This window comes from Capnocytophaga sp. oral taxon 336 str. F0502 (assembly GCF_000411575.1).
GTDB classification, from domain to species: domain Bacteria; phylum Bacteroidota; class Bacteroidia; order Flavobacteriales; family Flavobacteriaceae; genus Capnocytophaga; species Capnocytophaga ochracea.
Genome location: NZ_KE150488.1, coordinates 639,385 through 697,055, shown reverse-complemented (window position 1 = coordinate 697,055; position 57,671 = coordinate 639,385). Strand labels below are relative to the sequence as shown.

53 protein-coding genes, 8 tRNA genes and 1 pseudogene (2 of these 62 only partly in view) are annotated in these 57,671 nt (G+C 40.9%); 29 read left to right on the top strand and 33 right to left on the bottom strand.

What is annotated here, in order from left to right:
- From rimP to infB, 3 genes are all read left to right on the top strand, one after another.
- A protein-coding gene (gene rimP, locus HMPREF1528_RS03110) for a ribosome assembly cofactor RimP (protein WP_016478585.1) crosses the window boundary here: on the top strand, positions 1–192 show its final stretch. It extends 276 nt beyond the left edge of the window; only the last 192 of its 468 coding nucleotides appear in the window; the start codon falls outside the window, past its left edge; its stop codon occupies positions 190–192.
- A 10-nt stretch (positions 193–202) separates the two neighbouring features.
- Positions 203–1,435 carry a transcription termination factor NusA gene (nusA, locus tag HMPREF1528_RS03105; protein ID WP_016478584.1) on the top strand — a complete coding sequence of 411 codons (1,233 nt, stop codon included), beginning with the start codon at positions 203–205 and terminating at the stop codon, positions 1,433–1,435.
- A 117-nt stretch (positions 1,436–1,552) separates the two neighbouring features.
- Entirely contained in the window at positions 1,553–4,405 is a 2,853-nt protein-coding gene (gene infB / locus HMPREF1528_RS03100; RefSeq protein WP_016478583.1) for a translation initiation factor IF-2, read from the top strand.
- Positions 4,406–4,454: 49 nt separating this feature from the next.
- On the opposite strand, the gene HMPREF1528_RS03095 is transcribed toward infB, so the two are convergent.
- From HMPREF1528_RS03095 to HMPREF1528_RS03080, 4 genes are all read right to left on the bottom strand, one after another.
- Positions 4,455–4,530, bottom strand: a tRNA-His gene (locus HMPREF1528_RS03095).
- Between the two features lie 177 nt (positions 4,531–4,707).
- Positions 4,708–5,256 carry a dTDP-4-dehydrorhamnose 3,5-epimerase gene (gene rfbC / locus HMPREF1528_RS03090; RefSeq protein WP_016478582.1) on the bottom strand — a complete coding sequence of 183 codons (549 nt, stop codon included), beginning with the start codon at positions 5,254–5,256 and terminating at the stop codon, positions 4,708–4,710.
- Positions 5,237–6,481: an alpha/beta hydrolase-fold protein gene (locus tag HMPREF1528_RS03085; RefSeq protein WP_009420422.1), complete on the bottom strand. Its 1,245-nt coding sequence runs from the start codon at positions 6,479–6,481 to the stop codon at positions 5,237–5,239. Before HMPREF1528_RS03085 ends, rfbC begins: the two co-directional genes overlap by 20 nt.
- Before the next feature lie 225 nt (positions 6,482–6,706).
- Positions 6,707–7,531 (bottom strand): thymidylate synthase, encoded by an 825-nt coding sequence (locus HMPREF1528_RS03080; RefSeq protein WP_009410566.1) that lies wholly within the window; start codon positions 7,529–7,531, stop codon positions 6,707–6,709.
- A gap of 705 nt (positions 7,532–8,236) precedes the next feature.
- Here HMPREF1528_RS03080 and HMPREF1528_RS03075 point away from each other — a divergent pair.
- From HMPREF1528_RS03075 to HMPREF1528_RS03055, 5 genes are all read left to right on the top strand, one after another.
- Positions 8,237–10,963, top strand: a complete 2,727-nt coding sequence (locus HMPREF1528_RS03075) for a calcium-translocating P-type ATPase, PMCA-type (RefSeq protein WP_016478581.1) — start codon at positions 8,237–8,239, stop codon at positions 10,961–10,963.
- A gap of 160 nt (positions 10,964–11,123) precedes the next feature.
- Complete coding sequence (locus tag HMPREF1528_RS03070; protein ID WP_016478580.1) at positions 11,124–11,747, top strand: hypothetical protein; 624 nt, start codon at positions 11,124–11,126, stop codon at positions 11,745–11,747.
- 19 nt (positions 11,748–11,766) lie between these two features.
- The gene (gene sppA, locus HMPREF1528_RS03065; RefSeq protein WP_009410563.1) at positions 11,767–13,539 is read left to right on the top strand and encodes a signal peptide peptidase SppA; all 1,773 of its coding nucleotides are present in this window, start codon (positions 11,767–11,769) and stop codon (positions 13,537–13,539) included.
- Between the two features lie 94 nt (positions 13,540–13,633).
- Complete coding sequence (locus tag HMPREF1528_RS03060) at positions 13,634–13,831, top strand: hypothetical protein (protein ID WP_009410562.1); 198 nt, start codon at positions 13,634–13,636, stop codon at positions 13,829–13,831.
- A 60-nt stretch (positions 13,832–13,891) separates the two neighbouring features.
- Positions 13,892–14,695 carry a TrmH family RNA methyltransferase gene (locus HMPREF1528_RS03055; RefSeq protein WP_016478579.1) on the top strand — a complete coding sequence of 268 codons (804 nt, stop codon included), beginning with the start codon at positions 13,892–13,894 and terminating at the stop codon, positions 14,693–14,695.
- A 60-nt stretch (positions 14,696–14,755) separates the two neighbouring features.
- On the opposite strand, the gene HMPREF1528_RS03050 is transcribed toward HMPREF1528_RS03055, so the two are convergent.
- The 6 genes from HMPREF1528_RS03050 to HMPREF1528_RS03025 form a co-directional block, all read right to left on the bottom strand.
- On the bottom strand, positions 14,756–15,460 hold the full coding sequence (locus HMPREF1528_RS03050; RefSeq protein ID WP_016478578.1) for a phosphoadenylyl-sulfate reductase: 705 nt from the start codon (positions 15,458–15,460) through the stop codon (positions 14,756–14,758).
- 4 nt (positions 15,461–15,464) lie between these two features.
- The gene (locus HMPREF1528_RS03045) at positions 15,465–16,268 is read right to left on the bottom strand and encodes a DUF3298 and DUF4163 domain-containing protein (protein ID WP_009410559.1); all 804 of its coding nucleotides are present in this window, start codon (positions 16,266–16,268) and stop codon (positions 15,465–15,467) included.
- A gap of 75 nt (positions 16,269–16,343) precedes the next feature.
- Positions 16,344–16,994 (bottom strand): metal-dependent transcriptional regulator, encoded by a 651-nt coding sequence (locus HMPREF1528_RS03040; protein WP_009420442.1) that lies wholly within the window; start codon positions 16,992–16,994, stop codon positions 16,344–16,346.
- A 57-nt stretch (positions 16,995–17,051) separates the two neighbouring features.
- The gene (locus HMPREF1528_RS03035) at positions 17,052–17,579 is read right to left on the bottom strand and encodes an acyl-CoA thioesterase (protein ID WP_015782391.1); all 528 of its coding nucleotides are present in this window, start codon (positions 17,577–17,579) and stop codon (positions 17,052–17,054) included.
- A 4-nt stretch (positions 17,580–17,583) separates the two neighbouring features.
- A complete protein-coding gene (locus HMPREF1528_RS03030) occupies positions 17,584–18,954 on the bottom strand; it encodes an SPOR domain-containing protein (RefSeq protein WP_016478577.1) in 1,371 nt (456 codons plus the stop codon).
- Positions 18,955–19,052: 98 nt separating this feature from the next.
- A tRNA-Arg gene (locus tag HMPREF1528_RS03025) sits at positions 19,053–19,124 on the bottom strand.
- Positions 19,125–20,019: 895 nt separating this feature from the next.
- Between HMPREF1528_RS03025 and HMPREF1528_RS03020 the strand changes: the two genes are divergently transcribed.
- The 9 genes and pseudogenes from HMPREF1528_RS03020 (at position 20,020) to sufD (ending at position 27,555) form a co-directional block, all read left to right on the top strand.
- Positions 20,020–20,850, top strand: coding sequence for a TerC family protein (locus HMPREF1528_RS03020; protein ID WP_016478576.1), 831 nt, complete (start codon positions 20,020–20,022; stop codon positions 20,848–20,850).
- Positions 20,851–21,092: 242 nt separating this feature from the next.
- A pseudogene (locus HMPREF1528_RS03015) lies at positions 21,093–21,353 on the top strand (SMI1/KNR4 family protein); the annotation flags it as partial.
- Positions 21,354–21,364: 11 nt separating this feature from the next.
- A complete protein-coding gene (locus tag HMPREF1528_RS03010; protein WP_016478574.1) occupies positions 21,365–21,889 on the top strand; it encodes a hypothetical protein in 525 nt (174 codons plus the stop codon).
- Positions 21,890–21,913: 24 nt separating this feature from the next.
- Entirely contained in the window at positions 21,914–22,699 is a 786-nt protein-coding gene (locus HMPREF1528_RS03005) for an SDR family NAD(P)-dependent oxidoreductase (protein ID WP_016478573.1), read from the top strand.
- Between the two features lie 56 nt (positions 22,700–22,755).
- On the top strand, positions 22,756–23,172 hold the full coding sequence (locus HMPREF1528_RS03000) for an EamA family transporter (protein ID WP_084667240.1): 417 nt from the start codon (positions 22,756–22,758) through the stop codon (positions 23,170–23,172).
- 228 nt (positions 23,173–23,400) lie between these two features.
- Entirely contained in the window at positions 23,401–24,336 is a 936-nt protein-coding gene (locus HMPREF1528_RS02995; RefSeq protein ID WP_016478571.1) for a hypothetical protein, read from the top strand.
- A 166-nt stretch (positions 24,337–24,502) separates the two neighbouring features.
- Complete coding sequence (locus HMPREF1528_RS02990; RefSeq protein ID WP_016478570.1) at positions 24,503–25,444, top strand: hypothetical protein; 942 nt, start codon at positions 24,503–24,505, stop codon at positions 25,442–25,444.
- 56 nt (positions 25,445–25,500) lie between these two features.
- Complete coding sequence (gene sufC / locus HMPREF1528_RS02985; RefSeq protein ID WP_002675160.1) at positions 25,501–26,241, top strand: Fe-S cluster assembly ATPase SufC; 741 nt, start codon at positions 25,501–25,503, stop codon at positions 26,239–26,241.
- A 12-nt stretch (positions 26,242–26,253) separates the two neighbouring features.
- Positions 26,254–27,555 carry a Fe-S cluster assembly protein SufD gene (gene sufD / locus HMPREF1528_RS02980; RefSeq protein ID WP_016478569.1) on the top strand — a complete coding sequence of 434 codons (1,302 nt, stop codon included), beginning with the start codon at positions 26,254–26,256 and terminating at the stop codon, positions 27,553–27,555.
- Positions 27,556–27,634: 79 nt separating this feature from the next.
- On the opposite strand, the gene purB is transcribed toward sufD, so the two are convergent.
- From purB to HMPREF1528_RS02960, 4 genes are all read right to left on the bottom strand, one after another.
- Entirely contained in the window at positions 27,635–28,966 is a 1,332-nt protein-coding gene (gene purB / locus HMPREF1528_RS02975; protein ID WP_016478568.1) for an adenylosuccinate lyase, read from the bottom strand.
- Positions 28,967–29,265: 299 nt separating this feature from the next.
- On the bottom strand, positions 29,266–30,393 hold the full coding sequence (locus HMPREF1528_RS02970; protein ID WP_009420427.1) for an ATP-binding protein: 1,128 nt from the start codon (positions 30,391–30,393) through the stop codon (positions 29,266–29,268).
- 3 nt (positions 30,394–30,396) lie between these two features.
- Entirely contained in the window at positions 30,397–30,759 is a 363-nt protein-coding gene (locus HMPREF1528_RS02965) for a hypothetical protein (RefSeq protein WP_016478567.1), read from the bottom strand.
- Positions 30,760–30,827: 68 nt separating this feature from the next.
- Positions 30,828–32,690, bottom strand: coding sequence for a M1 family metallopeptidase (locus HMPREF1528_RS02960; RefSeq protein WP_016478566.1), 1,863 nt, complete (start codon positions 32,688–32,690; stop codon positions 30,828–30,830).
- A gap of 641 nt (positions 32,691–33,331) precedes the next feature.
- Here HMPREF1528_RS02960 and HMPREF1528_RS02955 point away from each other — a divergent pair.
- Positions 33,332–34,048: a LytR/AlgR family response regulator transcription factor gene (locus HMPREF1528_RS02955; protein WP_034567779.1), complete on the top strand. Its 717-nt coding sequence runs from the start codon at positions 33,332–33,334 to the stop codon at positions 34,046–34,048.
- A gap of 32 nt (positions 34,049–34,080) precedes the next feature.
- On the opposite strand, the gene gldA is transcribed toward HMPREF1528_RS02955, so the two are convergent.
- From gldA to HMPREF1528_RS02870, 17 genes are all read right to left on the bottom strand, one after another.
- Positions 34,081–34,980, bottom strand: coding sequence for a gliding motility-associated ABC transporter ATP-binding subunit GldA (gene gldA, locus HMPREF1528_RS02950; RefSeq protein WP_016478564.1), 900 nt, complete (start codon positions 34,978–34,980; stop codon positions 34,081–34,083).
- 130 nt (positions 34,981–35,110) lie between these two features.
- Positions 35,111–36,880, bottom strand: a complete 1,770-nt coding sequence (locus HMPREF1528_RS02945; protein ID WP_016478563.1) for an aminopeptidase P family protein — start codon at positions 36,878–36,880, stop codon at positions 35,111–35,113.
- 12 nt (positions 36,881–36,892) lie between these two features.
- Positions 36,893–37,369: an S-ribosylhomocysteine lyase gene (locus HMPREF1528_RS02940; protein WP_016478562.1), complete on the bottom strand. Its 477-nt coding sequence runs from the start codon at positions 37,367–37,369 to the stop codon at positions 36,893–36,895.
- 217 nt (positions 37,370–37,586) lie between these two features.
- Positions 37,587–38,048: a hypothetical protein gene (locus tag HMPREF1528_RS02935; protein ID WP_016478561.1), complete on the bottom strand. Its 462-nt coding sequence runs from the start codon at positions 38,046–38,048 to the stop codon at positions 37,587–37,589.
- A complete protein-coding gene (locus HMPREF1528_RS02930; protein ID WP_034567777.1) occupies positions 38,045–38,485 on the bottom strand; it encodes an META domain-containing protein in 441 nt (146 codons plus the stop codon). The genes HMPREF1528_RS02935 and HMPREF1528_RS02930 overlap by 4 nt, the downstream gene beginning before the upstream one ends.
- 180 nt (positions 38,486–38,665) lie before the next feature.
- Positions 38,666–38,736 (bottom strand) — tRNA-Trp (locus HMPREF1528_RS02925).
- Positions 38,737–38,813: 77 nt separating this feature from the next.
- Complete coding sequence (tuf, locus tag HMPREF1528_RS02920) at positions 38,814–40,001, bottom strand: elongation factor Tu (RefSeq protein ID WP_016478559.1); 1,188 nt, start codon at positions 39,999–40,001, stop codon at positions 38,814–38,816.
- A 65-nt stretch (positions 40,002–40,066) separates the two neighbouring features.
- Positions 40,067–40,138 (bottom strand) — tRNA-Thr (locus tag HMPREF1528_RS02915).
- Between the two features lie 12 nt (positions 40,139–40,150).
- Positions 40,151–40,223: transfer RNA gene (locus HMPREF1528_RS02910), tRNA-Gly, on the bottom strand.
- A 22-nt stretch (positions 40,224–40,245) separates the two neighbouring features.
- Positions 40,246–40,327: transfer RNA gene (locus tag HMPREF1528_RS02905), tRNA-Tyr, on the bottom strand.
- A 36-nt stretch (positions 40,328–40,363) separates the two neighbouring features.
- Positions 40,364–40,437: transfer RNA gene (locus HMPREF1528_RS02900), tRNA-Thr, on the bottom strand.
- A 465-nt stretch (positions 40,438–40,902) separates the two neighbouring features.
- The gene (locus tag HMPREF1528_RS02895) at positions 40,903–41,826 is read right to left on the bottom strand and encodes a M48 family metallopeptidase (protein ID WP_009419836.1); all 924 of its coding nucleotides are present in this window, start codon (positions 41,824–41,826) and stop codon (positions 40,903–40,905) included.
- A 153-nt stretch (positions 41,827–41,979) separates the two neighbouring features.
- Positions 41,980–42,543, bottom strand: coding sequence for a LemA family protein (locus tag HMPREF1528_RS02890; protein WP_015782376.1), 564 nt, complete (start codon positions 42,541–42,543; stop codon positions 41,980–41,982).
- 2 nt (positions 42,544–42,545) lie between these two features.
- The gene (locus HMPREF1528_RS02885; protein WP_015782375.1) at positions 42,546–42,851 is read right to left on the bottom strand and encodes a virulence factor; all 306 of its coding nucleotides are present in this window, start codon (positions 42,849–42,851) and stop codon (positions 42,546–42,548) included.
- Between the two features lie 3 nt (positions 42,852–42,854).
- Positions 42,855–43,073: a hypothetical protein gene (locus HMPREF1528_RS02880; RefSeq protein ID WP_002675132.1), complete on the bottom strand. Its 219-nt coding sequence runs from the start codon at positions 43,071–43,073 to the stop codon at positions 42,855–42,857.
- Between the two features lie 7 nt (positions 43,074–43,080).
- Positions 43,081–43,923 carry a dTDP-4-dehydrorhamnose reductase gene (gene rfbD, locus HMPREF1528_RS02875; protein WP_016478558.1) on the bottom strand — a complete coding sequence of 281 codons (843 nt, stop codon included), beginning with the start codon at positions 43,921–43,923 and terminating at the stop codon, positions 43,081–43,083.
- 6 nt (positions 43,924–43,929) lie between these two features.
- The gene (locus HMPREF1528_RS02870) at positions 43,930–44,145 is read right to left on the bottom strand and encodes a hypothetical protein (RefSeq protein WP_002675130.1); all 216 of its coding nucleotides are present in this window, start codon (positions 44,143–44,145) and stop codon (positions 43,930–43,932) included.
- A gap of 334 nt (positions 44,146–44,479) precedes the next feature.
- Between HMPREF1528_RS02870 and HMPREF1528_RS02865 the strand changes: the two genes are divergently transcribed.
- Positions 44,480–45,439: a ribonucleotide-diphosphate reductase subunit beta gene (locus HMPREF1528_RS02865; protein WP_016478557.1), complete on the top strand. Its 960-nt coding sequence runs from the start codon at positions 44,480–44,482 to the stop codon at positions 45,437–45,439.
- Between the two features lie 42 nt (positions 45,440–45,481).
- On the opposite strand, the gene HMPREF1528_RS02860 is transcribed toward HMPREF1528_RS02865, so the two are convergent.
- The gene (locus HMPREF1528_RS02860) at positions 45,482–46,342 is read right to left on the bottom strand and encodes a glycerophosphodiester phosphodiesterase family protein (RefSeq protein ID WP_016478556.1); all 861 of its coding nucleotides are present in this window, start codon (positions 46,340–46,342) and stop codon (positions 45,482–45,484) included.
- Positions 46,343–47,137: 795 nt separating this feature from the next.
- Between HMPREF1528_RS02860 and HMPREF1528_RS02855 the strand changes: the two genes are divergently transcribed.
- The 10 genes from HMPREF1528_RS02855 to HMPREF1528_RS02810 all read left to right on the top strand — a co-directional run bounded on the left by HMPREF1528_RS02855 (position 47,138) and on the right by HMPREF1528_RS02810 (position 57,337).
- Positions 47,138–48,391: a sigma-54 interaction domain-containing protein gene (locus HMPREF1528_RS02855; protein WP_016478555.1), complete on the top strand. Its 1,254-nt coding sequence runs from the start codon at positions 47,138–47,140 to the stop codon at positions 48,389–48,391.
- 128 nt (positions 48,392–48,519) lie between these two features.
- Complete coding sequence (locus tag HMPREF1528_RS02850; protein ID WP_016478554.1) at positions 48,520–49,791, top strand: nucleotide sugar dehydrogenase; 1,272 nt, start codon at positions 48,520–48,522, stop codon at positions 49,789–49,791.
- A 56-nt stretch (positions 49,792–49,847) separates the two neighbouring features.
- Entirely contained in the window at positions 49,848–50,792 is a 945-nt protein-coding gene (locus HMPREF1528_RS02845) for a transporter (protein ID WP_016478553.1), read from the top strand.
- A complete protein-coding gene (locus tag HMPREF1528_RS02840; RefSeq protein ID WP_016478552.1) occupies positions 50,773–51,903 on the top strand; it encodes a GNAT family N-acetyltransferase in 1,131 nt (376 codons plus the stop codon). Before HMPREF1528_RS02845 ends, HMPREF1528_RS02840 begins: the two co-directional genes overlap by 20 nt.
- 7 nt (positions 51,904–51,910) lie before the next feature.
- Positions 51,911–52,600 carry a ZIP family metal transporter gene (locus HMPREF1528_RS02835; protein ID WP_016478551.1) on the top strand — a complete coding sequence of 230 codons (690 nt, stop codon included), beginning with the start codon at positions 51,911–51,913 and terminating at the stop codon, positions 52,598–52,600.
- A gap of 30 nt (positions 52,601–52,630) precedes the next feature.
- Entirely contained in the window at positions 52,631–54,952 is a 2,322-nt protein-coding gene (locus HMPREF1528_RS02830) for a glycoside hydrolase family 20 protein (protein WP_016478550.1), read from the top strand.
- A 38-nt stretch (positions 54,953–54,990) separates the two neighbouring features.
- Positions 54,991–55,233, top strand: a complete 243-nt coding sequence (locus HMPREF1528_RS02825; RefSeq protein WP_002675120.1) for a hypothetical protein — start codon at positions 54,991–54,993, stop codon at positions 55,231–55,233.
- Between the two features lie 3 nt (positions 55,234–55,236).
- Positions 55,237–55,545 carry a type II toxin-antitoxin system YafQ family toxin gene (locus HMPREF1528_RS02820; protein WP_015782366.1) on the top strand — a complete coding sequence of 103 codons (309 nt, stop codon included), beginning with the start codon at positions 55,237–55,239 and terminating at the stop codon, positions 55,543–55,545.
- Positions 55,546–55,665: 120 nt separating this feature from the next.
- Complete coding sequence (locus HMPREF1528_RS02815; protein ID WP_016478549.1) at positions 55,666–57,048, top strand: dipeptidase; 1,383 nt, start codon at positions 55,666–55,668, stop codon at positions 57,046–57,048.
- 215 nt (positions 57,049–57,263) lie between these two features.
- A tRNA-Asn gene (locus tag HMPREF1528_RS02810) sits at positions 57,264–57,337 on the top strand.
- 49 nt (positions 57,338–57,386) lie between these two features.
- Here the strand turns inward: HMPREF1528_RS02810 and HMPREF1528_RS02805 are convergent.
- Positions 57,387–57,671: the end of an ABC transporter ATP-binding protein gene (locus tag HMPREF1528_RS02805; protein WP_016478548.1), read on the bottom strand. Its footprint extends 1,437 nt past the window's final position; 285 of the gene's 1,722 nt are visible here — the last part of the coding sequence; its start codon lies off the right edge, out of view — the gene reads right to left on this strand; it ends in the stop codon at positions 57,387–57,389.

Below are 57,671 nucleotides of genomic sequence, written 5' to 3'. Positions count from 1 at the left end.
ACTGTGCAAGTCACGACACTCGACGGTAAAACACACGAAGGAGTACTGAAAGGCATTGTTGAAGGTAAAGCCGTACTCGAAACTGAAACTCGCGAACCGAAACCCGTAGGCAAAGGTAAAATCACTGTAAAGAAAGAGCACTTGTTTGCGCTCACCGATATAAAAGAAACTAAAGTAATCATTAAATTTTAATTAAACGTATATGAATAGTCTTGAATTAATCGAATCATTCTCGGAGTTTAAAGATGATAAACTCATCAATCGCGAAACCTTGATGGCTATTTTGGAAGAGGTTTTCCGCAATACTCTAAAAAAGAAATATGGCTCTGACGATAATTTCGATATTATTATCAACCCCGATAAAGGCGACTTACAAATCTTTCGTAACCGTGTGGTAGTGGAAGACGGTGCAGTAACGAACGACAATCAGCAAATTGAACTTTCGGTAGCTCGCAAAATTGAACCCGATTTTGAGGTAGGAGAAGACGTTTCAGAAGAAATTAAAATTAATGACTTGGGTCGGCGTGCTATCTTAGCTTTACGCCAAAACCTGATTTCTAAAATTCACGAATACGATAGTATGACTATCTATCAGCATTTCAAAGACTTGATAGGTCAGCTATACGTAGCCGAAATACACCATATCCGTCACAAAGCTATCATCTTATTAGACGACGAAGGCAATGAGATTATCCTTCCTAAGGAAAAACAAATTCCGTCAGACTTCTTTAAGAAAGGCGAGCACGTGCGCGGAATTATCGAATCAGTAGAGCTGAAAAGCACTAAGCCTACCATTATTATGTCGCGTACCTCTCCCCTATTCTTGGAGCGTTTGTTCGAACAAGAAATCCCTGAGATTGCCGACGGACTTATCACTATTAACAAGGTCGTGCGTATTCCAGGAGAAAAGGCAAAAGTAGCTGTAGATTCATTCGACGACCGTATTGATGCGGTAGGTGCGTGCGTAGGTGTACGTGGGTCTCGTATTCACGGTATTGTGCGCGAGTTGGGCAATGAGAATATCGATGTATTACCATTCACCAATAACCCACAACTGCTCATCACCCGTGCTTTGGCACCTGCACGTGTATCTTCAGTGGTTATCAACGAAGAAGAAAAACGTGCTGATGTGTATTTGGCAAATGAAGAAGTATCGAAAGCCATTGGTAAATCGGGCTATAACATTCGCTTGGCGAGTCAGCTTTCAGGCTATGAAATCGACGTATATCGCGAAGGAGCAACCGAAGAAGATATTGAGCTTAGCGAATTTAACGACGAAATTGAAGAATGGGTGATTGAAGAACTGCAAAAAGCAGGACTTGATACAGCTAAGAGTGTATTGGAACTTTCTGCCGAAGAGCTAATGCAACGCACTGACCTCGAAGAAGAGACTGTAAACGAAGTGCTACGCATTTTGGCAGAAGAGTTTGAATAGGGTAAGAGAAAAAATCTGTGAAAGCAGAGTGTATGAGGGAGGTAGATTCCTTACAACTTAAACAAAGAATAATGTATCCTTTCTTCTTAGGAGGGGAATGGATTTTAATAAACATATATGAGCGAGGGAAAAAAAATAAGATTAAGCAAAGTTTTAAAGGAGTTCAATATCTCTATGGTAACAGCCGTAGAATATCTGAAGAAGGAGAAAGGGATAGAAATAGAATCTAACCCTAATACTTCTATTACAGAAGATATTGTGAAGTTCCTTTCGAACAAATTTAACGCCGACAAGAGTAAGCGTGAGGTTTCAAAAGAGATAGTGGAAGACAAGCGCAAAGAGCGCGAGGCTATCCGCATAGAGCAAGAGAAAGAAAACCAAGAGAAGCGCAAACAGCAGGAGCAAGAAGTGATAAAAGCTAAAGCTCAACTAGCTGGGCTCAAACCTGTGGGTAAAATAGACCTTGAAGAAGGTAATAAAAAAGAAGGGGTAGCTCCTGCTCAAGAAGCACCAAAACCAGAAATTACTACTTCAAAACAGGAAGTAACCACTTCTAAAACAAAAACAACAACCTCGAAGCAAGAAGCAATTCCTGATACGGTGCAATCTCAGCCGTCTGCCAAGAACAATAAAGAAAAAGACAAGAAAAAAGACAACAATAAACCCGACGCTCAAAAGAATAAATCTGCTTATCAAAATCCATTGGCACAAACCGTTGCTACACAAAAGAAGAAGGAACAACAGAACCATAACTCTAAGGAAGAACTCACCTCTGAGATTCCTGCAGGTGTAATTGAAACCCAGTACCAAAAGCTCACAGGTCCTAAAGTAGTAGGTGAGAAAATAGACCTCAGCCAGTTTGAGAAAAAGAAGAAAAAGCGCAAACGCAACCGTCACAAAGACAAGGATAAAGAGACTCAAATTACTACTAATAATGCTACTGATGCTACCGGCGACAGCGAAAAACGCAAACGCAAACGCATTCGCAAAGATGAAGTGAATGTGGCTAAAGGTGGTGACAACACGAAGAAAGAAAAGAAAAACAAGATTATTGCCAAAATAGAACCTTCCGAAGAAGAAGTACAAAAACAAGTGCGCGAGACCCTTGAGCGCTTGCAAGGTAAAGGTACAAAATCTAAGGGGGCTAAATACCGCAAAGAAAAACGAGAAACACACCGACAAAAGGTAGAACAAGAGCTCGCTGAACAAGAACAACAAGAGAAAATACTAAAAGTAACCGAGTTTGTAACAGTAAACGAACTGGCTACAATGATGGACGTGCCTATCAATAAGGTGATTGGTGCGTGTATGTCTCTCGGTATTATGGTAACAATGAATCAGCGTCTTGATGCCGAAACCCTCTCGATAGTAGCTGATGAGTTTGGCTATGAGGTGGAATTTGCAACAGCTAACATCGAAGAAGCTATCCATACCGAAGAAGATCAACCTGAAGATTTAGTACCTCGTGCACCTATTGTTACTGTAATGGGGCACGTAGACCACGGTAAAACATCGCTCTTAGACTACATTCGTAAAGAAAATGTAATTGCAGGCGAAAGCGGAGGTATAACTCAGCACATTGGGGCTTACAGCGTGAAATTAGAAAGTGGTGAACGTATCACTTTCCTCGATACTCCTGGTCACGAAGCCTTTACCGCTATGCGTGCTCGTGGTACCAAGGTAACCGATATCGCTATTATTGTGGTAGCTGCCGACGATGATGTGATGCCTCAAACCAAAGAGGCTATTAGTCACGCACAAGCCGCAGGAGTACCTATTATCTTTGCCATTAACAAGATTGATAAACCGAATGCGAACCCCGATAAAATTAAAGAACACTTGGCGACTATGAATCTCCTCGTAGAAGAATGGGGCGGTAAAATACAGTCGCAGGATATTTCAGCAAAGCAAGGTATCGGTGTATCTGAACTATTGGAAAAAGTACTCTTAGAAGCTGAAATCCTCGAACTAAAAGCAAATCCAAACAAACCGGCGGTAGGTACTGTAGTGGAAGCAGCTCTTGACAAAGGTCGTGGTTATGTATCTACTATATTGGTAGAATCGGGTACGTTGCACGTAGGCGACTATGTACTGGCGGGTACCAACTCTGGTAAAATACGTGCTATGCACGACGAACGAGGTAAGAAGGTAAAAGAAGCAGGCCCCTCTACTCCTATTTCTATCTTGGGATTGGACGGAGCTCCTCAAGCAGGTGATAAATTCTACGTGTTCGAAGACGAAAAAGAAGCCAAACAGATTGTAGCTAAACGCGCTCAGTTACAACGCGAACAATCAGTACGTACGCAACGCCACATCACCCTCGACGAGATAGGACGACGCATTGCTCTCGGTGACTTCAAACAGTTGAATATTATTCTTAAAGGTGACGTAGACGGCTCGGTAGAAGCTCTTACCGACTCTTTCCAAAAGCTCTCTACTGAAGAGATACAAGTGTCTATCATTCATAAAGGCGTGGGAGCAATTACCGAGTCTGATGTATTATTGGCTTCTGCCTCCGATGCTATTATCATTGGTTTCAACGTTCGTCCGATGACCAACGCACGCGCCTTAGCAGAAAAAGAATCTATCGATATCCGTACCTACTCTATCATCTACGACGCTATCAACGACCTCAAAGACGCAATGGAAGGAATGCTTTCTCCTGTCTTCAAAGAAGAGGTTACTGGTACCGTAGAAATACGCGAACTCTTCAAGATTTCTAAAGTAGGAACCATTGCGGGCTGTATGGTAACCGATGGTAAAATCTACCGCAGCTCTAAGATACGTCTATTGCGTGACAATGTGGTGATTTATACAGGTGAACTTTCTTCACTCAAACGTTTCAAAGACGATGTAAAAGAGGTGAGCAAAGGTTATGATTGCGGTTTGCAAATCAAGAACTACAACGATATTCACGAAGGAGACGTGATAGAAGCCTTCCAAGAAGTAGCTGTAAAGAAGAAACTGTAAAAAGTGATATAATAAAAAAAGCGCCTTAAAAGGCGCTTTTTTATTAATAGGGTGGAATATGGGGCTCGAACCCACGACCTTCGGAACCACAATCCGACGCTCTAACCAACTGAGCTAAGACCACCGTCTGTATTTTCGGGTGCAAAAGTAACTCCTTTTTCCCAATCTACCAAATATTTAGACAACTATTTTTTAGCTAAGTGTTAAGTGTTAAGTGTTAGGAACATTTAGCTCTTTGATTTTCAATCTCTTTTCTCCTTTCACTCACATACTCTGTTACGAGCCCTCACTGGCTTTCCCTTTTATCTTTTACGTTTTGCTTCTACCAGCAATGGCGCTTTCTTGTCTTTCTCCGAAAGTTGTATCACCTCAGCTGGTAGTCGCCAATCAATACCTATGGTAGGGTCGTTCCAGCGCACACTACCCTCACTCTCGGGAGCGTAGTAATTGTCGCATTTGTATTGAAAAATAGCTTCTTCGCTCAGTACAACAAAACCGTGAGCAAAACCTCTCGGGATAAAAAACTGGCGCTTGTTTTCTTCGTTTAGTATCACAGACTCATACTGCCCAAAGGTAGGTGAGTCTTCTCGCAAATCCACTGCTACATCAAGAACTTCTCCTTTTACCACTCTCACCAATTTAGCCTGTGCAAAAGGTGGTTTCTGAAAGTGTAATCCGCGCAATACCCCATAGGTCGATTGCGATTCGTTGTCTTGTACAAATACAGTGGGGCTTACTAACTCATTAAATCGCTGTTGCGAGAACGATTCAAAAAAGTAACCTCTTCCGTCAAAAAACACCTGTGGCTCAATAATCACCACGCCTTCTATCTTAGTTCTGATTACTTTCATCGGTAGGATTTTGTTCTTCTTGTGCAGGTGCCACTTCTTCTGCTGGCTCTATAGGTTCTACTACTTTTGTGCGTTTACTCTTGCGTTTGGTAGCTTGCAAATGCGTGATACGTTCGTTTATCAAGTCTCCTGTGATGAAATCTATATTAGGCTCAGTATACGCTTTCTGATACGTTTTCAGTGCCTTTTTATCATCGCCCATCTTTTCGTAATATTCAGCTAAAAAGAAGTTGGGCATAGCAGTTTTTAAGTAGCCATTGCTCTCTACGTATTTTGCTAATTTCTTAAGCGATTCCCAGTCTTGCGACGAATTAATAGCTGTATAAGTAGCCATCACATCGTTTAGTATAGGCACTTTCTTTACGCCTAACTGTTTATAAATAGTGTTATATTTGTTCTCCAAATATTCATAAATCCCCGTTTCAAGAGTCTCCATTTGGGTCTTAAACTCCTTGCCTCCTATAGGTTTATAAATGTCAAAACACATATCAAGAGCCTGCGCTATCCCTTGCAATTTAGCAGCATTTACTGAGCTTCCTTTAAAATCAACAAAGTGATATTCTACCGATTCGTGCACAGGCGCTGAGCGCATCGCTCTTTCAAACTGAATTGCCTTGTCGTACACCACTTTGTTTTCCACATCGGCAGTAGCCATATAGTAAAATAAACGGTTAGGCACTCCCGCTGCCAAAGCGTGCGAAAACTCTTCTCCCATACGTGGAAGAGCCACTGGATTAAGGCTTACTATCATATTAAAAGTAGGTTTTTTCTCGGCAAGCATATAGTAATTAGCCAAAAAACCCGCCTCTTCCGAAGCAATAACCCCTTTTAGGTCAGCTATTGGGTATTTCCCTTGTATGTAAGGCACTAATTCTGCCGATACAAACTCAAAGAAACGAGCCGACTCATTAATAGGGCGACCCACCTCTTCTACCACCGTTACATCTTCTTGTTTGGGTTCATACACACCCACCACTATACACTTAGGCATTTCACCAAACTGTTCGTAATAACGCACCATCGAAACAACAGGCTCCATCAGCGTTTCGGCATTGAGCACTACTATCAGCGGATATGCCTGTCTATCCGTGTACTTTTCAGGCTTGTAGATACCTATCTTCTGTTTTCTATTGAGTCTCCCTGACGAAAAAGTCTCCGAAATAACCTGTGAAAACGCACTTTGTAAGGTTACCAAAGCGATAACGATTGTAAGAAATTTCTTCATTTTTTTATAGTATTTACTTGTTAAAGTCATTTTTGCATCACCACATTCCCCCTTTGAAGGAAGTCCGCAAAAGCGGAGTATGTGTAAAGGGGGATGTTTTTAAAACAATTACTATAACTCTATTTAATTCTTGATTTATAGTATTTACTTTATTTTAAACGCACAAATGAAACAAAAAAGCTCCATATAGCAAAATTTTAAGCATTTTTTAACGAAATTTTAACTTTATACCGATACCTGCGCTTTAATCGTAGGGTAAGGGTCATAGCCTTCTAAACGAAAATCGTCATAATCAAAGGCAAACAAATCCTTCACTGCCCGATTCAAGTGCATCGTAGGCAAAGGGCGTGGCGTCCTGCTGAGCTGTAAAGCTACCTGCTCACGATGATTGTTATAGATGTGTACATCACCAAAAGTATGCACAAAATCTCCTAATTGCAAATCGCATACTTGCGCAAGCATCATCGTGAGTAACGCATATGAAGCAATGTTAAAAGGCACCCCTAAAAACACATCGGCACTGCGTTGGTATAACTGACAAGACAATTTTCCATCGGCTACGTAAAACTGAAACAGTGCGTGACAAGGAGGCAATGCCGCTTTACCATTGGCTACGTTCTCCGCAAACGATTTTCCTGTATCAGGCAATACCGACGGATTCCAAGCCGAAACGATAATCCGTCGGCTTTCAGGATTTTGTTTAAGAGTCTCTACCACCGTTTTTATCTGGTCAATCGCCTCGCCATTCCAGTGGCGCCATTGCGCTCCATAAACAGGACCGAGGTCGCCGTTCTCATCTGCCCATTCGTTCCAAATGCGCACCCCGTGGTCAGTGAGATATTTAATATTAGTATCTCCTTTTAAAAACCAAAGTAATTCATAGATAACCGATTTTAAGTGTATCTTTTTAGTCGTTACCAGCGGAAAACCCTTATTGAGGTCAAAGCGCATTTGGTAACCAAATACACTGGTCGTTCCCGTGCCGGTACGGTCATCTTTAGAATAGCCATTATCGAGAATATGGCGCAAGAGGTCGTGATATGTTTGCATTTTTAGTTAAGTGTTAAACCTAAGAAGTTAAATCGGTGCAAAGATACAACAATAATAAAAAATACCAATACCCTAACCCCTCTCATTCTATCAACCCACTTATTTCCAATTTTTTATATACCTTACCTTTTCCTTATCTTTGTCTTATATATCACTGTGCTTCATCTTTCCACCCCCACACTCCCACTAAACTCCTCCAACAAATTTGCTAATTTCCTAATTTTCCAATTTGCTAATTCCCTTTTTTGTCATACTCCCCCCTAGTGCCTATGCCCTAAGACCTATCACCTATTCCTCTTTCTTTCGCCTCGAAACCCCGTTTTTACCATTTTTTGCATCGTCGTATCATATTATGAGTCAACTTTTTATATACCCTTTCTATACCAATCGTCCAAGATTCGTATAAGCTTCCTATAAGCTCTCTATAAGCTAACCCCACCCATCTAATACCCTTTTTCCATCAAAATTCCTCCATCCCCTCTTCCGAAAACCTCCGATATCTTCCGAATACTCCTAACAGTATCAGCACATCGCTTTTTCATCTCAAATTTTGTCAAAGTTAATAGCCTGTCGTGCTACGACTGCCTGTGCGGCTCGCACCTCATTTCCTCATTCCTAAATTCTCTAATTTTCTAATTCTCTCATTTTATAATTTTCTAATTCGCTAATTATAGCTATCTTTGCATTTTAATTACTCAAAAAACTATGGCAGATAAACACCATTACAAAGGTCTTACCGATGCGCAAGTCCTTGAAAGTCGCCAAAAATACGGCGAAAACTCCCTTTCATCAGTAGAAGGCGAACCGCTTTGGAAACAATTCTTAGAAAAGTTCACCGACCCCATTATCATCATTCTTCTCGTTGCCCTCGTCTTCTCTTTTGGAGTATCTACTTATGAGTATGTGGTGCATAATGAAGGTTTCGATGCTTTCTTAGAGCCCATAGGGATTCTCTTTGCTGTACTTTTGGCTACAGGTGTCGCTTTCTATTTTGAACATAAAGCCAATAAACAATTCGAAATTCTCAATCAGGTAAACGACGAGATTTACTATAAAGTCATTCGCAACGAACACATTACACAAGCGCTCAAAAAGGATATTGTAGTAGGCGATATCGTGATTTTGGAAACCGGAGAAGAAGTACCCGCTGATGGCGAGCTCCTCGAAGCCGTATCAATGCATATCAACGAGTCTACCCTTACCGGAGAACCTTTGGTACACAAAACCACCAATCCAGCTGATTTTGAGGCAGAAGCTACTTACCCTTCTAACTACGTTTGTCGCGGTACTTCGGTATCCGATGGTCACGGTATTTTTGAAGTGAAAAAGGTCGGCGATGCTACCGAATATGGCAAAGTGTTCGAAGGGGTTCAAATAGACAACACAGTGAAAACTCCCCTCAACGAACAGTTGGATAAACTCGCAGGAATGATTACCAAAATCAGTTACGCCATTGCAATATTGGTGATTGTAGGTCGCCTTATCCTATATTTTACGCTTCCTGCTCATAACATAAACCAAATCGATTGGATTGATTTTGGTCACTATCTTCTCAATACAGCGATGATTGCTATTACTGTGGTGGTAGTTGCGGTACCCGAAGGCTTACCGATGAGTGTTACCCTCAGTTTGGCTTACAGTATGCGCAGTATGATGGCTACCAATAACCTCGTGCGCAAGATGCACGCTTGTGAGACGATGGGTGCTACTACCGTGATTTGTACCGATAAAACGGGTACGCTCACCCAAAACCAAATGACTATCTACGAAACTTATTTCAATCGTTTTACAGATGAACAATTAGGTGAAAAACTCATCGCCGAATCGATGGCAGTGAACTCTACGGCTTACCTCGATTTTACTGATAAAGAAAAACCAAACGTGCTGGGGAATCCTACTGAAGGAGCACTCCTATTGTGGCTCTACGGCAAAGGAACCAACTACTTGCCCATACGCGAAGGGAGTGAAGTGCTTAACCAACTCACTTTTTCTACCGAACGCAAGTATATGGCTACTTTGGTGCAATCACCAGCGTTGGGCAAACCGGTATTGTACGTAAAAGGAGCACCCGAAATCGTAATGACTTTTTGCTACGAGGGTGGTAAATTCCTTTCCGATATTCCTCAAGCCGATTTCGAGGCAAAACTATTACAATACCAAAACCAAGCGATGCGCACTATTGGTTTTGCATATAAAGTAATCGACGACCCGAATACGGTAATATCCGAAAATGGTAAGTTAGTGATAAATGGCTTAAATTTTATAGGTATTACCGCTATTTCTGACCCCGTACGCCCTGATGTGCCTGCTTCTATTGAAGAATGTTTGCACGCAGGCATTCAGGTGAAGATTGTAACCGGTGATACACCAGGCACCGCTCGCGAAATCGCCCGCCAAATACATTTGTGGGACGATACTTGCACCGAGCGTAACCAAATCACCGGCGTAGAATTTGCCGCAATGAGCGATACCGAACTCTTAGACCGCATTACCGACCTACGTGTGATTTCACGCGCACGTCCGCTCGACAAAGCACGCCTCGTGAACCTATTGCAACAAAAAGGCGAAGTTGTAGCCGTAACCGGTGATGGTACCAACGATGCACCAGCCCTCAAAGCTGCCCAAGTAGGTCTTTCAATGGGCGACGGAACCTCAGTAGCCAAAGAAGCTTCTGATATCACTATCTTGGACAACTCGTTCAGTAGTATCGGTAAAGCCGTAATGTGGGGGCGTTCACTCTATTTAAACATTCAGCGTTTTATCCTCTTCCAGATGACTATCAATGTGGCAGCGTGTATCATCGTACTCATTGGGGCATTCTTAGGGGTAGAGTCACCGCTTACCGTAACCCAAATGCTCTGGGTGAACCTCATTATGGATACCTTTGCGGCATTAGCGTTAGCGTCCTTACCACCGAGCAATCACGTAATGAACGATAAACCTCGTGCCCGTGGTGCTAATATCATTACAAAGCCAATGACGAAAGGCATTTTTGGTGTAGGAGGATTCTTTGTAGTGTTGCTTTTTGGTTTCATTCAGTACTTTAAAAATGAGGAAATCACCAGTCTCACTCAATTTTCAATTACTGATTATTTCAGTCATTTCTTTCACTTCGGAACACCCAAAAACGGACTATCGGCTTATGAACTTTCCTTGTTCTTCTCGATATTCGTGTTCTTGCAATTCTGGAATATGTTCAATGCCAAAGCTTATCGTACCGGCAAGAGTACTTTTTATAATATAGGCAAGAGCCAAGGTTTTATACTTATTGCTACAGTGATTGTCATCGGTCAAGTGTTTATCACTACTTTTGGTGGACAGATGTTCAACGTAACCCCACTCAAGCTCACCGATTGGACAATCATCATTGGCGCTACCAGCCTCGTACTCTGGACAGGAGAAATTCTCAGAGCCATAAAAACAGAAAAGTAATAGTTACATACTTAGCCAAAGTTTGAAACTTTGGCTAAGTTGAAAAATCTTAAAAAACACAATACCTAATTATTTAGATATTGTGTTTTTTTGTATTAAAACTTTGCTGATTTGCTAATTTTCTCCTATCTTTGCCCCAGTATTAACTTAAATAAATAAAATGAAAAAAACATTTTACAGCCTTATTGCTATTGCAGTAACATTAGTAACTTTTACTGCTTGCTCTTCTGATGGAGGAGGTAATTTTCCAAAACCTAAAAAATACAACCTCCCTGAAAAAGCGACAACTATTGTTCCCGAAGAGGTACTCGACCAAATAAAAGCTCAAAATTTTCCTATTAATGAAGGGACGAATCCACCTGTACTAAATGGTACTTTTGTTGCTAATCCTTGGAAACTGCTCTATACTTCTCATATCAATAGTTGGAAAGTGGGCAAAGAGCTCTATAACTACAAGTTTACCTTTTACAACCAGCAAGGGGTAAATCTAAAGTTAGATTATAGCTACCAAGGAGAAAATACCGATGTAGGTAAAGGAGTAGCCACTATCATTTCGGGTAATGGTAATAAGTTTAGTATTTTCTCTAAAAGTGAAGGTATAGAAAGTGATGTAAAATATACTTTGCTTTCGGTATTTTCAGGAGAACTTACCGCTAATGGTATCAAAGACTTAAAAAGGGTACTATATGTACAAAGTAAAGAAAACGACCCTAATAACAAACTGATTCCCGTAGGAGGTATGCGTATTTGGTATGATAGTGATGCTATTTCTCCAAAAGAATAATCATTAAAACATTAACAATATGACTTTTTTTAAAACTCTCTTAGCCACTATCCTCGGATTCTTTATCTCTATGGGGATATGTTTTATTCTTTTCCTCATCTTCATCTCTGTGATGATAAGCTCAGTGGTAGGTGGTGCCAAAGGTGAAGAAGTGAGTGTGAAGGACAACTCTGTACTCGAACTCTCTTTTGAAGAACCATTAGTAGACTACGGCGAACGCATAACCTTTAAGGATTTCGACTATACCTCTGAATCCTATAACGGACTTAATGCAACTCTCAAAGCTATTGAGAACGCCAAAACCGACAAGCGTATCAAAGGTATTTACCTCAAAAGTACGGGTAACATCGGCGGATTAGCTTTCGCTCAAGAACTTCGTAAAGCTTTGGAGGATTTTAAGACTTCTGGCAAATTCGTCTTAGCTTATAGCGATGAAATTTCTCAACTCGATTACTATCTCCAAACCGTAGCAGATAAGGTGTATATTAGTCAGCTCGGAAGTGTTGCTCTCCGAGGTCTCTCTTCTGAAGTCCTTTTCTTCAAAGGGCTCCAAGAAAAAAGCGGTGTACAAATGGAAGTGATTCGCCACGGTAAATACAAAAGCGCTGTAGAACCTTTCTTAGACAATAAGATGAGCGATAACAACCGCAAGCAACTCACCGAATTACTCTCTGCTATGTGGAACGTCATCGTTACCGATATCGCTAAAAGTCGTAATATTCCCGTAGAAAAACTCAATGAAATAGCTACCAATGTAGGCGGACGTACTGCCCAGCTAGCTAAAAACAACGGACTCATAGACGGCATTCTTTTCCGTGATGAATTCGAACAAATCATCTGTGATAAAACTGGTAGTAAAAGTATCGATAAAGTTGATTTTATCAATATTGAAGACTATGCCGAAGCCGTAGTAGGCAAAGCAGCGGGCAAGCACTCCAAAAATAAAATAGCCGTTATCTATGCCGATGGTGAGATTATGCAAGGCGAAGGACGTGCCGAAATCGTAGGTAATGAAACCATTATCCGTGCCTTGCGCAAAGCCTCTGATAATAAAGATATAAAAGCTATTGTGCTTCGTATCAATTCCCCTGGTGGCGATGCCTTAGCCTCTGAATTGATGCACCGAGAAATCGAAGTTACTAAAAAGAAGAAAAAGGTATATGTCTCTATGGGCAACTATGCCGCTTCAGGAGGCTATTATATTGCGTGCAATGCTAACCGTATTTTTGCAGAAGCAGGTACTATCACCGGTTCTATTGGGGTGTTTGGGGTAATTCCCAATGTAAATGCTTTAGCTACCAACTGGGGTATAAATGCCGAAACCGTAAGCACTCACCCCAACGCTCAGTTTTATAGTGTATTCCAAAAACCTACTGAACAATTTAAAAAAGAAATGACCGAATCTATTGAGCAAGTATATACTGTATTTTTAGACCGTGTAGCCAAAGGGCGTGGTAAAACTGTTGCCCAAATAGACTCCATTGCACAAGGAAGAGTATGGAGTGGTAAAGAAGCTCTTGCTAATGGTTTGGTAGACGAAATCGGCTCGCTAAACGATGCTATCGCCTACGCTGCTAAAGACAACGGACTTAAAGAATATCGCACTGTTTCTTACCCTACTTTCGAAATGGACTTTAAAGCAATGTTCCGTCGTTTTGGAGCGAATCTGAGAGGCGAGAACTTGCGCAATGAGATGGGTGTAGAAGCTTATGAAGTCTATCAGCAGGTGAAACATATCGCTCAGCAACGTGGAGTGCAAGCCCATTTAGAATACGACGTGAAACTGAAATAGTTATAAAAATTAACACAATATTAACACCTAAAAACTTGTTTAGTTCATTTTAAAGAAGTACATTTGTACAGTGAAATTCTAAATAGATGAAGTTATGAAACGAGCTATGTTTGAATATACCACAATGATTTTATCGAAAGTGAGTTTCGACCCTAACCTATTTTGTAAGGAACTTAAAAAAGCTATTGACAGGTTATTACCTTATGAAATAGAAGAATTGAAAGTTTGGTTAGATGACTACACCAAAAATAAGCCCGAGCTGATGCAGTGTATGGTGCTTATGGATAAATGATAACAAAAGCTGCCTACTCTCGTAGGCAGCTTTTTCTTACTTCTTATCTCTTACCTAAAAATGAACATCACCAGTACTCAAAACCCCCTAATAAAGAAAATAGTTCTCCTCAGCGAGAAATCACGCGAGCGTAAAAAAGAAGGAATATGTGTAGTAGAAGGTGCCCGCGAGATACGCTTAGCCCTTGAAGGAGGCTACACTCTCGAAACACTGCTATATCAGCCTGAGATTTTTGCAGAAGAACACTTGCTAAAACTCCTTAGCTATACAACTCAAGAAGTAAATCCTATCGCTATTAGCAAAGAAGTATATCAAAAGATTAGTTATCGCAGTTCTACTGAGGGGGTTATTGCCTTAATACAGACTAAAAAGCACAGCTTAAATACGCTAGCTTTCGCAACCGATTCTCCTTTGTTATTGGTAGCTGAAGCTCCTGAAAAACCAGGTAATATAGGGGCTCTCCTTCGCACTGCTGATGCTGCTGATATAGACGCTGTGATTATCGCCAATCCTAAAACTGACCTCTACAACCCTAATATTATACGTTCGAGCGTGGGTTGTGTGTTTACTGTTCCTATCGCAATGGGTAGTACTACTGAAGTGATTGATTTTCTCAAAGCCAAAGGTATCAATAGCTATTGTGCTGCTCTTACAGCCTCTAAACCTTACTACGAAGTATCGTTTAAGGAAGCCAGTGCTATCGTAGTAGGCACGGAAGACCAAGGTCTTACAGAGGAATGGCTTACTCATAGCACTCAGAACATCATTATCCCAATGGAAGGCGTAATCGACTCTATGAATGTATCAGTTGCTGCTGCGGTGCTTATTTTTGAAGCGAAAAGACAAAGGGTAAAACTTAATTAATAAAATATTTATAGAGAATAAAGAGCTCCACTTAGCAAGGCTAAGTGGAGCTCTTTATTATTATTTGTGTTCGTGTAGTCCGCATTCTTTTTTACTATTGCTTTCCCACCACCAACGACCTGCGCGAAAATCTTCACCCTCTTTGATAGCACGAGTACAAGGGGCACAGCCTATGCTTACAAAACCTTTGTCGTGTAGCACATTATAAGGAATGTTATGTGCCTTGATAAAGGCTTTGGTATCTTCAAACGTCCAATGGAGGATAGGATTGTATTTAAAGAGCTGGTAAGTATCGTCCCATTCGAGTATAGGGAGGTCTTTACGAGCATTACTTTGGTCGGCACGCAAACCTGTTACCCATACTTTCTTACCTTTTAGCGCTCGGCTAAGGGGTTCTACTTTGCGTATATGACAGCACTCTTTACGCATTTCTACTGAGCGATAAAAAGACAAAGGACCATTTTTGTGTACATATTCTTCTATATCGTGTGTTTTGGGATAATAAGGCAAAATATGTGTATTGTAGCGCTGTTCAGTGCTTTCCCAAACGGAGTAAGTTTCGTTGAACAAACGACCGGTATCTAAAGTGAAAATACTGATGGGAATTTGGTTTGCGAGAATGAGGTGAGTAATAGCTTGGTCTTCTAACCCAAAGCTGGTTGAAAAAACTATCTCATTAGGAAATTGTTCAGCTAAAAAAGCGAGACCTTCTACTTCTGTTTTTTCTAAGAGAGCGTTATGTAATGTTGTTAATCGTTCTTTCATAGTGTTATTTATTGTCAGCAAAAGTGAGGTAAGGCATAATTTCTTTTATAGGTACTTTCACTTCAAAAGGCGTATCTACATAAGGAGCTATCTCAAAAGGTTCATAGAACAAAATGAGAGCATCGGCTGCTACACCCATTTGGTTAGGAAGACGAAAGGTTCCATCTTCAAAATCAAACTTCTTATCATCTAAAGGAGTGATGGTGGCGTTTTGTTGTGCTTTCTCAAAATAACGTTTGGCTATTTGGGTTACTTTTTCTTCATCGGTAAAGAGGTTTTCATTGGTAATTACTTCGCCATTATCTAATGCAAAGTGAGTAAAAACTTTGGTTTGTATAGGTTGTGCTTCACCGGTAAAAGCATAACGGTTGGACACTAAAGAAAGCATCTTGCTATTTTGCCACATAATGCTATCAGTAGCGATAAACTCGAAAGCAGGGAGCTCAGGGAAATGTTCGTGAAGCTTATAGTAATCTTTTGTAAGGCTATCTAAAGCTTTTTCTATACTGATACCTTCCACTTGTAGAGAGTCGTCGTTGGAAAGGAGAAAATTGGAGAGTTGTAGTTCTATTTCTTGATTGAAATTCTTAGCAAACTCGCTATTACCGTTGCAATATAGATAGTTTAGGCTTACAGAGAAACAGTTATCTTCGCAATTCTCATCGCTACGTTCTATAGTTTTCTCTTCAAAGCTGATTTTTTGAGTACGAGTATAGTGACGGTAAATGCAGTAACCGCAGTAACCGATTATTATAATGAATATAAGACCTAAAATAAGGCTTAATTTTTTTATATTGTTTTTTTTCATCTTTTTAAAACCTTTGTCTGTAAAATTTCAACTTTACCAAAGTTTGCGACGCAATTAATTATTTACAATTAATCACTAACCATTGACATAGATATTTCGGCATACCATTGCTGATAGGTTGATTTGTTTGTCGTTTACCAGTAGAGTCATAGAGTCGTCGAAGGGTTCTTTGCTGAGTACTTCTATTTCGTCGCCAAGAGCTATATTCATTTTGTTGAGGTAAACGAGAAATTCCTTAGAGGTGTTCTTTACCGCTGCACATATACCTTTATCGCCTTGTTTGAGCTCGCTTAATAGGGTTTGAATAGTGGTGGTAAAAACGCCTTCTTTGTTAGGAATCGGGTCGCCGTGGGGGTCTTTTTTAGGAAAATCGAGGAAAGCATCGAGGCGCTCTATAAGTTTTTCTGACTGTATATGTTCTAACTCTTCGGCTATTTCGTGCACTTCGTCCCAAGAGAAATTGAGTTTTTCGACTAAGAATACTTCCCAAAGACGATGTTTGCGAATGATAGCAATAGCTTTTTGCGTACCTTTTTTAGTGAGTGTTACTCCTTGATATTTCACATAGTTGATGAGCCCCTTATCGGCTAACCTTTTAAGCATATCGGTTACTGATGAAGCTTTGGTGTTCATCACTTCGGCAATAGCATTGGTATTCACCTCTTCTTTCTTTTCGTTATAAAGGTGAAAGATAGCTTTCAAGTGGTTTTCTTCAGATAAGGTCATTTTGCTTTGTTTTTAAGAGAAAAACCGCCTTTTACAGCGGTTCTATTACTAAATGCATCAGCTATTTTCTAATTCAGTAAAGAGAGCTTTTAGCTCGGTAGCGTCGTGCGGACTGAGTTTACCTGCAAGCACAAGACTCAGTTGGCGACGTTGTAGGGCACCGTCGTAACGTTCTTTTTCGAGTTGGGTTTCTGGCTCTATCTCAGGTACTTTTACGGGGCGACCATTTTCGTCTACCGCTACGAAAGAGTAAATCGCCTCGGTAGCTTTGGTACGTTCGCCATAGATATTTTCCATCCACACATCGATATATACTTCCATAGAAGTAGAGAAAGCGCGAGAGATGGCGGCTTCGACCGTTACGATGCTTCCTATGCGTATGCTGTGAGTAAAAGCCACGTGGTTTACTGATACGGTAACGGTTAAACGTCCAGAGTGGCGTTGTGAGGCAATACTAGCAGCTCTATCCATACGGGCGAGGAGTTCACCCCCAAACAGAGCGTTGAGGTGATTGGTTTCGCCTGGGAGTACGAGGTCGGTGAGTATAGTACGTGAGTCAGAAGGTTTTTTCTTGAGTTTCATCATTATTTTAGGGTTGAGTTAGTATCCAGCCACCGTCGAGTTTTTTCTCTTCTTTAGAGTTTTGCACTTCTTTTTGTTGTAGTTTAGCTTCGTCCATAGAATCGAAACCGCCATAACTTACTTGGTACAAACCTCTGGCATTCATTCCTAATACGAAAGCGTTTTTATACCCTAACTTTTGGAGTTGTTTCACTCGGGTTTCTGCGTTTTTCTCGTCTTTAAAAGCCCCTGCAATCACTTGGTATTTTTTAGTTGCCATTGCCGAATTTGTACGTACAGGGGTAGAGGCTACACCTGAGGTATTGGTTTGAGCGGGCTTAGGTGTTGTAGTGGTTTGTGCAGGTTTGGGCGCAGTGCTAGTTTGCGCTGGCTTAGGCGTAGCAGTAGCTTGTACAGGCGTGTTAGCGGGCTTGGTTGTCGCTACCGTAGTGGCAGCTTGATTAGTGGACTGAGTAGGTTTTTGTTCAGGCTTTACTTGCTCAGGTTTTACTTGTTCGGGTTTTTTAGCCTTTACTTTTTCTACTTGCAAAGGAATAGCAGGTATAGTAATAGGTGGGGTGAACACGGCTGCTTCGCTGAGTTTTTGGTTAAGACGCTCTTGTACTAAGCTGTCAGTAATTGCAAACTGTTGTTCGTTATTGCCATCGTTTACTACTCTTTCGCCGAAGAGCAGATAAGCTCCATAAGCCAAAAAGGCTAAGCCTACTGAGGCTACTGCTGTATATTTTACATACGGCATTATTTTAGCAGGTTTCTTTTCCTTAGCTGGCGGTGGGGTAGTACCTCTGTGGGTTTTAGGAGTATTGGTTACCACAGGAGCTGTAACTTGGCTCACAGGACTTTCAGTAGGAGTTACTACGGCATCTTCTTCTTCTGGAGGAAGGTTAGGAATGCCGGTATCGGTACTTGAATGGTCGAGTGTAGGACGGATTTGATTTTCTTCTATTTTCAAATCGGAGGCGGTTACTTCGTGAGGTACGAAAGGCGCCATACCGAAAGAATCGGTAAGGAAATTCACGTCGTCAGCAGGTTCGAAAGAGATACGACCTTCGCCGACTAACCTAAGAGTCCCGATTTTTTCGAGATTTAAGGTTTGGTCTTGTTTTAAGATGCGTTTCCACCCTTCGACAGCTAAGTTTACGTAATCTTCTACCAAGTTATATTCGATGCCTGTTTGTTCGGATATATACTTGATGAGCAAACCGTCGTTAGAAGTGAGGCTTGCGTTGAAACTGAGCTCTCGTTTAGGAGGGTCGAACGTTTTATCTTCAGCCATTTGGGCTGATTTTCTATTAGATATAAATGCTCCGAACTTAGGGATAATCACGCATTGGTGTTTGTAGAGCAATTCTTCGATGTATACATTTAGGTCTTTCATAATTCCGATATTTTAAGTTATTAAAATGATGGATTTGCCTTTTGAAACAACAAAGGTACGATATTTTTTTATACCGACCAAGTTTTTTGATAAAAAAGTGGTCTTGCCAAGAATCGAACTTGGATCAAAAGTTTAGGAAACTTCTATTCTATCCGTTGAACTACAAGACCTGTAATTAATTTTTTGCAAAGGTACGACTTTTTTTTGAAACTACGAAAAAATGTGATGAAAGAAGAGAAAAGTGCGAGGCCTTAGGCCTTAGGTCATAGGCACTAGGAATGCGACGAAAAAGTGACAAGAGGGTGGGGAATTTGGAAAATTAGCAAATGAGAAAATTAGCAAATGAGAAAATTGGGAAATGAGAGAATAAGTAGTGATAAAAATAGTTTTTTGACAGGTCGGACGTGTCGGGCAAGAGGTTAGGCGAGATTGAAGACTTTATTGGGGAGGGTCTTTTTGGGGTCGGAAGGAAACGGAAAAGTTCGGAAGAGGGCTGAGAGAGGTTTTGGTAAAAAAAGGCTGTGAGGAGGGTGGGGTTAGCTTATAGAGAGCTTATAGGAAGCTTATACGAATCTTGGACGATTGGTATAGGAAGGGAGTATAAAAAGTTGATTCATAATATAATACAACAACGCTAAAAATGCTAAAAACGGGGTTTCGAGGCGAAAGAAAGAGGAAGAGGTACTAGGCCTTAGTCCATAGGCACTAGGGAATAACATCCCCCTTTACACATACCCAGCTGTCGCTGGCTACCTTCAAAGGGGGAATATAGCGAAGGGAAAGGGAATTAGCGAATTAGAAAATTGGGAAATTAGCAAATTTGTGGGAGCAGTTTAGGGGGAGTGTGAGGGAGAAAAAAAGATGAAACATCCCCCTTTACACATACTCCGCTCTCGCGGACTTCCTTCAAAGGGGGAATATAGCGACGGAAAAGGGGGAGTGTAGTGACGGGAAACTTTTTTTATAATGAGATGTAATTGAATAAGAATTTTATCATTTTGGGTTTTGGGTTGTATTCATATTCAATTTTTGATTTATCTTTGCGTTTTAAAAACTAAGAATAAAATGGATTTTCTTTTTACTGCTGATGCCTTTGTGGCGCTTATTACTCTTACGTTCCTCGAAATTGTATTGGGGATTGATAACGTGATATTTATCTCTATCGTTACGGGAAAACTGCCCGAACATCAACGTAAGCGCGCTACACGCTTAGGGCTTTTCTTGGCGATGTTTTTGCGCATTGCTCTTTTATTGGGTATTTCGTTTCTGATTAGGTTGAAAGACCCGCTTATCAGCCTTGACTGGGGGTGGTTTTCAGCTCATTTTAACGGGCAGGCTCTCATACTGCTTGCGGGGGGTATCTTCCTGCTCTATAAATCGACTAAGGAAATTCACGCGAAAGTGAATCATATAGAACACGTTACACAATCGGATAACCCTAAGGGGCGACAACACGCTTCTTTCGGAGGAACTATTGTACAAATACTGCTGATAGACCTTATTTTCTCGATGGATAGTATTCTTACGGCGGTGGGAATGACCAGCGGGCTGACAGGGGCGATTTATATAATGATTACAGCGGTAGTGCTTTCGGTGGGCATAATGATGCTTTTTGCAAACCCTGTGGGCAACTTTGTAAACCGTAATCCTTCGATTCAGATATTGGCACTTTCGTTCTTGATACTCATTGGTTTTATGCTTATTACTGAGAGTATGCACCTATCGGAAGCGGTATTGGCAGGGCAAACGGTGGGCGCTGTGCCTAAGGGATACTTGTACTTTGCAATAGCGTTTTCGTTAGGGGTAGAGTTTCTGAATATGAGAATGAGAAAGGCTTCACCTTCAACCTCTCTCCCAAGTAGTGGCGAGCAAAGTGAAAAAGAGGTAGAAAAATGATGAATGGTTAATGATTAATGATAAGAGGAAGAGTATGTAGCTCACGCTATAGAAATTCGATAAAAAAATAAGCAAAAATAAAGGCTTCGCTCTTTTAGAGTCAAACAAAAATAGATTGTAAATGAATGAGCTTATTTCTTAAAGGGCGATTTGCCAATCGCCCCTACGCACACCGAAAAGGCGAGTGATTATAAGGTAATCAACTTTTTCAAAGGTCGTAGCAAGACAGGGTGCGAGCTACAATGGAAGACTTTGAAGTACCCACAGGAGCAGTTGCCCATATAGAAAAACAATATACCGAACTTACCTCTCTCAGTTGGGAAGGACAACGCACCTTTACCGATGAGGATTTTAAGCTTGTGATAACACTCTCTATACACCGAGATACTGGAAAACCCACAGCTATCTTTATAGGGACTACCCAAAAAGCTCTTTTTGATAAACTATTAAATGATTTAGGAAGTTATGGTCTGCAATGGGATTACACTTCGTATGATGATTAAAATTAACGAAAATGAAAAACCTTAGAAAAGAATTACGCCCCGATTTTGCAACCGCAGAAAAGCTGTACCCACTCGTGCTCAAACGCCTGCAAGACTACGAAGCCTTTTGGGATACTCAAAGTGAAGACACTCCCGAAGAAGTGTTTGAAAAAGAATACAATGCGATGGAGCAATACCTCAGTGAGCTCACCGGTAAAGACTTTTCCAACACTTGGCTATGGGAATGGTGGGAAGGCAACGGCATTGAAGCTTTTGCCTTTGATTTGGCAATGCCCGACCCTGTAAAACACAACAACCTCACCCGAGAGGACATCGCAGCTTTTGTGCGTATCATCATAAACAATGAATTTGAGTGCGAAAACGATTTTCAAAGGGAGTTTATGCCTTATATGTTTTACAGCGATGGCTACTTCTTTCAGTTTTTAGAACTCAACTGTCCGCACTTTGACCCTACTGTGTTCAATACCACAAAAGATAAAGAGGGTAATTATCACCAACCTACTGTAGAAGGGGTAATGAAAAAGATATGGAGATAACCTAACACTTAAATATCTAAACAAATGGAACTAAATCGTATCAAAGGAAAAATCGCTTTTATCTCAGGTGCCAGTAGTGGGATAGGTAAAGCGGTAGCCGAAAAGTTGGCACAAATGGGCGTCAATTTGATTCTCTGCGCTCGTCGGGCTGAGATATTGGCGGAACTGAAAGCCCAACTCGAAAAAGAACACGCTGTGGAGGTTATAACCTTAGCTTTCGACGTGAGAAACTACCAAGAAGTAGCGAAAAATATCCAGTCCTTACCCGAAAAATGGCAACAAATAGATATACTCATCAACAATGCGGGCTTGGCAATAGGATTGCAACACCTCTATACTTACGCCATAGAAGATATAGACCAGATGATTGACACCAACATCAAAGGGTTTACCTATATTGCCAACAGTGTGATTCCGCTAATGATTGCCACCGACAAGGTGGGGACGATAATGAACGTCGGGTCGGTAGCGGGTGAGATAGCTTACCCCAATGGCAGTATTTATTGTGCGACCAAGTTTGCTGTAAAAGCCCTCAGCGATGCGATGCGCATAGAGCTAATGGACAAGAAGCTGAAGGTAACGACCGTAAAACCAGGGTTGGTAGAGACCAATTTCAGCAAAGTGCGTTTCAAAGGCGACGAACAAAAAGCTGAGAATGTGTATAAGGGTATTACGCCCCTATATGCCGAAGATATAGCCGACACCATAGCCTATATCGTCAATCTGCCAGATAAAGTTCAAATCACCGATATTACTGTTACCCCGCTCCACCAAGCGGATGCCTTACATATTTATAAATTAGCAGATTAGATAATTTGCTAATTGCTAATTAGTAAATTATACTTACCTTTGTCACAAAATAACGTATGATGTGGTTCGTTTTTGCACTACTTTCGGCTATCTTTGCTGCTCTTACCGCTATTCTTGCCAAAATAGGCATTGAAGGGGTCAATTCTAATGTAGCGACCGCTATCCGCACAGTGGTAGTTGTGTTGCTGGCGTGGGCAATGGTTTTTATCACCCAAAGTCAGCATAATATTGCCCAGATAAGCCAGCGCAGTTGGCTCTTTCTTATCCTCTCAGGAATTGCCACAGGGGCATCGTGGTTGTGCTATTACAAAGCCCTGCAAATGGGAGAAACTACCAAAGTTGTTTCGGTAGATAAACTAAGTATCGCCATTACCTTTGTTTTGGCTATTATCTTCCTACACGAGGACTTCACCCTTAAATCGGTGATAGGTGCCTCACTCATTACCATAGGTACCTTAGTGATGATATGGTGAGAGTAGGAACGAAACGCCACTAGCAGGGCGGGCTAAATTGTTTAGTATATTTTCCCATAGAAAGATTACTTTAAAGAATTTAGGTTATTTACGATGAGTATAGGGTGTCTGTATCACATCTAAACCACGTATGTGGCACGAATATAAGGAGAAGATAGGAGAAATATTTTTTGTTCGTTACGCCAAAAAAGACTACCTTTGCTCCCTAATTTAATTAAAAAAACCGTTATGAGAAAGCTGTTAATTTTAGCAAGCCTTGCTCTCATTGGAGTTGCTTGCCACAAAAGTGATGATGACAATAACAATAATAACAATAAAAAAACTCCTGACCCGTGGGAAGAAAAGACATTATTGCCTACTAAGTACATCATAGAGCGTTCAAAGGATGATATCTCCGAAATGGTTTACACCATAGAGGACGGATTTATTAAGGAAGCAAGAGAGTTCAAAACTTATCGTTCAAATCGAAAGGAAGTCAAACATTTGATTATTAAACCTCTAAAGGGTAAGAAACTTCCTGCCAGGATAGATATTGATAAAGACGGTATAGCTCAAGGAGTTGTAGAATTTAGTTTCAATGACCAAGACCAAGTTACTGAAATTAGAAAAAGTAGAATAGGAAAGCATCCTATGTCTATTACTTTTGGCTACAAAGATGGAAAACTAAGTGAATTTTCTCCTTCAATCGTTTACAAACTTACCTACCCAGATGCCCATACTGTGGTCGCAACGAGTGCTTCTGGACACGACAGAAAAACCTATACTTTTAGTCCAGAAGGCAACTTGATAAAGAAAGTAAAAGATAAACTCAATGACGGAGGAGAAGTTTTTCTTAGAGAGATCTGTCTATATGAGTATGACCTGCAGAAGAAAAACCCCAAGAGAGACTTGCAAATACAACTTGTCACGTTAGCAAACACTCCTTTAGATAAGTACATCTTTTATGAGCTTTATGAAGCCACTAATAGCAAAAACCTTGTAGTAAAACAAACTAAACTAACCCAAGTACAAAAAGACCCTAACAACCCCAGCTTAGGACTTACTACAGGCACTCCATATTTAACTGAATATAAAAATGAAGCTAATAATCCGCAAGGTTACGCTACTAAAATTACCGAAGTGATGATGGGATATGATAGTACTATTGAAAAATATGAGTACTAATACAAGCTGTATCATACTTTATAGCTGGAAGAGAAGTGTCACTAATTTCACAGAAGATATTTTGTGTGTTTGACCTAAATGCAGATACTGAGCCTTTTTTATCTCATTTTTTGTCCGTTACACCAAAAAAGACTATCTTTGCTCCCTAATTTAATAAAAAATCGTTATGAGAAAACTGTTAATCTTAGCAAGTCTTGCTTTCATTGGAGTTGCTTGCTGCAAAAGTGATGATGACAATAACAATAATAGCAATAACAAAGCTCCTGACCCTTGGGAAGAAAAGGTTATATTACCTACTAAGTACATCATAGAATATTCAGCAGATAGTTCCACCGAAATGGTTTACACCCTAGAGGATGGTTTTATTAAAGAAGCAAAAGAGTACGAAATTTCTGGATCAGAACGAAAGGAGGTCAAACATTTGATTATTAAACCCCTAAAAGGTAAAAAGCTTCCTGCCAGAATAGATATTGATAAAGACGGTATAGCTCAAGAAGTTGTAGAATTTAGCTTTAATGACCAAGACCAAGTTACTGAAATTAAAAAAAGTGAATTAGGAAAGTTTTCTATGTCTATTACTTTTGACTACAAAGATGGGAAGCTAAGTAAATTTGCCCCTATCCCTTCAGTAGTTTACAATCTTACCTACCCAGACGCCCATACTGTGGTGGCAACGGGTGATTCTGGATACGACACATATATCTATACTTTTAGTCCAGAAGGCAACTTGATAAAGAAAGTATACGATAATCTCACAAACGGAGTAGTTTCTTTTAGAAAGACCTATCTATATGAGTATGACTTACAGAAGAAAAACCCCAAGAGAAACTTGCAAATACAACTTATCACGTTAGCAAACACTCCTTTAGAAAATTACACCTTTTATGAGCTTTATGAAGCCACTAATAGCAAAAATCTTGTAGTGAAAGTATTCGAACGAACCCAACAACTAGAAGACTCTAACAACCCTAGCTTAGGACTTACTAAAGGTAGCCCATACTTAAGTACAGAATATAAAAATGAAGCTAATAACCCGCAAGGTTACGCTACTAAAATTACCAAAGTGACGGACGGAAATGATGGTACTATTGAGAAATATGAGTACTAATACAAGTGTATCATACTTTATAGTTAGAAGAGAAGTATCACTAAACTCAATTAAGAATGTTAATAATAAAAAATCTCCACGCAGGTGTGGACGGCAAAGAAATCCTTAAAGGAATTGACTTAGAAATAAAAGCAGGCGAAGTACACGCTATTATGGGACCTAATGGAGCGGGCAAATCTACCCTTTCGGCGGTGATTGCGGGTAACGAAAACTTTGAGGTAACAGAGGGTGATATCCTCCTCAATGGCGAAAGTCTGTTAGAAGATGCCCCCGAAGAGCGCGCACATAAAGGCATTTTTATGTCTTTCCAATACCCTGTAGAAATCCCTGGAATATCAGTAACCAACTTCATCAAAACTGCTATCAATGAGAGTCGCAAGGCACAAGGATTACCCGATATGCCTGCTGCTGAACTTCTCAAAAAAATACGCGAAAAAGCCGCCCTTCTAGAAATCAACCCCGACTTCCTTTCGCGTTCCCTTAACCAAGGTTTTTCTGGCGGTGAGAAGAAACGTAACGAAATCTTCCAAATGGCAATGCTCGAACCTAAAATTGCTATTTTAGACGAGACCGACTCTGGGCTCGACATCGACGCCCTACGCATTGTAGCTAATGGGGTGAATAAACTCAAAAACGAAAACAATGCGGTCCTTGTTATCACCCACTACCAACGCCTTTTAGACTACATCGTCCCCGATTACGTACACGTGCTTTCCGACGGTAAAATCGTAAAAACAGGCGACAAAAACCTCGCCTTAGAATTGGAAGCAAAAGGCTATGATTGGCTGAAAGGATAAGCAAATTAGACTATGAATTTAAAAGACAAATGGGTAGCTACTTTTGAGCAGTTCCCACATAAAGGCGATATATTAAAAGACATTCGCAAAGAAGCCCTCAGTTTCTTTGCCGAAAAAGGTTTCCCGCATAAAAAAGTAGAAGCGTGGAAATACACCTCACTCTCTAACCTCCAAGCTACTGATTACAGCTTGTGGCAACCTATTCACAATAAAACAACCCTTTCACCCGAAGTATTACATAAGTACGCTATCGCGGATTGTTACCTGCTTGTATTTGTAAACGGCTATTACTGCCCCGAAATATCTAGCAAAGAGCTTACAGGCGTTACTGTTACACCCCTATTAGAAGCATTACACAAGGGCGGAGAAGCGTTTATCAAAAAATACTTCAATACCAATACCGAAAAAGGCGATATATTCACAGCCCTCAACACGGCTTTTGCCTCAGAAGGGCTCTATATAGAAGTGCCTAAAGGAAAAATAGTAGATAAATCCATACAGCTGTTGTATTTCAACGACAGAAAAGAAACCACTTGCTATCAGCCGCGCAATATTATTGCCGTGGGCGAGAATGCACAGCTCAAAGTCATTGAAGTACACCAAAACCTATCGGATACTGCTACGGCTATCCTTACCAACGTAGTAACCGAGGCTTTTGTAGCCAAAGATGCTTTCCTCGATTATTACAAATTGCAAAACGATAGTCTTACTGCTTCCCTTATTGATAACACCTATATTTCGCAAGAAGCAAATAGCCACGCCAGCGTACATACTTTCTCGTTTGGGGGCACACTCACTCGCAACAACCTTAATTTCTATCACCAAGGCGAGTATTTAGAGTCCACCCTTAAAGGGTTGAGCATTTTGCAAGGCACACAACACACCGACCATTATACGCTGGTGAACCACGCATATCCTAACTGTGAGAGTCATCAAGATTATAAGAGTATCGTAAGTGATGAAGCCACTAATGTGTTCAACGGTAAGATAATGGTGGAGCAAATCGCCCAGAAAACGAATGCTTATCAGCAGAATGACAATATTCTCCTCTCCGATAAGGCAACCGTATACACCAAGCCCCAGCTCGAAATCTTTGCTGATGATGTGAAGTGCTCACACGGCTGTACCGTAGGCTCTCTCAGCGCAGACTCCTTATTCTATTTGCAAACACGTGGGATAGGCAAAAAAGAAGCCTCTGCCTTACTCACCTATGCTTTTGCAAATACCGTATTGGAGAGCGTAAGCATTCCAGCCCTTTCGAAGTATATCAATGCGATTATTGCTGAGAAGTTAGGGGTAACCGTAGATTTTTAATAGATGAAGTATTAATAAAAAAGAAAAGCCTACTTGAAATTTCAAGTAGGCTTTTTTATTGGATATTGTGGCTGTTGTTTTAAACTCCCGTATAGTTTTCGGGCGTTATAACTTTTAGTTCTGCCTTTACATCTTCATTTACTTCCAAGGTATCGATGAAGTTGCTGATAGTCTCGGCAGTGATAGCGGTATTGGTACGCGTGAGGGCTTTGAGGGCTTCATACGGATTAGGATAACCTTCACGACGCAAAATCGTTTGGATAGCTTCGGCTACTACTGCCCAATGGTCTTGCAAGTCTTCGCGGATTTTATCTTCATTTAAAAGGAGTTTATTGAGTCCTTTGAGGGTAGATTGCAGGGCTATGAGTATATGACCAAAAGGCACCCCTACATTGCGCAATACAGTACTATCGGTGAGGTCGCGCTGTAAGCGGGAAATAGGCAATTTCGCTGATAGATGCTCTAAAAGAGCGTTGGCTATGCCTAAATTACCTTCGGAGTTTTCAAAATCAATAGGGTTTACCTTATGAGGCATAGCCGAAGAGCCTACCTCGCCAGCTTTTATCTGTTGCTTGAAGTAATCCATAGAGATATATGTCCAAACATCGCGATTTAAATCGATGAGAATCGTATTGATGCGTTTGAGAGCATCGAAAAGAGCGGCTAAATGGTCGTAATGCTCAATTTGGGTAGTGGGGAAAGAATGGTGCAAGCCTAATATTTCTTCTACAAAGCGGGTGCCGAAAGCCTTCCAATCGATATTAGGATAGGCTACTTTATGAGCGTTGTAGTTACCGGTAGCTCCCCCAAACTTGGCAGCATAAGGCACTGCTATAAGGGTTTGTAACTGCTGTTCTATACGAACGACAAACACCTCGAACTCCTTGCCTAAACGCGTAGGGGATGCCGGCTGACCGTGAGTGCGCGCCAGTAGAGGGATATCTTTCCATTGGGTTACTAAACTTCTCAGTTTGCTGAGCAATTGCTCCAAGGCAGGCAAATACACTTGTTGTACGGCTTCCTTGATGCTAAGTGGAATAGCGGTATTGTTGATATCCTGAGAGGTGAGACCAAAGTGGATAAACTCCTTGTATTTTTCTAATTGCAGTTTATCAAAAGCCTCTTTAATGAAATATTCAACCGCTTTTACATCGTGATTGGTAGTTTGCTCTATTTCTTTTACTTTTAGAGCTTCCTCTTCAGTGAAATTTTGGTAGAGTTTCCTCAAATCGGTGTATTTTCCCTTAGGAAAATTGGCGAGTTGAGGCAAGGGGAGTTCGCATAGAGCGATAAAGTACTCTACTTCCACTTGCACACGATAACGAATGAGTGCCATTTCGGAGAAGAAAGGCACAAGGGAGGTCGTTTTATCGGCATAACGACCATCGATGGGGGAAATTGCGGTTAACATAATTTCAAATTAGAAAATTAGTGAATTAACGTGAGTTTGATGTAAGAAAAATGTAGCTTACGCTACAGAAATCTTACAAATCTTAAAAAAAAATCAAACAAATAGGTAGTAAGCTACCTAAAAGTCTCGCACAGATCTCACGGATTACACAGATAGTCTTTCAATTGACAATTGATAATTGACAAATGTGATGGGCACGAATTGGCAACTGCGTTGCTGGATTTCACAGAATAGTAATGAAAAGACAATTGTAAATCAGTATTGTATATATAGAACAGACGTTAAATTAGAAAATTGTCTCATTGCTTAGTGTGTAACAATCTTGTGAGTTTAATGGCTAAATCGGTAAAAATAACTTTGCCATTGCCATTGCGCTCTACGTGTAACTGGGCTTCTTCGAGGAGGTTATGTATTGCCTCGATATTACCACCGTGAATAAAAGGGGCAAATTTGGCAAGTTGGAAAGTAGGGTCGGCGAATTGTATATACACCAAATTAGAGGCGGTATAGTTCAGTAGGAACGCCTGACGGAATACCTCAGCGCAATACTGCAAAAACTGTTTTTGCGCCTCCCGCCCTACGGTATTGATTTCGTCACTCCACTGCAAGAGTCCTTGTATAGAGGCTTTGTTACCACGCGCACGGTAGGCTGTGCGCACCCACGCAATAAACCAACGCTCAAAAATGGCTTCTTCGCTTTCTTTGTTGTTCATCAGTTGGAGGGCTTTGTTGAAGTTTCCTTGAGCGCGTAGGGCTATTTTGGTCGCTTCGGCATCAGCTAAACCACGTTCTACGAGGGCTTCTTTAATAGCATTCTCACTTAGAGGCGGAAAACGCAGGATTTGGCAACGTGATTTGATAGTGTCTAATAGGGCATTTTCATCTTCTACCACCAAGAGAAAGACTGTTTTATCGGCGGGTTCTTCGAGGAGTTTGAGGAGCTTGTTAGAGGCTTCGGCATTCATCTTCTCTGCCATCCAGATAATCATTACCTTATAACCACCTTCAAATGATTTCAGTGCTAACTTATTGGTAATCTCTTTAGCCTCATTTACCCCTATGTTGGCTTGTTTCTTCTCTATACCTAAGAACACGAGCCAATCAAAAAGGGAACCATAAGGCTGTTCTTTTACAAAAGCGCGCCATTCGTCCATAAAGAGAGCACTAATAGGGTCTTTTTTCACCTTGTCATTAATAGCTGTGGGGAAAGCAAAATGAAGGTCGGGGTGAGCGAGTTGGGCGCATTGAGCCTTTGCCTTGGGATTATCGTGCGAAAGAATGAGAGTCGCATAGGCGATTGCCATTGGCAAAGCGCCTTGTCCTTCGCCTGCCACAAATAATTGAGCGTGTGGAATGCGACCTGCTTCCACACTGGCTTGCAAATAGTTCTTTATTGTATCGTATCCTAAAATATTTTTAAAATCCATTTGTTATTTTCTTCTGAAAAGCACTTGATTAAAGCTACTAACTCTACTGCGGTCTTGTTGCGTCATAATAGCATAAACAGTCCAAGGAATTAGTAAATAACCCCCAATAATAATATAATCACGTCCAGCAAAAGCATAGATAAGTGCGGGTACTCCCAAAATAAGAATAATTAAGGCTACTATTTGTCCTATTTTTGAGGGTTTAGCATAAAAATCATTAGGCTCATAATTATATCGGCGGTTGCAGTTCTTGCAGACCAGCAAATTTTCTTCACCTTCTCGCATAGCAAACTCTACACGGTCAGCTGCTTCTGTACTGTATGGTATTTCTTTAGCGCAATGCTTACATTTAGTATATACTTTCATAGTTGGTAAGAATTAGTACTTTGTGATTTTCGAACACCCTCTTGTATAATGTGATGTAAATGATACTTCTATTGTTTATAAACGTTATTCTCTCTGTTGATATCTACACTTCTGTTATTAGGGTCTAATACTATACTCTGGATATTGTTCAAAGGCATATCGAGTTCAAAAGTGTAGGTAAGGTTACCCCAACCCCAAGCAGGAACTACCGTACGGGGATAATTAGGGTAAGTGTTTGGTTTTTCGCCGTAAGTCATTCGCAAGGGCACATATACGTATTGGGTTTTACCAGCTTTATCGGTTACAAAAAGGTCGATAGAAAGAGGCAGGCGTTCTAAGCGTTTGAGGGTAATTGCCGTTTTATTTCCTTTGGCTTCTACCTTGTCGATAGCGTAATCGGCTACGTGGTCAGTTTGCATAAACTCATTGAGGAACCATTGCAATTGCATTCCTGATACTTTTTCGGCTATGCGAATAAAATCATTGGGGGTTGGATTCTTGAAAGCATATTCTCGGTAGTAGCGTTTGAGAGTTTTCATCAGTGCTTCGTTACCCATTAGATAATCTAACTGAGTGAGGAAGAGCTGCCCTTTGTAGTAAGCGGCAATACTATAAGCGTAGTTCGTCGCATAACGGTCGGAATGAGTGATGGTAGGTTCTTGTAACCCCGATTTTACTAAGTTTAGGTAGCCATTGTAGGCTTTAGTAAAGGGATAGTTGGTTGCAGGAATGAGGTGCAACACTTGTTGTTCGGCAAGTGTTTGGATATAGGAGGTAAACCCTTCGTCCATCCACGGATAAGCTGCCTCATCGGTAGCTAAGAGGTGTTGAAACCAAGCGTGAGCCAGTTCGTGAATGGCAGTGCCTACTAAACTCTCGTATTTCTTACCGCCTTCCATAAGGGTACACATTGCATACTCCATACCACCATCGCCTCCTTGAATGAAAGAGTATTGAGCCCAAGGATATTTGCCTATAAGTGTATTGAAATAATCGAATACTTTGAGCATATCGGGCTGGATACGCTTCCAATTCTCTGGATATTTTTTATAGAAGAAGTGTATGGTCTTACCGTCGGTGAGAGTGTGCTTATCGTGAGTAAACTGAGGGTCGGCAGCCCAAGTGAAATCGTGTACACGTTCGGCTATAAAGTGCCACGTTTTGGTTTTAGCTTTGGTTTGGGGTATTTTTATGCCCTTATCTTCATAACCACAGCCCATTTCGTTAGGATTTTGCAACACGCCTGAACCTGCTACCACATAGGTTTTGTCGAGGGTGATTTTTACATCGAAGTTACCCCAAACGCCGTAGAACTCACGACCTAAGTATTCGGTAGTATGCCAACCTTGATGGTCGTAAGCTACCATTTTAGGGTACCATTGTGCCATTGAAAGCGCTACGCCATCGGGGCTATTCCGACCTGCACGACGTATCATTACGGGCACTTGACCTTCAAAGGTCATATCGAGTACTGTTTTGCTGTGAGGTAGAATAGGGGTGGGGAGGGTTACTTTTAGGATTGTACTTTCGTGAGAGAAGGTAGCTTTTTGTCCGTCCTGACTCATAGCCGTAATGCGCAATAGTCCGATTTCAGAAGGTGAGAGTTTGGCTATACGACTCTCGTAAATGGGGTTTTTATCGGTGCCGAGATTGTTAGCCATACGTCTATCGGGGTCGGGGATGGATTGCAGTTTGCTATCCATTTCGCTATTTGGCTGAAAAGCGTTGAAATAGAGGTGGTAGAATACTACGCGTAGGGTATCGGGAGAGTTATTGGTATACGTGAGTTTTTGGGTGCCTTTATACTGAAAGTTTTTCACGTCCATCGTTACGTTCATTTGATAATCAGCTTGTTGTTGCCAAGGGTTGTCTTGGGCTATTGCATTCAGCGTAAAAGCGAAAACAGAGAGTGCTAAGAGTATTTTTCTCATTATTATATTCTATTGATAGTTATTGAAAGTGCAAAGGTACGAAGTAATTAGCAAATTAACAAGTCGTAGCACGACGGGCAGGTGGAAAATGAGGGAATGAGGTGCGAGCCGCACAGGCAGTCGTAGCACGACAGGCTATTAACTTTGACAAAGTTTGAGATGAAAAAGCGATGTGTTGATACTGTTAGGAGGATTCGGAAGGAAACGGAGAGTTTCGGAAGATAGCTGAGAGAAGTTTTGGTGAAAAAAGGCTGTGAGGAGGGTGGGGTTAGCTTATAGAGAGCTTATAGGAAGCTTATACGAATCTTGGACGATTGGTATAGAAAGGGTATATAAGTAGTTGATTCATAATATCATACAACAAGGCTAAAAATGTTAAAAACGGGGTTTCGAAGCGAAAGAAAGAGGAAGAGGTGATAGGCCTTAGGCCATAGGCACTAGGGAATAACATCCCCCTAACCCCCTTCAAAGGGGGAATGTAACGACCGGGAAAGAGAATTAATAAATTAGAGAATTTGGAAATTAGCAAATTTGTTGGAGGAGCTTAGTGGGGGTGTGCGGGAGAAAAAAATATTATTATTTGGGTATATAACAGAAAAATAAGTGTATCTTTGCCTTTGGAATTTTATATCTGTGGCAAAATGCAACTTACTTGTATCATTGTAGACGATGAGCCTATGGCGCTCCAACTGCTAGAAAGTTATGTGGTAAAGACTCCTTTTCTGAGATTAGTCGGCAAATTTAGCAATGCTATTGATGTATTGACGTTATTATATGAAGGTAGCGCGCCCGACCTTATCTATATGGATATCCAAATGCCTGAGCTTACAGGGCTCCAGCTTTCTAAAAAGATACCTACCTCTACTAAAATTGTTTTTACTACGGCTTTTGACCAATACGCTATTGAGGGATATAAGGTAAACTCTATTGGATACTTATTGAAACCTTTTGATTATGCTGAGTTTTTGGAGACGACTCAAAAGGCTTTGCTATTAAGCACATCTTCTGTTACTGAAAGACCGCTCGAAGTAGTGCAGGATTATATGTTTGTAAAGGCGGATTACAAGCAAATAAAGGTGATGTATAATGATATTTTGTATATAGAAAGTCTTAAAGATTACGTAAAAATATACCTCAACAGTCAGCCACAACCTATTGTAACGCTGATGAGCTTGAAGAAATTGGAAGAGGAATTACCGGAAGAACGGTTTATGCGAGTGCATAGGTCGTTTATAGTAGCTTTGGACAAAGTAGAAGTAGTGGAGCGCAACCAAATAGTATTTGGCAAACAACGCATTACGATTGCTGAGAATTGTAGGGAGGCGTTTCTGAATAAAATAATGCCTAATGGTCAATAAAGAAAGTTGCTTGAAAAAATCAAGCAACTTTTTTAATTATTAGCCGTTAGTTGAATAAAGGTTTGTTCTAAGTCTTTATGCTTGTGATTAATTTGTAGTATTTTCAATCCGTTTTCTTTGGCAAAATCAAATACAGTGGGGCGCATATCTTCTGAGGTATCGAACTGTAACTGATATAGAAAATCATAGACATTATGCACTGATACTATGTTAGGCAAAGCGTGTAAGAGGCGTTCTTCGACACGAAAATCAAAAGCTACTTCTATAATTTGTTCTTTGTTTTGCAGTTCGGTCATTTTCTTATCTAACACGATGTTACCTTTATGCAATACAATCACACGGTCAGCCAAAGCTTGAATTTCTTGCATAATATGAGAAGATAGCAACACTGTTTTACGCTTACCTAACTCTTTGATAATATGGCGTATTTCTACCAGCTGATTGGGGTCGAGCCCTGTGGTAGGTTCATCGAGTATAAGAATTTCGGGGTCGTGAATAAGCGCAGAAGCCAAGCCTACACGCTGGCGATAGCCTTTGGAGAGTGCCTCTATCTTCTTATTACTTTCAGAAGAAAGCCCTGTAAGAGCAATTACCTCTTCAATCCTATCGGAGGGGACTTTGGGGTATAGTTCAGCCATAAAGCGCAGATATTCTCGCACGTACATTTCGATATACAACGGATTGTGTTCAGGTAAATACCCTATTGTTCTCTGTGCTTCAATAGGATTTTTTAGTATATCAATGCCATTTACTGTTATTGTTCCATCAGTAGGGGTAAGCGCTCCTGTAATCATTTTCATAGTAGTAGATTTACCTGCTCCATTAGGTCCTAAAAAGCCGGTGATTTCACCTTTTTCAAGTTGAAAACTGATAGCATTGACAGCCACTTGCTGTCCGTATATTTTTGTTAGTTGTTGAACTTCTACAGACATCTTATTATATTTTGGGCTCAAAAGTACAAAATAATAAACAATTGGCAAGCGTAATAATTAAAAAAAGGCTACCCAAATAGAGCTTTGGATAGCCTTCCTTCAGTATTTTTAAAAACAAATAGAAGCTAAACTACAAAGGTTTTACAAGAGTTAAGAACCATTCTTTTACTTCGCCTTCCAAAAGGGGAGCGAGTTTTTCTTCACAGGTTTTGTGGTAGGTATTAAGCCATTTACGCTCTACATCGGTAAGGAGACTCACATTGATGCTTGAGGGCATAAACGGGCAAAGGGTGAGGGTCTCGAAATCGTAGAAGGTACCAAACTCGTTGGTAGCTACTTCACGCACCGTAATGAGGTTCTCGTGACGAATACCGTATTGGTTTTCGAGATATACCCCAGGTTCGTCGGAACATACCATACCCGCTAAAAGCACTTGTGGGTTGAGGTCTTTGCGGATATTTTGAGGTCCTTCGTGTACGTTCATAAAGCTACCTACACCGTGACCTGTACCGTGCCCGTAGTCCTTGTGGTTTTTCCAAAGCGCCATACGTGCATAAGCATCGAGCTGTACACCACGAGTACCTCTTGGGAATTGTACCATTGCGAGTTGTATCATTCCTTTGAGTACAAGGGTACTATCGTCAATAAACTGCTGACTTACTTTGCCTAATGGAATGGTACGAGTGATATCGGTAGTGCCTTCAAGATACTGTCCGCCAGAGTCTACCAAAACGCTACCTTCGGGATGTACCTCTTTACTACCGTGCTTAGGAGCTGAATAGTGCACAATGGCGCCATTACCTTGATAACCAATGATACTGCCAAAACTTTCGCCTACGAAGTTTTTGCCTTCGGCGCGGAAATCACGTAGCTTCTTGCCAATGCTGTATTCGGTCATTGGTTCTTTGCCTACTTGGTGGGTGAGCCAGTAGAGGAACTTCACCATTGCTACCCCATCGCGTACCATTACGGTGCGGAATCCTTCGAGCTCGGTAGCATTCTTCACGGCTTTCATCAGGTTGCCAGGAGCGGGAGCTTGCACGAGTTTATTGTCCTTTTGGAGAGCTTCGAATATCGCTTGATTCGTATTAGGGGCGAGGAGTATATTTTGTCCTTTTACGGTAGCCAAATAGTTGTAAAACTCATCATAAGGACGCACGCTTACTTTGGCTGCTGCCAAATGAGCTTCTACCTCAGGGGTGAGTTTAGCTTTATCTACAAAAAGGGTCGCTTCTTTATCGGATAGAGCGATATAACCGAGGAATACAGGGTTGTAAGCCACATCGCTACCGCGGAGGTTGAGTGTCCAAGCTACATCGTCTAAGGCAGTGATAAGGTGCAATGTAGTGCGGTGGGTAGCCATTGCTTTGCGAATAGCGGTGAGTTTCTCGGCTACGGTTTGTCCTGCCCATTTATCGGGGTGTACGAAAATGTGATGAAGAGGGTCTTTTTCGCGGTTCGTCCAGATAAGGTCGATGAGAGGTTTATGTACCAATTTGATGTTGTGAGTGGCTAAAGTAGCTTGTAGTTTTTCCCAAGCGATGTGAGAGGTTGCCAAAGCGTTGAGTGCCACAGTAGCGCCAGCAGGAAGTACTGATACGAGCCAATCGGCATAATCGGGAGTGCCTTCTACACCGTCTTTGAAGAGGTCGATGCCTGAGCCTTTGAGCTCAATAGCCGATTGTACAAAGTAGCGAGAGTCCGTCCACAAGCCGGCTTTATCTTTGGTAACGACCACAAAACCCGCAGAGCCTGTAAATCCAGAGAGCCAAGCGCGTTCGAGCCATTCTTTGGGTAGGTATTCACTAAGGTGAGGGTCGGCGCTGAATACCACAAAAGCGTCGATGTGGTTTTCTTGCATTTTAGAGCGCAAGAGGGATAATTTTTCGGGTGTATTCATTGTTTATAGTTTTTATTCTGGATAATTCAGATTTTTATCGGTGAGGTGGTGAAGAGTTTCTAAATATTTCTTAGCTTCATACTTCGCCATTAGGAGGTTATTGTTGTAGAAATTGCCACATTCTAAAGCCGATGCACCAGGAATGTCACCTTCAAAATTAGCGATATACTCAAAGAGTTCGGTAATCAAAGGGGCGATATCTTTAGAGGTATAGTCGCCAGCGAGAATAAGGTAATTACCGGTCATACAGCCCATAGGCCCCCAATAGATAATTTTGTCTTTCCACTCGGGGTTGTTGCGCAACCAAGTAGCGGCGAGGTGCTCGATAGTGTGTATTTCGGGGCTGCCAAGTACGGGCTCGCGATAAGGGAGCTTCATACGGATATCGAAAGAGGTAAGCACTTCCTTGCCTACATAGTCTTTACGCGATACATAAATGCCACGCTCCAGTTTGAGGTGGTCGATACAAAAACTTGCTATTCTTTCCATTTTGTTTAGGTAAGAGATAAGAGGTAAGAGATGATACCTTTACTTCTTGTTAATTGATATTTAGTTGAAATTCTTGAGTAAAGTTGTTTAGGAGTGTCTGAATTTTCGGAGAAGCTCGGAGAGTTTCTGAAAAAACTCTAACGTCTGATACCTAATAAACTACCCCGCAAAGGTATTAAACCTGTCATTAAAAAACAAATGTTTTAAGGAAATTGTTTTAAGAATCTATAATTCCACTAGTAGAAATATTACTCTCAATCACCATTTTCTTATGTGTTTTAGTCGTTTTAATAATACAAAAAGGACGACTAAGTGCCGAGGCATCTCCTGTTACTTTGCTTTCAGTGATGATTTCTATATAGTCATCATATTCTATAGCCGAGATTACCTCTATTTGCGATGGTGTCGAACCTTTGATGTCTCCCCAAATGAGTACCAACTGTTCAGTGTTGAAATTAATTTTAGGGAGTTTGGCTATTTTGTGTTCTATACCCCATTTTTTAGCAATCTCTTGTAATTCGGTTTCGCTATGAATAATTTCTTGCTGGTGAGTAACAGAAGCAGTAGAACCCGTATAACTATTGAGTAGAGACGTAAAAGCAAAAGCGTTATTATCATCGGAACTCTTGCTACAACTCATAACGAGGAGCATACAGAAAAAGAAGTAAAAAGGTTTCATCGTTTTTCGAAAAGTAAGGATTCTTTAATGTTTTGAGTATCTTGATTGACTACTTTTAGCAAATTGTTTTTGAAAATACAAATACTCTTACCTGTGAGTACTTTTATCAACAACTCACCATCAGCGGTTTCAGCAGCGTTAGTGCTTCCTAAACCTTTTTCAATTGATAACACACTGCTTTCAGCACTAAAAGAGTAATTTCCCCTAAGCAAATTAGTATGTGTTTTTCCTGTGAGAGTACCATCATTATTAAAAGTAATCACATAACAATCCGAACAATCGGCTACTGTAGGATCGGGCTTTCTACCATTTCCAGTTTCGTCGATCACAGCTATAAGTTTCCACGTGCCTTGTAAAGGATTGGAAGAACTATCATTTGAACTTTTACTACAACTCATAACGAGGAGCATACAGAAGAAAAAATAAAAAGGTTTCATTGGAAATATCGTTTCTGGGTTTGACACCACAAAGGTACAACTTTTTTAGTTATCATCAAAAATATGGAGTATATTCAGGTAAAAGATAAAAGTAAATAATGTGATACAAAGATATGATTTTTAGAAGATAAAAACAAAAAAACATTGCCAAAGTTTATATGTAACTTTAGCAATGTTAAGCACGGGTGGAGGGATTCGAACCCCCATCAACGGTTTTGGAGACCGCTATTCTACCCTTGAACTACACCCGTATTTTAAAAAAGTTTTGAGTTTTTATGCTCAAAACTTTTTTGTATTAAATAATATTTAACCTAACCTTCTAAGCTAATTAGTCAAGAATTTCAGTTACTTGACCAGCACCTACGGTACGACCACCTTCGCGGATAGCGAAACGAAGACCTACGTTAAGAGCGATAGGTTGCAACAATTCTACTTCGATAGTTACGTTATCACCTGGCATAACCATATCGACACCTGGTTGCAAGTGGATAGTACCGGTTACGTCGGTTGTACGTACGTAGAATTGAGGACGGTAGTTGTTGTGGAATGGAGTGTGACGACCCCCTTCTTCTTTAGAAAGGATATACACCTCAGCTTTGAATTTAGCGTGTGGAGTTACAGAACCTGGTTTGCAGATTACCATACCACGTTTGATGTCTTTTTTGTCGATACCACGAAGCAACAAACCTACGTTGTCACCAGCTTCACCACGGTCGAGGATTTTGCGGAACATTTCAACCCCAGTAATAGTAGAGGTTAATTTATCAGCACCCATACCGATGATTTCAACTGCATCACCTGTTTTAGCTTCACCAGTTTCGATACGACCTGTAGCAACGGTACCACGACCGGTGATAGTGAACACGTCTTCGATAGGCATCAAGAATGGTTTATCTACGTCACGAGTTGGAAGTTCAATCCATTTATCAACAGCGTCCATAAGAGCAAGAACGCTATCAACCCATTTCTTTTCGCCGTTAAGAGCACCAAGAGCTGAACCTTGTATGATAGGAGTGTTATCACCATCGTATTGGTAAGAGCTCAAAAGCTCGCGCATTTCGAGTTCTACGAGTTCCAATAATTCTGGGTCGTCTACCATATCTACTTTGTTCATAAAGACAACGATACGAGGAATACCTACTTGGCGACCGAGAAGGATGTGCTCACGAGTTTGAGGCATAGGTCCATCGGTAGCGGCAACTACGAGGATAGCACCGTCCATTTGGGCAGCACCTGTAATCATATTCTTTACGTAGTCGGCGTGGCCAGGACAGTCTACGTGTGCGTAGTGACGAGTAGCTGTTTGGTATTCTACGTGAGAGGTATTAATGGTAATACCACGTTCTTTTTCTTCGGGAGCGTTGTCGATTGAATCGAAGCTACGAACTTCTGAAAGACCAGCGTCGGCTAATACTTTAGTAATAGCGGCTGTCAAAGTTGTTTTACCGTGATCCACGTGTCCAATAGTACCAATATTCAAGTGGGGTTTGGAACGATCAAATGTTTCTTTTGCCATTTTTAAATAAATTTTAAATCTTAGTTATATAAATGAGTGTTTGATGTGTGTACAAAATACGTGAGAGCTGATGACGAGATTTGAACTCGTGACCTCTTCCTTACCAAGGAAGTGCTCTACCCCTGAGCTACATCAGCATACAAAAAAAGAGCGGGAGACGAGGTTCGAACTCGCGACATTCAGCTTGGAAGGCTGACGCTCTACCAACTGAGCTACTCCCGCAAAAAAAATAAAAATATGACAGTGGGGAGAACAGGATTCGAACCTGTGAAGGTAAAACCAGCAGATTTACAGTCTGCCCTCGTTGGCCGCTTGAGTATCTCCCCCGAATATTTGAACTATTAAAATATGTACTTTTTTTGAGCCGGCAGAGGGATTCGAACCCACGACCCCGAGATTACAAATCACGTGCTCTGGCCAACTGAGCTATGCCGGCGTCTATCTTTTTACAGAGCGCAAAAGTATAACATTTTTTTTTATCGACAAAATTTTTAGCACTTTTTTTACGAAAATATTTTGACTGCAAATACAAACATTTGAATATCAGATGTGTTTTCTGAATAATATGTTTTAACCTTATTGCTATTTTTTTAGCTTACGTGAATAATTAGCCAATTAGGGTTTGGCAAAGCTTTGTGATGTAAAAGTAAACAAAAATACGATGCGAACCGCACGAGCAAGGGTGGGGCATACGGACAAGTAATAAGGTTTAAATGGGGGATAAGTGGGGTTACAGTGGCTCTAGAATGAAGGAAAAACAAACAAAAGGCAAAGAATGAATGAAGAAAACTTCTGTGATTGACACATAGGGGAGGTACGTTTACTGAAGGAATCAAGGGGAGTTGTGGAAGGGAAGCTTATGCGCAAGAATGTTTTGGTTGTTTTGAGCTAACATAAGTCTTTAAAATTGCTCTAATACTTGTATGCGTTTGCGAATAGGTGGGTGGGTGGCAAACATTGCAAAAAAGCCTTCGGCTTTATAGTCGATGAAGAGTTCTTTTACTTCGTCGTTATCCACACCTTCGATGGTGGAGTGTCCTGAGATTTTCTTTAAGGCATTGGCTAATGCCAAAGACTTATGGGTCATTTCAACAGCTCCTGCATCAGCCATATATTCGCGACTGCGAGAAAGTGCCAACTTAAAGAGTATTGAAAAGAAATAGACAACCCCCGCTACCAATAAGACTACCAGCACAACAGCTCCTCCCCCACCCTTTTCGTTTCGCCTATTGCGTGAAGAATACAACTGACTGTTGAGCATCGTGCGGAAAGCGATATTGGCAATCGTGGCAAAAATACCTACAAACACAATGGTAATAATAAGCAAACGAACATCGCGGTTGCGGATATGGGTAAGTTCGTGAGCTATCACCCCTTCGAGTTCGTCGTCGTTAAGCGTGTTGATAATACCACGTGTGAGGGTGACGGCAAAGGTTTTTTGGTTGATACCAGAAGCAAAAGCATTGAGCGCATCGCTTTCTATAATATAGAGCTTGGGCATAGGCATTCCGACGCTCATACAAAGGTTCTCGGTGAGGTTATACACCCGCATATTCTCACGGCGTTCTAAGGGACGAGAGTGAGTGGCGGTTTGTATCATTTGGGTATTGAAGAAGTAGGAGATTACAAACCATATAGCTACCCCTATCAGCACCACAGGGACTACTGAAAGGAATTGAGCATTCACAGCCTCTATATCTTGGTCGTTAAGCATATACAATACCGCATAGGTTCCCGCAAGGATTAGCAAGGGGAAGGCTAATAAATACAGAACAGACTTGGTGTTATTTCGTGCGATTTGTTGTCGGATACCAAGATATTGCATAATTTAAGTTTTTATTATTACCCATTTTTCTTTACTTGCAAGGATAGGAGTGGCAAAGATATTAGTTTTATATGAGAATACCAAACAATGTTCAAAAAACAAATAAAGGAGACGCTATAAAACATCTCCTTTATATATCTTCTGTGCATTCGATTAGCTAAACGAAATCTCTGGAGCTTTATCCAACTGCTGGCGTTGTTCTGTACCCAAATCGAAGAAGGGTTGTGGAGTCATTTTCTTGAAACCTGCTACAATGTTAGTAGGTATCGATTGGATAGCGGTATTCAGCTCTTTGGTAGTAGAGTTGAAGAAGCGACGCACTGACGCCAATTTATTTTCTATATCGGCAATTTCTTGTTGGAGGTGCATAAAGTTAGTATTCGCTTTCAAATCAGGATAAGCTTCTACTTGGATATTGAAAGCGCCCATAGCAGAAGAGAGTTCTTTCTCAGCTGCAATCTTATCGTTTATATCAGTAGCACTCATAGCACGACTGCGCGCTTGAGTGATTTTGGTGAGCACATCGGACTCGTGAGTCATATAGCCTTTTACGGCTGCTACGAGTTGAGGAATAAGGTCGTGACGTTGCTTGAGTTGCACATCGATATCAGCAAAGGCGTTCTCACGATTATTGGCTAATGCTACCAATTTATTATTGGCACTAATGTACCAAAATACTAGAATCACTATGATTGCGATGGTTATTATAAGTCCCATATCTAATTAATAAATGTTTTTTTAGTGGATTTTATTTTTACTACTTGAGTTAAATCACTCCAGTCTTCAATTCTGAATACTCTTATATCTCTAACAGCATTAGCAAACCATTCAATATAAGCAAGGGCATCTATGGCTAACATTAAATTCCCCATATCCTTATTATCGGTTACATAGGTACTCCCTTGTATTCTGTAAAAGTTATATTTTTCAAGTTCTGAAGCTATCTCATAATAAGCATTATTATACGGTTTCCCATAATGCTTTTCTAAAGATGATATATTCATATCAAAAGCTATAGCATACATAACCTAAGATTTAGAGGTTTTAAAGTAATCTTTTACACCGAAGAAGATACGTCCTTGATTATCTTTGATAGCTATTTCATCTCCTATAAACGGATTTTTAAAGATTTTAATAACAGTACCTGTTATCCAATCTTTTAACATAGTTAAATCAGGTGACACTTCTACAATATCACCTACTTTAAAAGGGCTCTTTGAGATTTCTTTTTTCATATAATTTAGCATTTATTTCTCATTTATCACCGCAAAAACTATGCCTCCAATGAGGAATTGGATAATTAAAGTCTTTTTTTAGTTTGGTTTTATCTAACACTGAGTAGGCAGGGCGGGTTACTTTGCTTGGAAACTCATCGGAACGACAGGGCGATACTTTACAATTATTACCCGATTGCGCTACAATAGTTACTGCAAAGTCATACCACGAGCAAACCCCTTCGTTAGAGAAGTGATAGACCTCACGTTTGCCTTTATACCAAAGGTTTTCGACTGCTTGCACAATAAAATCGGCTAAATCAGAAGCGTTGGTAGGGGTACCTACTTGGTCGAATACTACTTTTAGTTCAGTACGTTCGGCACTGAGACGCTGAATAGTCTTTACAAAGTTATGACCGAAACGCAATGAGTACAACCACGCTGTACGGATAATGAGATGTTCAATACCTGCTTGTTGTATTGCTTGTTCGCCTGCTAATTTAGTACGCCCATACACCCCAAGAGGTGTGGTTGGGTCGGTTTCGGTATAAGGAGTATTTTTACTTCCTCCGAATACATAATCGGTGGAAATATGAATAAGAGGCAAGTTGTGTTCTTTACAAACAGTTGCTAAATTCTCGACAGCTGTATGGTTGATAAGAGTTGCGAGAGCTGAGTCGTCTTCGGCCTTATCTACATTGGTATAAGCTGCACAATTGACAATGACACCAATATTATTGAGTTGCACAAAAGCACGAATAGCTTGGACATCACAGATGTCCAAGCTATTTATATCCGTGAAATAGTAGCAACTTTTCTTGTGAGAATTAGCCTGAATTTCAGAACCTAATTGCCCACTACCTCCAGTTACTAAAACATTCATTTACTATTAGCTAACAGCGTAAGCGTTACTATCTACCTCTACGCTTTGTTTATCGCGAAAGCTATTATATAATCTGTTTACGTCTGCTTTATACTTATCGGGCACATTATTGCCATAAGTTCTGTTAAGCTCTATAAACTTTTGTTTTAAATCAGGAGTAATTGCAGTGTTGAAATTCTCCATATACAAAATGTGTTCTACTAATTTTACAAATTCTTCCATAGTTCTATAAATGTTTAATCATTGTTTGACGAGGCAAAAGTACGAATAAATTTATTATTGACAAAAAAATAGTTATCAATTTAAATTAACAGGTTATTAACAGAGTTATCAACAGGAGGAATTTAGATAAAAGGTAAAAAGTAAAATTAGTGAAAATAAAAGATTTTTTGAAGAGCAAAGGTAAGGTGAAGAAAATTAGAGAATGAGAAAATTAGAAGATTAGGGAATGTGGGGATTAGCAAATTAGAAAAATTATTGGAGTTTATAGTATTTTTATTATCTTTGCGCTCTGTAAAACATCATTAAAACATTCATAAAAAAAACATTTATCATTATGGGAATTTTTGACAAACGCGAGAACTACAAACCTTTTGAATATCCTGAGGTTATGGAGTTTGTGAACGCTATGCACAAATCGTTTTGGGTACACTCAGAAGTGGAATTTACTGCCGATATTCAGGATTTTAAATCGGAGTTAACACCTGTAGAAAAAGAGGCAGTGAAACGCGCCCTATTAGGTATCGCCCAAGTGGAAGTATCAGTAAAGACTTTCTGGGGAGACCTCTATGACCTCTTCCCTAAACCTGAATTCAACGGATTAGGGGCTACTTTTGCCGAATGTGAGTTCCGCCACAGCGAGGCTTACGCACGCTTATTGGAGGTTTTGGGCTACAACAACGAGTTTGAAAACTTATTGGAGGTACCTATTTTTAAAGAACGCAGTAATGTATTAAAAGAATATTTGGCTAAAAATCGTGAGAACGCTATGGAGCGCATTCTGTTTTTCACATTGATTATTGAGAATGCTTCGTTGTTCAGTCAGTTTGCTACTATTCTTTCATTTACGCGTTTTAAAGGGTTCTTGAAAAACGTAGCGAATATTATTGCGTGGACATCAGTAGACGAACAGTTACACGCCAATGCAGGTATTTATATTCTCAAAAAGATATTTGAAGAAAATCCAGAAATGAAAGCTAAAGCCGAAGAAGATGCAACTACTTTTATCCGTAGTTATATCACTTTGGAAGACAAGATGCTAGACTGGATTTTTGAACAAGGTGAATTGGAGTTTTTTAGCAAAAAAGACTTGTCGAACTATATGCGTTATCGTTTGGACGACTCGCTTACACAATTGGGATTAGGAAAGCCTTTTGGTATTTCGGGAGAGGAAGCTAAACCGATGATGTGGTTTGAGGAGGAAGTGTTTAGCAATGAGCTTGACGATTTCTTTGCCAAACGCCCTACTGCTTATACTAAACACGACAAGAGTATTAGCGAAAACGATTTGTTTTAGATAAAATAAGAGGTAAGAAGTAAGTTTCTTACCTCTTATTTTTTACTTGAATGCCAAAGGTCTATCGGTAGAAAAAACTTGTATACCTTTCTTTGCCCACTCGGTATATAGGTGGTCGCCTTTGGTAGCAGCACGCTTATCTAAGTTACCTAATGTACCTAATATGGCAGGTATTTTTAGTTGGTTTAAACGTTCATACAGCTGATCAGGAGCTAAACGAATACCGGTGAAAGCCAACAACTTCTGTTTAGGAATACCGGTTTGCAAGATACGGTTTAGTTCGTCTTCATTGCGGGCGCTCACCGAAAGGAGCATCTCAGGAGCTACCTTATGCAAGGCTTCGGCTTGTGCAGTATTATAACTGATAAGCACCACTTGCGCTTCCATCTTCTCTTCGCGCACTAAATCTACCACTTTTTGATAAGAAATACCTTTTTTAAAATCTAACATTAAGTACCCCTTATGGGTTTTACACCACGAAAGTACATCTTTTAAAAACGGAATCTGAAAAGCAGTTACATTGCCGAACTCATCTTTGAGTTTTTCATTGTGTAACTGTGCGGTAGTAAGAGCTGATACAACTCCTTGACCTGTGGCGGTACGTCCTAACTTATCGTCGTGCATCAGGAGCAAATCGCCGTCGGCACTCTCGAAGATATCTATCTCAAAGCTGTGTATTCCTTTCTTGGAAAGGTATTGAATGCTTTCCAAACAGTTTTCGGGATAGCCTTTAAGTTGCTCTCCTCCCCCACCCCGATGAGCAGAAACAATGGGTTTGGAGGTGAAATACATTTGGTTAGTAATCTCCTCTTGGGGGATTATCTGTCCGGTAGAGGGGCTTTTGCAAGCCATTGCGAGGCACAAAAGCGATAAAGTGATGATATATTTCTTCATTAAAAACATATTTTTTTTGCAAAGATAAAGAAAATGTGGAAATGAAAAAAATGCGAGGCCTTAGGCCTTAGGCCATAGGCACTAGGAATGCGACGAAAAAGTGACAAGAGGGTGGGAAATGAGAGAATTTGGAAATGAGAAAATGGGAGAATGAGAGAATGAGGAGGAGGCTACAAGAATTGCACTAGCGGAGGGTTTGTTAGTTTATTCAACTTTGGCAAAGTTTAAAACTTTGCCAAAGTTTGAGATGAAAAAGCGATGTGTTGGTGACTGTTAGGAGTATTCGGAAGGAAACAGAAAAGTTCGGAAGAGAGTTGAGAGGGGTTTTGGTGAAAAAAGGCTGTGAGAAGGGTGGGGTTAGCTTATAGAGAGCTTATAGGAAGCTTATACGAATCTTGGACGATTGTTATAGGAAGGGTATATAAGTAGTTGACTCATAATATAATATAACAGTGTAAAAAATGTTAAAAACGGGGTTTCGAGGCGAAAGAAAGAGAAAAGGCAATAGGCCTTAGGCAATAGGCACTAGGGGGGAGTGTGACGGGAAAGAGAATTGGTAAATTAGAAAATTTGGAGATTAGCAAATTTGCAGGAGGAGTTTAGGGGGAGTGTGGTGGTGGAAAAAAAGAATTAGAAAATTAGAAAATTTGGAGATTAGCAAATTTGCGGGAGGAGTTTAGGGGGAGTGTGGTGGCGGAAAGGCGAAGGAAAAGCGATTGAAAAATAGCATTTTGTTATATCGAACTGACATAAATTCAAAAAAATATTCGTACCTTTGCCGTTCATAAACTCTCAACTAAAAAAGTGGAAAATATACAAGCTATAAAACAGCGATTTAGCATTATTGGCAACGACCCTAAGCTGAATCGCGCTATCGAAAAAGCCATACAAGTAGCCCCTACTGACATTTCGGTACTCATCACCGGAGAAAGTGGGGTGGGAAAAGAGGTTATACCGCGCATCATTCACTCGCTGTCTCTACGCAAACACGGCAAATACATAGCCGTAAACTGCGGAGCAATCCCCGAAGGGACTATCGATTCGGAACTTTTTGGTCACGAAAAAGGCGCTTTTACGGGAGCTACCGCTACCCGTAGTGGGTATTTTGAGGAAGCCGATGGCGGGACTATCTTCTTGGACGAGGTAGGTGAATTGCCCCTCACTACCCAAGTGCGCCTCTTGCGGGTGCTCGAGAACGGCGAGTTCATAAAAGTAGGTTCGTCGGTAGTGCAGAAGACAAATGTACGCATTGTGGCAGCTACCAATGTGCAAATGCAAGAAGCTATTAAAAAAGGACGTTTTCGCGAAGACCTTTACTACCGACTCAGCACAGTAGAGATACATTTGCCTCCTTTGCGCGAACGCAAAGAGGATATCCACTTGCTTTTCCGCAAGTTTGCTTCGGATTTTGCTGAGAAATACAAAATGCCTCCTGTAAAGCTCAGCGAAGATGCGGTACATCTGCTCACGAACTACCGTTGGAGCGGGAATATCCGTCAGTTGCGCAATGTAGCCGAACAGATTTCGGTACTTGAACAGCGCAGGGATATTACAGCGAGTATTTTGCGCACCTACTTACCTGATGAGGGTAGCAATCTACCACAGGTTGTACCTCAGCAAGCGCGCCAGGATAGTGATTTTAGCAACGAACGCGAATTGCTTTACAAGGTGCTTTTCGATATGAAATCTGACCTCAATGACTTGAAAAAGCTTACCCTTGAACTGCTACAACACGGCAATTCAGCCCAAGTACAACAGGACAACGAGGGACTTATTCACCGCATCTACGGCAATGATTCACACAAGAATGAGGCGAGCTCTCCGGCTTATTCTATCATTCCCGTACCTCCTACCGAGAAGGAAATCCTATCTCACGAAGAGGTGTACGACTATGAGGAAGCTGCGGAAGAAGAGCGTTTTTCACTCCAAGAGCAAGAGCGCGAGATGATACGCAAGTCGTTAGAACACAACAGCGGCAAGCGCAAGGAAACCGCCAAAGCCTTGGGGATTTCGGAGCGGACGCTATATCGCAAACTAAAACAGTATAATATGATTTAGGCACTAAGCTTTGGGGCATAAGCCTCAGGTAATAGGAGGTCAGAGGTGAGAACTTTCTGCTCAGCCGGACGAGGCGGAGTTTTGGGAAAGGATTGTTAATTATTAATTGTGAATTGTTAATTATTTAGATGAAATCATATAAAATAGGCATTATTGGGCTGGGTTATGTGGGTTTCCCCTTAGCTTGTCTGTTTGCCAAAAAATATCCCACAGTGGGTTACGACCCCTATACGGCGCGAGTGGAGAGCCTCAACACGGGTATTGACACTACGGGCGAAATCGGTAGTGAAACCCTTAAAGAGCGGTTGGCTACCCATCTCATTTGCACTGCAAACCCTGAGGACGCTAAGGATTGTAATGTGTACATAGTGGCAGTACCTACACCTATCGACCTCTATCAGCAACCTGACCTTACCGCTTTGCGCGAAGCGAGCCAAACAGTAGGCGCATTGCTAAAAAAAGGAGATATAGTGATTTACGAATCGACAGTTTACCCAGGAGTGACGGAAGAGGTGTGTGTACCTATCTTGGAAAGCGCGTCGGGACTTGCATACAACCGCGATTTCTTTGTGGGTTACTCGCCCGAGCGCATCAACCCTGGTGATAAGCACCATACCGTGGAGACTATCTGCAAGATTACCTCTGGTTCTACCCCTGAGGTAGCACAGGAAATAGACACGCTCTACAATTCAGTGCTGAGGGGAGGCACTTACCTTGCCCCGTCTATAAAAGTAGCCGAAGCCGCCAAAGTAATAGAAAACGCTCAGCGCGATGTAAATATCGCCTTTATGAATGAGATAGCAAAGATATTCAATATTTTAGAGATTGATACTAATGCGGTGATAGATGCAGCAAGCAGCAAGTGGAACTTCTTGCCCTTCCGCCCCGGTCTGGTAGGTGGACACTGTATAGGGGTAGACCCTTACTACCTCATACAAAAAGCTAAACTGCACGGCGTATCGCCACGCTTAATGATGGAAGCCCGAAAGACAAACGACTCGATGGGAGGCTATATCGCCTATCAGATTATCAACCGCTTGTGTTTACAAGGTATGCCTGTGAAGGATAGCCGAATCCTGCTCTTAGGTTTTACATTCAAAGAAAACTGCCCCGACACTCGCAATACGAAAGTAGTGGATATCTACCGTACTCTTGAAAATTTTACTAACAATATTACAGTGTATGACCCTTGGGCAGACCCTAAGCGCGCTCTTGAAGAGTACGGCATTGAGGTAGCTACTAAACCACAAAACCTCCCTACCCACAACGATGTAGTGGTGCTTTGCGTGGCACACCAAGAGTTTCTGCAAATGAATATAGGAAATTACTTAAAAGAAGACGGTATCGTTTACGACGTAAAAGGGAAGTTAAAAGTGAAGAAGAACGTGTTTAGGTTATAAAAGTTGTATAGTAAAAAACTTTTTTCTATCTTTGTCGCCCAAAATTTTCACATACAATGAAGAAAATATACTTGCTAATGCTTTGTGCTTTTCCGTTTTTGGCAAAGGCACAATACACTGAAATTATTAACTCAAACCTCCCAGGTACTTCACAAAGTGCCTATGCAGTAGGGGCGAGAGTATTACAATTTGAAGGAGGTTTTTGGTATGAACACAACCACCACAAAGAGACAGGCACTTCTATGGATTTTACGGGAGTGAACTATGCAGTGCGTTATGGTTTTTATAAAGAAGAATTGGAAGTGATGCTCAATGGTACTCTTGCTTATGACCGTACGATTGCATCTAATGGTACAACTTCGCACTTTGGTTTTGTGAACAATACTATCGGAGCTAAGTATTTGCTCTTTAAACCTGCTTTTTTAGACGAGAAGCCAAGTATTTACAGTTGGAAGGCTAATAACTCTTTTAGATGGCGCAATCTCACACCTTCTATATCTCTTTATGCAGGGGTGAATTTCTTACCAAACAAGCGATATTACTACGAGTCAATACCGGCACTCTCTCCTAAAGTAGCAGCTATCTTTCAAGCAGAGCCTATCCCCCGTGTGGTGTTGGTAGCAAACGGTATCATTGATAGGTTCTTAAGCGGAAAAAACACCGAATACAGCTATTTGTTCACCGTTACTCATAACTTAGACAATGGTTGGTTTAGTATTTTTGCAGAGCATCAAGGTATTCACAGCCAGCATTACAACGACCAGATTACGCGACTTGGCGTTGCCTTCTTGCTTTCCGATAAAATACAACTCAATGCCGATATGGGCTTTGGCTGGAAAGATACCCCACAACGCTATATGGGATTGTTCGGGGCTTCTTATCGCATCGATAATCACAACAGCTATATCAAGAAGGTGTTGAATGAAACAATAGAAACCACCAAAATTAAACGCAAGAAAAAACCTAAAAGAAACAGACCTAATGCCATTGATCCTGATTAAAGAACTCACCACTAAAAAGGAACTTACCGAGTTTGTGAAGTTCCCTTTGTCTTTATACAAAAACAACCCTTATTGGGTGCCGCCTCTCATCAGCGACGAGGTAGCCTCTTTTGACAAAACCAAGAACCCTGTATTCGACAATGCCGAAGCCTTCTTTTACGGAGCTTACAATGAAAAAGGTAAAATGGTAGGGCGCGTAATAGCTATTGTTAATCAGCACGACCTTAAACAGAAAATAAAGAAAGTGCGCTTTGGTTGGCTGGATATGATAGACGACATTCAAGTAACACAAGTTCTCTTGGATAAGGTAGCTGAAAAAGCTCGTGAGTATCAATTGGAGTATATGGAAGGACCTATAGGTTTTTCGAATATGGACAAAGTGGGATTGCTTACTGAAGGTTACGACCACCTCTCGAATATGATGACGTGGTATAACTATCCTTATTATAATCGGCATTTAGAGCAATTAGGCTTTACTAAAGAAAAAGGTTTTGTAGAGATGAAATTCCTAGTAAAGAACTCTAAACCTGAGATTTTTAAGAAAACAGCTGAAGCCATAAAAAAACGCTATGGGGTAAAGTTCATCGATACGCCTACTACTAAAGAAGTGCTCAAGCACGTAGACGCAATGTTTGACCTTTACAACGAAACCTATTCTAAGTTAGCCTCCTACGTGCCTATAAGCGAACGTCAGCGCGAGTATTTCAAACAAAAGTATATCCCTTTTATCAATCCTGAGTATATACGTTTTATTGAAGATAAGGACGGTAAACTGATATGTTTTGCCATTGTGATGCCTTCGTTCTCTAAAGCATTACAAAAGGCAAAAGGCAAACTCTTCCCTTGGGGTTGGTGGTATTTATTACAATCGAAACGACATCACGATACGGTGGAGTTCTACCTTATTGGGGTAGCCCCCGAATACCAAAGTAAGGGTATTCCCGCCTTGTTGTTCGACTATTATTATGATATATTCACCCGCAATGGGGTTACTCATTGCGTGATTACACCTGAACTCGAAGAAAATATTGCTATTCAGCAACTTTGGAAGAGCTTTGACCCCGTTATTTTTGCTCGCCGTGCTACCTTTAAAAAACAGGTAAGAGATTAAATGTAAAATGAATTATCTTCTCCCTTTTCTGGCAGTGGTATTAGGCTACTCATTCGTTACCTTTTTTAAACCTGCCCAACAGCAATACACCAAACTACTACTCTCTTTCAGTGGCGCTTACCTATTAGCACTCACTGTATTCGTGCTGATACCCGAAGTATATCACTCTCACGATGAGCAGCACGATTTTAAATACATAGGGCTATTTGTGATAGTAGGAGTACTCTTACAAATTGTTTTAGAGTTCTTTTCGCACGGAGCCGAACACGGTCACACCCAGCACCCACACCAGCATAGTACTTTCCCGCTCTCACTGTTTATCAGCCTTAGTATTCACTCCATTTTAGAAGGTTTCCCGCTATCTCACGGGCATAATCACGACCTTGTGTATGGTATATTCGTGCACAAACTGCCTGTGGCTATTGTGCTTACTACCTTTTTTATTAATTCAGGAGTGAACAAGTGGAAGACAGCACTGTTTTTACTCTTCTTTGCCCTAATGACGCCATTAGGCACTTTTTTAAGCAACACAGTACCAAGCCTTATCAGTTACCACACGGAGCTTTCGGCTATTGTAATAGGTATTTTCTTGCATATTTCTACCGTTATCTTATTTGAAAACTCCGAAGGACACCGTTTTAACCTGCTAAAGTTTTTAAGTGTTTGTGTAGGATTTGCGGTAGCATATCTTACATAAAAGAGAATTAGCAAATTCGTAAATTAACCAATGAAGACAATAAAAAAATTCTTATGCATTAGTGTTTTATGGGTAGTAGCCTGTCAGTCGCAAAAAGAGGCAGTTTTTACGATGAAAGACCTCGCTGTTATTCCGCAACCTAAATCGGTGGTGCTAGGTAAGGGTAGTTTTCGGTTTACTAAAGAAACTGTTTTTGTGATTGACCCTGCTTTGATGCCAGCTCGGCGTTCTTTTCTCGAACAATTTGAGAAGGCTTCTGGATTTAGGTTTTCTGTACAAAAAGTAGCTCTCTTGACTAATTATGTAGTGATTGACACTGATACATCTCTTCCTAAAGAAGGTTACACCCTCACTGTAAATCCTAAAGAAATTATCATTAAGGCAGGAGGTTACAACGGGGCACTTTACGCCCTCGAAACGCTACGTCAGCTACTGCCTAAAGAGTTTGAAAGCACTACACCTGTGAAGACTGATTGGGCGGTGCCCGCAGTTACTATCACTGATGCTCCTCAGTACGCTTGGCGCGGATTAATGCTGGACGTCTCTCGCCATTTCTTCCCCAAGGAATATATACTGAAAACCCTCGACCGTATGGCAATGCTCAAGCTCAATACCTTCCACTTCCACTTAGTAGACAATGAAGGTTGGCGCATCGAAATTAAAAAGTATCCTAAACTTACCGAAATAGGTGCGTGGCGTGTAGACCAAGAAGATAAACTATGGAATGAGCGCACTCCTAACTCCGCCAACGCCTTTGCTAATCCTGCGACAGCTCCTAAAAAATATGGAGGTTTCTATACCCAAGAAGATATTAAAGAGATTGTAGCCTACGCCTCTGCACGTGGCATTACGGTAATCCCCGAAATAGAAATGCCTGCCCACGCAATGAGTGCCATAGCGGCTTACCCCAAACTGTCTTGTCACAAACGCCCCATAGGAGTACCCTCAGGCGCGGTGTGGCCTATCACCGATATCTATTGTGCGGGACAAGAAGAAACTTTCACTTTCTTGGAAGATGTACTTACCGAAGTGATGGAGCTTTTCCCCAGTAAATACATTCACGTAGGTGGCGACGAAGCCACTCACACCGAATGGAAAAAGTGTCTCAAATGCCAAGCACGTATGAAAGACCACCACTTAAAAGATGTGCACCAATTGCAGAGTTATTTTATCAAGCGTATAAATGATTTCTTAGTATCCAAAGGGCGCACTTTGGTAGGTTGGGACGAAATAATGGACAGGGGTTTGGCTAACAATGCAGTGGTGATGAACTGGCGCGGTATCGAGGTAGGTAAAAAAGCCCTCGAACAAGGTAACCCTGTTGTCCTCACTAGCGATTGCTATATAGACAACTATCAAGGTCTTCCCGACTATGAGCCTCAAGCCAATGGTGGTTACTTACCGCTCAAAACCCTTTACCATTACAGTCTTGAAAAAGAAAACCTCAGCCCGGCGCTGCAAAAAAATATTTTGGGTACGCAAGCCAACTTATGGGCAGAACACGTAGGTAGCACTGAACATTCGGAATATATGCTCTTTCCGCGATTGTTGGCGCTTGCTGAAATCAGTTGGACAACCGATAACTTGAAGAATTGGGACAACTTTATAAATCGCACTCAAGCCTTTATGAAGCGTTTGGACGTGATGAAGGTAAACTATGCCCGCTCTATGTACCAAGTAGTCCCTACCGTTGAAAACCAAAAGGGGAATATTTTTCTAAAATTAGACTGTGAAGTCCCCAACGCCGACATTCGCTACGCTTTGGGAGATACTCCTATGGAGAAAGCTACGAAATACCGCCAGCCTATTGCGCTGAATAGAAGCACGACCTTTAAAGCAACTGTTTTCAGTGGAAAAGCGACCAACACCATTACCACTGGCGAGGTAACATTCCACAAAGCGATAGATAAGAAAGTAAGTTACAGTCCACTTTATCACAAGAGTTACCAAGGGCAAGGAGAAGCCACGCTCACCAATGTCATTCGCGGTACCAAAAACTTTCACGATGGGCAATGGCTCGGTTGGTTAGGCGACGATGTAACCCTTACCCTCAATTTGGAGCAGGCTACTGAGGTGAGAGAGGTGCGCATAGGAGCAATGGATGCTCAAGCATCTGGTATTTACTTTCCCGTAGAATTTATAGTATCCCTTTCAAACGACGGTAAAAACTACCGTGAAGTAGCAACTCACAATGAGCCTTGTGTAGTGAGAGGGAAAGCCACCTTAAAAGATTTTGTGTTGAAGTTTAGTCCAACGGAAGCACGCTATATCAAGCTCACCCTCAAAAACGTAAAAACACCCCCAAAAGGAGGTGATGCTTGGCTTTTTATAGATGAAATTTTGGTATTTTAGAAAAATAATGTACCTTTGTTGCGTAAAAGAAGAAAAATATGGAAACAATTACAGTTGCCTTACCCAAAGGACTTTCATTGAAAAATGCTAAATCTGTACTTGAAAGTCTCAACTTTAAAATAGTAGAGACTTTTGAAGAAACTCCTCGTTTACGAAGGGGAGAAAACATTCCAAATGAGACTACTCAAAAAGCCTTAGAAGAAGCTGAAAGACTTATAAACGATCCCAACACAAAATACTTTACAAATGTAAAAGAATTAATAGCCTCTTTAAATGATTAAGTTATGGATAATATTAACAGAAATGTATATGAAATAACTTATACTGGACAGTTTAAAAAAGACTATAAAAAGTATAGAAGTAATAAAAACAAAATCCTAAAGATTGAAGATACTATTGCTTTATTAGAAGAGGGAGGAGTAGATAACTTACCTAAATCAATGAAAGCCCATTTTCTCACAGGAAATTATAAAGGACATTTGGAATGCCATATAGAACCTGATTTACTTATCATTTGGTTACAATACGATGAAGAGAGGAAAAGAATACTTTTAGTTAGGTTAGGTTCTCATTCAGAATTGTTTAGCAAATAATTTTACTAAAGGATATAACTACATATTTTTAAAAACACACAACAATAACACAAAAAGAAAAAAACACCCTGCTACGGTTGCAGAATTGTAAATTATTAATTGTAAATTGTTAATTGACATATGGATTCAGTAAAAAATTATATCAATGAAAACAAAGACCGCTTTATTGCGGAACTGATAGAACTGCTTAAAATGCCTTCTATTAGTGCTGATGCTGCCTATTCTCAGGATGTGCTCAACACTGCCGATGCTGTAAAAAATGCCTTAGAGAAGGCTGGTTGCGACAAGGTGGAAATATGTGAAACCCCTGGCTACCCTATCGTATATGGCGAAAAAACTATCGACCCTGCCCTGCCTACTGTTTTAGTATATGGGCACTATGATGTACAACCCGCCGACCCTATTGAGCTTTGGGAATCTGACCCCTTTGAGCCTGTTATCAAAAAAACCGATATTCACCCTGATGGAGCTATCTTCGCTCGTGGGGCTTGTGACGACAAGGGACAAATGTTTATGCACGTGAAAGCCCTTGAATATATGGTGAAAAACAATGTGCTCCCTTGCAATGTGAAGTTTATGATTGAAGGCGAGGAAGAAATAGGCTCAGGAAGTCTTAGTTGGTTTGTAAAAAACAACCACGAAAAACTCAAAAACGATATTATTCTCATTTCCGATACCGGTATGCTGGCTAACGACACCCCTTCTATCACTACGGGCTTACGCGGACTTAGCTATGTGGAAGTGGAGGTTACCGGTGCCAACCGAGATTTGCACTCTGGTTTATACGGTGGTGCCGTAGCGAACCCTATCAACGTGCTTACTAAAATGATTGCTTCTTTACACGACGAGAACAACCGCGTGACCATTCCGCATTTTTACGACAAAGTAGAAGAGCTCTCACAAGCTGAACGCGATGAAATGGCAAAAGCACCCTTCTCACTCGAAGCCTACAAAAAAGCCTTAGATATCGATGAAGTATATGGCGAAAAAGGCTACACCACTACCGAGCGTGCCTCTATACGTCCTACCCTTGATGTAAATGGTATCTGGGGAGGCTATACAGGGCAAGGAGCTAAAACGGTTATCCCAAGTAAGGCTTATGCCAAAATATCAATGCGCTTAGTGCCTAACCAAGACAACCACGAAATTACCGAGCTCTTCACCAAGCACTTTGAGAGTATCGCACCAGCAGGTGTGCGCGTGAAAGTAACTCCGCACCACGGCGGACAAGGCTATGTAACCCCTACCGATACGCCTGCTTACCAAGCAGCAGTAAAAGCCTGCCAAGCGAGCTTCGGGAAAGAGCCTATACCCGTGCGTTCAGGTGGTAGTATCCCTATTGTAGCTCTTTTTGAAGAAGAATTAGGTAGCAAATCTATTCTCTTAGGCTTTGGTTTAGATAGCGATGCTATCCACTCGCCTAACGAACACTACGGTATTTTCAACTTCCTAAAAGGTATTGAAACCATTCCGTGGTTCTATCACTACTTTGTACAAAAATAATACAAGTTACATAAATAGTAATAAGGACTTTACCAAAACTCGTAGCACGAGAGGCTATTAAATTTTTGGTAAAGTCTTTTTATATTATTATTGAAAATAAATGACTTAGCAGTACAACTAAAAAATATATAATATTTTTCTGCTTAAAAATTTGCAGGTTTCAAAAATAGTTGTACCTTTGCACCGCAATTAAGGAAAACATAAGTAGAAAATATTCCTCCTTAGCTCAGTTGGTTAGAGCATCTGACTGTTAATCAGAGGGTCACTGGTTCAAGTCCAGTAGGGGGAGCAACAAAAAAGCACTTACATAATGTAAGTGCTTTTTTTATTTTATCTTCTTATAAAGCCCATTCTTTAGCTCGGTTGTGAGCATTCCACATTCTTTCATACAATTCACTCTCTTGTAATAACTGACTATGAGTGCCTATAGCGTTGATTTCGCCTTTGTTGAATACAATAATCTGGTTGGCTGTGGTGATAGAGCTAAGGCGGTGTGCTATAACAAGTACAGTTTTGTTGCGAATAAGCGTACTGAAAGCCTGCTGTATTTTATGCTCGTTCTCAGGGTCGGCAAAGGCAGTAGCTTCGTCTAAGATGAGGATTGGTGCATTTTTAAGAATAGC

What these genes read in the sequence shown, in the direction of transcription:
- nusA (WP_016478584.1), top strand. Translation starts at nt 203, where the DNA reads ATGAATAGTCTTGAATTAATCGAATCATTCTCGGAGTTTAAAGATGAT.
- infB (WP_016478583.1), top strand. Translation starts at nt 1,553, where the DNA reads ATGAGCGAGGGAAAAAAAATAAGATTAAGCAAAGTTTTAAAGGAGTTC.
- rfbC (WP_016478582.1), bottom strand. Translation starts at nt 5,256, where the DNA reads ATGAAAGTAATCAGAACTAAGATAGAAGGCGTGGTGATTATTGAGCCA.
- HMPREF1528_RS03085 (WP_009420422.1), bottom strand. Translation starts at nt 6,481, where the DNA reads ATGAAGAAATTTCTTACAATCGTTATCGCTTTGGTAACCTTACAAAGT.
- HMPREF1528_RS03080 (WP_009410566.1), bottom strand. Translation starts at nt 7,531, where the DNA reads ATGCAAACATATCACGACCTCTTGCGCCATATTCTCGATAATGGCTAT.
- HMPREF1528_RS03075 (WP_016478581.1), top strand. Translation starts at nt 8,237, where the DNA reads ATGGCAGATAAACACCATTACAAAGGTCTTACCGATGCGCAAGTCCTT.
- HMPREF1528_RS03070 (WP_016478580.1), top strand. Translation starts at nt 11,124, where the DNA reads ATGAAAAAAACATTTTACAGCCTTATTGCTATTGCAGTAACATTAGTA.
- sppA (WP_009410563.1), top strand. Translation starts at nt 11,767, where the DNA reads ATGACTTTTTTTAAAACTCTCTTAGCCACTATCCTCGGATTCTTTATC.
- HMPREF1528_RS03060 (WP_009410562.1), top strand. Translation starts at nt 13,634, where the DNA reads ATGAAACGAGCTATGTTTGAATATACCACAATGATTTTATCGAAAGTG.
- HMPREF1528_RS03055 (WP_016478579.1), top strand. Translation starts at nt 13,892, where the DNA reads ATGAACATCACCAGTACTCAAAACCCCCTAATAAAGAAAATAGTTCTC.
- HMPREF1528_RS03050 (WP_016478578.1), bottom strand. Translation starts at nt 15,460, where the DNA reads ATGAAAGAACGATTAACAACATTACATAACGCTCTCTTAGAAAAAACA.
- HMPREF1528_RS03045 (WP_009410559.1), bottom strand. Translation starts at nt 16,268, where the DNA reads ATGAAAAAAAACAATATAAAAAAATTAAGCCTTATTTTAGGTCTTATA.
- HMPREF1528_RS03040 (WP_009420442.1), bottom strand. Translation starts at nt 16,994, where the DNA reads ATGACCTTATCTGAAGAAAACCACTTGAAAGCTATCTTTCACCTTTAT.
- HMPREF1528_RS03035 (WP_015782391.1), bottom strand. Translation starts at nt 17,579, where the DNA reads ATGATGAAACTCAAGAAAAAACCTTCTGACTCACGTACTATACTCACC.
- HMPREF1528_RS03030 (WP_016478577.1), bottom strand. Translation starts at nt 18,954, where the DNA reads ATGAAAGACCTAAATGTATACATCGAAGAATTGCTCTACAAACACCAA.
- HMPREF1528_RS03020 (WP_016478576.1), top strand. Translation starts at nt 20,020, where the DNA reads ATGGATTTTCTTTTTACTGCTGATGCCTTTGTGGCGCTTATTACTCTT.
- HMPREF1528_RS03010 (WP_016478574.1), top strand. Translation starts at nt 21,365, where the DNA reads ATGAAAAACCTTAGAAAAGAATTACGCCCCGATTTTGCAACCGCAGAA.
- HMPREF1528_RS03005 (WP_016478573.1), top strand. Translation starts at nt 21,914, where the DNA reads ATGGAACTAAATCGTATCAAAGGAAAAATCGCTTTTATCTCAGGTGCC.
- HMPREF1528_RS03000 (WP_084667240.1), top strand. Translation starts at nt 22,756, where the DNA reads ATGATGTGGTTCGTTTTTGCACTACTTTCGGCTATCTTTGCTGCTCTT.
- HMPREF1528_RS02995 (WP_016478571.1), top strand. Translation starts at nt 23,401, where the DNA reads ATGAGAAAGCTGTTAATTTTAGCAAGCCTTGCTCTCATTGGAGTTGCT.
- HMPREF1528_RS02990 (WP_016478570.1), top strand. Translation starts at nt 24,503, where the DNA reads ATGAGAAAACTGTTAATCTTAGCAAGTCTTGCTTTCATTGGAGTTGCT.
- sufC (WP_002675160.1), top strand. Translation starts at nt 25,501, where the DNA reads ATGTTAATAATAAAAAATCTCCACGCAGGTGTGGACGGCAAAGAAATC.
- sufD (WP_016478569.1), top strand. Translation starts at nt 26,254, where the DNA reads ATGAATTTAAAAGACAAATGGGTAGCTACTTTTGAGCAGTTCCCACAT.
- purB (WP_016478568.1), bottom strand. Translation starts at nt 28,966, where the DNA reads ATGTTAACCGCAATTTCCCCCATCGATGGTCGTTATGCCGATAAAACG.
- HMPREF1528_RS02970 (WP_009420427.1), bottom strand. Translation starts at nt 30,393, where the DNA reads ATGGATTTTAAAAATATTTTAGGATACGATACAATAAAGAACTATTTG.
- HMPREF1528_RS02965 (WP_016478567.1), bottom strand. Translation starts at nt 30,759, where the DNA reads ATGAAAGTATATACTAAATGTAAGCATTGCGCTAAAGAAATACCATAC.
- HMPREF1528_RS02960 (WP_016478566.1), bottom strand. Translation starts at nt 32,690, where the DNA reads ATGAGAAAAATACTCTTAGCACTCTCTGTTTTCGCTTTTACGCTGAAT.
- HMPREF1528_RS02955 (WP_034567779.1), top strand. Translation starts at nt 33,332, where the DNA reads ATGCAACTTACTTGTATCATTGTAGACGATGAGCCTATGGCGCTCCAA.
- gldA (WP_016478564.1), bottom strand. Translation starts at nt 34,980, where the DNA reads ATGTCTGTAGAAGTTCAACAACTAACAAAAATATACGGACAGCAAGTG.
- HMPREF1528_RS02945 (WP_016478563.1), bottom strand. Translation starts at nt 36,880, where the DNA reads ATGAATACACCCGAAAAATTATCCCTCTTGCGCTCTAAAATGCAAGAA.
- HMPREF1528_RS02940 (WP_016478562.1), bottom strand. Translation starts at nt 37,369, where the DNA reads ATGGAAAGAATAGCAAGTTTTTGTATCGACCACCTCAAACTGGAGCGT.
- HMPREF1528_RS02935 (WP_016478561.1), bottom strand. Translation starts at nt 38,048, where the DNA reads ATGAAACCTTTTTACTTCTTTTTCTGTATGCTCCTCGTTATGAGTTGT.
- HMPREF1528_RS02930 (WP_034567777.1), bottom strand. Translation starts at nt 38,485, where the DNA reads ATGAAACCTTTTTATTTTTTCTTCTGTATGCTCCTCGTTATGAGTTGT.
- tuf (WP_016478559.1), bottom strand. Translation starts at nt 40,001, where the DNA reads ATGGCAAAAGAAACATTTGATCGTTCCAAACCCCACTTGAATATTGGT.
- HMPREF1528_RS02895 (WP_009419836.1), bottom strand. Translation starts at nt 41,826, where the DNA reads ATGCAATATCTTGGTATCCGACAACAAATCGCACGAAATAACACCAAG.
- HMPREF1528_RS02890 (WP_015782376.1), bottom strand. Translation starts at nt 42,543, where the DNA reads ATGGGACTTATAATAACCATCGCAATCATAGTGATTCTAGTATTTTGG.
- HMPREF1528_RS02885 (WP_015782375.1), bottom strand. Translation starts at nt 42,851, where the DNA reads ATGTATGCTATAGCTTTTGATATGAATATATCATCTTTAGAAAAGCAT.
- HMPREF1528_RS02880 (WP_002675132.1), bottom strand. Translation starts at nt 43,073, where the DNA reads ATGCTAAATTATATGAAAAAAGAAATCTCAAAGAGCCCTTTTAAAGTA.
- rfbD (WP_016478558.1), bottom strand. Translation starts at nt 43,923, where the DNA reads ATGAATGTTTTAGTAACTGGAGGTAGTGGGCAATTAGGTTCTGAAATT.
- HMPREF1528_RS02870 (WP_002675130.1), bottom strand. Translation starts at nt 44,145, where the DNA reads ATGGAAGAATTTGTAAAATTAGTAGAACACATTTTGTATATGGAGAAT.
- HMPREF1528_RS02865 (WP_016478557.1), top strand. Translation starts at nt 44,480, where the DNA reads ATGGGAATTTTTGACAAACGCGAGAACTACAAACCTTTTGAATATCCT.
- HMPREF1528_RS02860 (WP_016478556.1), bottom strand. Translation starts at nt 46,342, where the DNA reads ATGTTTTTAATGAAGAAATATATCATCACTTTATCGCTTTTGTGCCTC.
- HMPREF1528_RS02850 (WP_016478554.1), top strand. Translation starts at nt 48,520, where the DNA reads ATGAAATCATATAAAATAGGCATTATTGGGCTGGGTTATGTGGGTTTC.
- HMPREF1528_RS02845 (WP_016478553.1), top strand. Translation starts at nt 49,848, where the DNA reads ATGAAGAAAATATACTTGCTAATGCTTTGTGCTTTTCCGTTTTTGGCA.
- HMPREF1528_RS02840 (WP_016478552.1), top strand. Translation starts at nt 50,773, where the DNA reads ATGCCATTGATCCTGATTAAAGAACTCACCACTAAAAAGGAACTTACC.
- HMPREF1528_RS02835 (WP_016478551.1), top strand. Translation starts at nt 51,911, where the DNA reads ATGAATTATCTTCTCCCTTTTCTGGCAGTGGTATTAGGCTACTCATTC.
- HMPREF1528_RS02830 (WP_016478550.1), top strand. Translation starts at nt 52,631, where the DNA reads ATGAAGACAATAAAAAAATTCTTATGCATTAGTGTTTTATGGGTAGTA.
- HMPREF1528_RS02825 (WP_002675120.1), top strand. Translation starts at nt 54,991, where the DNA reads ATGGAAACAATTACAGTTGCCTTACCCAAAGGACTTTCATTGAAAAAT.
- HMPREF1528_RS02820 (WP_015782366.1), top strand. Translation starts at nt 55,237, where the DNA reads ATGGATAATATTAACAGAAATGTATATGAAATAACTTATACTGGACAG.
- HMPREF1528_RS02815 (WP_016478549.1), top strand. Translation starts at nt 55,666, where the DNA reads ATGGATTCAGTAAAAAATTATATCAATGAAAACAAAGACCGCTTTATT.